44 protein-coding genes (1 of these 44 running past the window's edge) are annotated in these 48550 nt (G+C 53.8%); 10 read left to right on the top strand and 34 right to left on the bottom strand.

Annotated elements, in window-relative coordinates; all coding sequences use genetic code 11:
- Positions 1-221: 221 nt before the first annotated feature.
- From rsgA to HQN87_RS13400, 4 genes are all read right to left on the bottom strand, one after another.
- Entirely contained in the window at positions 222-1310 is a 1089-nt protein-coding gene (gene rsgA / locus HQN87_RS13415; RefSeq protein ID WP_173133654.1) for a ribosome small subunit-dependent GTPase A, read from the bottom strand.
- A 486-nt stretch (positions 1311-1796) separates the two neighbouring features.
- Positions 1797-2468 carry an HAD family hydrolase gene (locus tag HQN87_RS13410; RefSeq protein WP_173133643.1) on the bottom strand — a complete coding sequence of 224 codons (672 nt, stop codon included), beginning with the start codon at positions 2466-2468 and terminating at the stop codon, positions 1797-1799.
- Positions 2469-2624: 156 nt separating this feature from the next.
- Positions 2625-3083, bottom strand: a complete 459-nt coding sequence (locus tag HQN87_RS13405; protein ID WP_173133640.1) for a DUF3939 domain-containing protein — start codon at positions 3081-3083, stop codon at positions 2625-2627.
- Positions 3084-3203: 120 nt separating this feature from the next.
- Complete coding sequence (locus tag HQN87_RS13400) at positions 3204-3800, bottom strand: DUF2087 domain-containing protein (protein WP_173133637.1); 597 nt, start codon at positions 3798-3800, stop codon at positions 3204-3206.
- A 213-nt stretch (positions 3801-4013) separates the two neighbouring features.
- On the opposite strand from HQN87_RS13400, the gene HQN87_RS13395 reads away from it, so the two are divergent.
- Both HQN87_RS13395 and HQN87_RS13390 read left to right on the top strand, forming a co-directional pair.
- A complete protein-coding gene (locus HQN87_RS13395; protein WP_173133634.1) occupies positions 4014-4997 on the top strand; it encodes a YpdA family putative bacillithiol disulfide reductase in 984 nt (327 codons plus the stop codon).
- Positions 4998-5017: 20 nt separating this feature from the next.
- Complete coding sequence (locus HQN87_RS13390) at positions 5018-5461, top strand: DUF441 domain-containing protein (protein WP_173133631.1); 444 nt, start codon at positions 5018-5020, stop codon at positions 5459-5461.
- A gap of 422 nt (positions 5462-5883) precedes the next feature.
- Here the strand turns inward: HQN87_RS13390 and HQN87_RS13385 are convergent, their stop codons facing one another.
- Positions 5884-7632 carry an ABC transporter ATP-binding protein gene (locus HQN87_RS13385; RefSeq protein WP_367272715.1) on the bottom strand — a complete coding sequence of 583 codons (1749 nt, stop codon included), beginning with the start codon at positions 7630-7632 and terminating at the stop codon, positions 5884-5886.
- Between the two features lie 217 nt (positions 7633-7849).
- Between HQN87_RS13385 and HQN87_RS13380 the strand changes: the two genes are divergently transcribed.
- Complete coding sequence (locus HQN87_RS13380; protein ID WP_173133628.1) at positions 7850-8365, top strand: ADP-heptose synthase; 516 nt, start codon at positions 7850-7852, stop codon at positions 8363-8365.
- A 130-nt stretch (positions 8366-8495) separates the two neighbouring features.
- On the opposite strand, the gene HQN87_RS13375 is transcribed toward HQN87_RS13380, so the two are convergent.
- The gene (locus tag HQN87_RS13375) at positions 8496-8798 is read right to left on the bottom strand and encodes a HesB/YadR/YfhF family protein (RefSeq protein WP_173133625.1); all 303 of its coding nucleotides are present in this window, start codon (positions 8796-8798) and stop codon (positions 8496-8498) included.
- 509 nt (positions 8799-9307) lie between these two features.
- Here HQN87_RS13375 and HQN87_RS13370 point away from each other — a divergent pair.
- The 3 genes from HQN87_RS13370 to HQN87_RS13360 all read left to right on the top strand — a co-directional run bounded on the left by HQN87_RS13370 (position 9308) and on the right by HQN87_RS13360 (position 14607).
- On the top strand, positions 9308-11056 hold the full coding sequence (locus tag HQN87_RS13370; protein WP_173133622.1) for an ABC transporter ATP-binding protein: 1749 nt from the start codon (positions 9308-9310) through the stop codon (positions 11054-11056).
- A 22-nt stretch (positions 11057-11078) separates the two neighbouring features.
- Positions 11079-13172, top strand: coding sequence for an ABC transporter ATP-binding protein (locus HQN87_RS13365; RefSeq protein WP_301953176.1), 2094 nt, complete (start codon positions 11079-11081; stop codon positions 13170-13172).
- A 130-nt stretch (positions 13173-13302) separates the two neighbouring features.
- The gene (locus tag HQN87_RS13360) at positions 13303-14607 is read left to right on the top strand and encodes a DNA glycosylase AlkZ-like family protein (RefSeq protein ID WP_254075476.1); all 1305 of its coding nucleotides are present in this window, start codon (positions 13303-13305) and stop codon (positions 14605-14607) included.
- Between the two features lie 103 nt (positions 14608-14710).
- Here HQN87_RS13360 and HQN87_RS13355 read toward each other — a convergent pair whose 3' ends face one another.
- The 5 genes from HQN87_RS13355 to HQN87_RS13335 form a co-directional block, all read right to left on the bottom strand.
- On the bottom strand, positions 14711-15175 hold the full coding sequence (locus HQN87_RS13355) for a hypothetical protein (RefSeq protein WP_173133616.1): 465 nt from the start codon (positions 15173-15175) through the stop codon (positions 14711-14713).
- A 48-nt stretch (positions 15176-15223) separates the two neighbouring features.
- Positions 15224-15934, bottom strand: a complete 711-nt coding sequence (locus HQN87_RS13350) for a hypothetical protein (protein ID WP_173133613.1) — start codon at positions 15932-15934, stop codon at positions 15224-15226.
- Positions 15931-16791: an ATP-binding cassette domain-containing protein gene (locus HQN87_RS13345; RefSeq protein WP_173133610.1), complete on the bottom strand. Its 861-nt coding sequence runs from the start codon at positions 16789-16791 to the stop codon at positions 15931-15933. Before HQN87_RS13345 ends, HQN87_RS13350 begins: the two co-directional genes overlap by 4 nt.
- Before the next feature lie 306 nt (positions 16792-17097).
- Entirely contained in the window at positions 17098-17445 is a 348-nt protein-coding gene (locus tag HQN87_RS13340) for a four-helix bundle copper-binding protein (RefSeq protein ID WP_173133607.1), read from the bottom strand.
- 97 nt (positions 17446-17542) lie between these two features.
- Positions 17543-18541, bottom strand: coding sequence for a CobW family GTP-binding protein (locus HQN87_RS13335; protein ID WP_173133604.1), 999 nt, complete (start codon positions 18539-18541; stop codon positions 17543-17545).
- Positions 18542-18723: 182 nt separating this feature from the next.
- On the opposite strand from HQN87_RS13335, the gene HQN87_RS13330 reads away from it, so the two are divergent.
- Positions 18724-19239 carry a MogA/MoaB family molybdenum cofactor biosynthesis protein gene (locus tag HQN87_RS13330; protein WP_173133723.1) on the top strand — a complete coding sequence of 172 codons (516 nt, stop codon included), beginning with the start codon at positions 18724-18726 and terminating at the stop codon, positions 19237-19239.
- Between the two features lie 45 nt (positions 19240-19284).
- Entirely contained in the window at positions 19285-19566 is a 282-nt protein-coding gene (locus HQN87_RS13325) for a hypothetical protein (RefSeq protein ID WP_246552749.1), read from the top strand.
- A gap of 108 nt (positions 19567-19674) precedes the next feature.
- Here the strand turns inward: HQN87_RS13325 and HQN87_RS13320 are convergent, their stop codons facing one another.
- From HQN87_RS13320 to rhaB, 16 genes are all read right to left on the bottom strand, one after another.
- Positions 19675-20292, bottom strand: coding sequence for a DUF1349 domain-containing protein (locus HQN87_RS13320; RefSeq protein WP_173133599.1), 618 nt, complete (start codon positions 20290-20292; stop codon positions 19675-19677).
- Positions 20292-21500 (bottom strand): MFS transporter, encoded by a 1209-nt coding sequence (locus HQN87_RS13315; protein ID WP_173133596.1) that lies wholly within the window; start codon positions 21498-21500, stop codon positions 20292-20294. The genes HQN87_RS13320 and HQN87_RS13315 overlap by 1 nt, the downstream gene beginning before the upstream one ends.
- A gap of 11 nt (positions 21501-21511) precedes the next feature.
- Positions 21512-22537, bottom strand: coding sequence for an ROK family transcriptional regulator (locus tag HQN87_RS13310; protein ID WP_173133593.1), 1026 nt, complete (start codon positions 22535-22537; stop codon positions 21512-21514).
- 170 nt (positions 22538-22707) lie between these two features.
- Positions 22708-25014 carry a thiamine pyrophosphate-dependent enzyme gene (locus HQN87_RS13305; protein WP_173133590.1) on the bottom strand — a complete coding sequence of 769 codons (2307 nt, stop codon included), beginning with the start codon at positions 25012-25014 and terminating at the stop codon, positions 22708-22710.
- Positions 25015-25040: 26 nt separating this feature from the next.
- Positions 25041-26051, bottom strand: coding sequence for a 2-oxoacid:acceptor oxidoreductase family protein (locus tag HQN87_RS13300; protein WP_173133587.1), 1011 nt, complete (start codon positions 26049-26051; stop codon positions 25041-25043).
- Between the two features lie 271 nt (positions 26052-26322).
- Complete coding sequence (locus tag HQN87_RS13295; RefSeq protein ID WP_173133583.1) at positions 26323-27552, bottom strand: family 8 glycosyl hydrolase; 1230 nt, start codon at positions 27550-27552, stop codon at positions 26323-26325.
- 670 nt (positions 27553-28222) lie between these two features.
- Positions 28223-29674: a nicotinate phosphoribosyltransferase gene (locus HQN87_RS13290; protein WP_173133580.1), complete on the bottom strand. Its 1452-nt coding sequence runs from the start codon at positions 29672-29674 to the stop codon at positions 28223-28225.
- A 67-nt stretch (positions 29675-29741) separates the two neighbouring features.
- On the bottom strand, positions 29742-30284 hold the full coding sequence (locus HQN87_RS13285) for a cysteine hydrolase family protein (protein ID WP_173133577.1): 543 nt from the start codon (positions 30282-30284) through the stop codon (positions 29742-29744).
- A 48-nt stretch (positions 30285-30332) separates the two neighbouring features.
- Positions 30333-31103 (bottom strand): NUDIX domain-containing protein, encoded by a 771-nt coding sequence (locus HQN87_RS13280; protein ID WP_173133574.1) that lies wholly within the window; start codon positions 31101-31103, stop codon positions 30333-30335.
- Between the two features lie 137 nt (positions 31104-31240).
- Positions 31241-31693, bottom strand: a complete 453-nt coding sequence (locus HQN87_RS13275) for a YlbF/YmcA family competence regulator (RefSeq protein WP_173133571.1) — start codon at positions 31691-31693, stop codon at positions 31241-31243.
- A 24-nt stretch (positions 31694-31717) separates the two neighbouring features.
- Positions 31718-33304, bottom strand: a complete 1587-nt coding sequence (gene miaB / locus HQN87_RS13270; protein ID WP_173133569.1) for a tRNA (N6-isopentenyl adenosine(37)-C2)-methylthiotransferase MiaB — start codon at positions 33302-33304, stop codon at positions 31718-31720.
- Between the two features lie 550 nt (positions 33305-33854).
- The gene (locus HQN87_RS13265) at positions 33855-34826 is read right to left on the bottom strand and encodes a BclA C-terminal domain-containing protein (protein ID WP_173133566.1); all 972 of its coding nucleotides are present in this window, start codon (positions 34824-34826) and stop codon (positions 33855-33857) included.
- A gap of 191 nt (positions 34827-35017) precedes the next feature.
- Positions 35018-36112: an NADH:flavin oxidoreductase gene (locus tag HQN87_RS13260; protein ID WP_173133563.1), complete on the bottom strand. Its 1095-nt coding sequence runs from the start codon at positions 36110-36112 to the stop codon at positions 35018-35020.
- A gap of 96 nt (positions 36113-36208) precedes the next feature.
- Entirely contained in the window at positions 36209-37054 is an 846-nt protein-coding gene (gene rhaD / locus HQN87_RS13255) for a rhamnulose-1-phosphate aldolase (RefSeq protein ID WP_173133560.1), read from the bottom strand.
- Positions 37055-37118: 64 nt separating this feature from the next.
- Positions 37119-38375 (bottom strand): L-rhamnose isomerase, encoded by a 1257-nt coding sequence (rhaA, locus tag HQN87_RS13250; protein WP_173133557.1) that lies wholly within the window; start codon positions 38373-38375, stop codon positions 37119-37121.
- Positions 38376-38441: 66 nt separating this feature from the next.
- Positions 38442-39899 carry a rhamnulokinase gene (gene rhaB, locus HQN87_RS13245; protein ID WP_173133554.1) on the bottom strand — a complete coding sequence of 486 codons (1458 nt, stop codon included), beginning with the start codon at positions 39897-39899 and terminating at the stop codon, positions 38442-38444.
- Positions 39900-40137: 238 nt separating this feature from the next.
- Here rhaB and HQN87_RS13240 point away from each other — a divergent pair, with 238 nt between their 5' ends.
- A complete protein-coding gene (locus HQN87_RS13240) occupies positions 40138-40893 on the top strand; it encodes a DeoR/GlpR family DNA-binding transcription regulator (protein ID WP_173133720.1) in 756 nt (251 codons plus the stop codon).
- 67 nt (positions 40894-40960) lie between these two features.
- Positions 40961-42016, top strand: a complete 1056-nt coding sequence (locus HQN87_RS13235) for an ankyrin repeat domain-containing protein (protein ID WP_173133551.1) — start codon at positions 40961-40963, stop codon at positions 42014-42016.
- Between the two features lie 31 nt (positions 42017-42047).
- Here HQN87_RS13235 and HQN87_RS13230 read toward each other — a convergent pair whose 3' ends face one another.
- From HQN87_RS13230 to HQN87_RS13200, 7 genes are all read right to left on the bottom strand, one after another.
- Positions 42048-43340, bottom strand: coding sequence for an L-cysteine desulfidase family protein (locus tag HQN87_RS13230; protein ID WP_173133548.1), 1293 nt, complete (start codon positions 43338-43340; stop codon positions 42048-42050).
- Positions 43341-43442: 102 nt separating this feature from the next.
- The gene (locus HQN87_RS13225) at positions 43443-43637 is read right to left on the bottom strand and encodes a hypothetical protein (protein WP_173133545.1); all 195 of its coding nucleotides are present in this window, start codon (positions 43635-43637) and stop codon (positions 43443-43445) included.
- A gap of 185 nt (positions 43638-43822) precedes the next feature.
- Complete coding sequence (gene gnd, locus HQN87_RS13220) at positions 43823-44716, bottom strand: phosphogluconate dehydrogenase (NAD(+)-dependent, decarboxylating) (protein ID WP_173133541.1); 894 nt, start codon at positions 44714-44716, stop codon at positions 43823-43825.
- Positions 44717-44762: 46 nt separating this feature from the next.
- Complete coding sequence (gene zwf / locus HQN87_RS13215) at positions 44763-46301, bottom strand: glucose-6-phosphate dehydrogenase (RefSeq protein ID WP_173133538.1); 1539 nt, start codon at positions 46299-46301, stop codon at positions 44763-44765.
- A 186-nt stretch (positions 46302-46487) separates the two neighbouring features.
- Complete coding sequence (locus HQN87_RS13210; RefSeq protein WP_246552751.1) at positions 46488-46718, bottom strand: hypothetical protein; 231 nt, start codon at positions 46716-46718, stop codon at positions 46488-46490.
- Between the two features lie 6 nt (positions 46719-46724).
- Positions 46725-47948: a Ger(x)C family spore germination protein gene (locus tag HQN87_RS13205; RefSeq protein WP_173133535.1), complete on the bottom strand. Its 1224-nt coding sequence runs from the start codon at positions 47946-47948 to the stop codon at positions 46725-46727.
- Position 47949: 1 nt separating this feature from the next.
- A protein-coding gene (locus tag HQN87_RS13200; RefSeq protein WP_173133532.1) for a spore germination protein crosses the window boundary here: on the bottom strand, positions 47950-48550 show its 3' portion. 908 nt of this gene lie beyond the right edge of the window; 601 of the gene's 1509 nt are visible here — the last part of the coding sequence; its start codon lies beyond the right edge, outside the window; the stop codon is at positions 47950-47952.

The following is a 48550-nucleotide window of genomic DNA, read 5'->3' as shown; positions in this document are numbered from 1 at the left end:
AGATTAACGTTCGCCGAGTTTGATCGGTTATTTACGCTGCAAAGGCTACCTGTGGAGTGGAAGATTTATTTAGCCCATGCTATTGATTTAATTACCAGAATATAGGTAATCAACAGGCTTAACGTTATTCCAACTACTATTCAGGATGTTATCCACACAACCAACCATCCAACCATCCTCACATCCATCCATACTTCCAGCCTTCCGGGATTTTATCCCGTTCAATATTCGTCTAATACCCGCTGCCAGCTGTTTCCTTTGGAGCGGGGCGGCTTACTTTTGGAGGCGGCAGCCACCGTCTTGCGTTTCTGCTTCACTTCCTTGCTGTTCTGGAACTGTAACTCCTTCTGCGTCTTGCGGTAATTCAGCAGCCGCTTCTCCTCCAGCGTACCGCTGGCAACAGCCGCAAGCACCGCGCAGCCTTCCTCCCGGGTATGGCTGCAATCACTGAAGCGGCAGTCTGCCGCCAGCGTGCTGATCTCCCCGAACGCCAGGTCCAGTCCGCCTTCATCCTCCCACAGCTGCAACTCACGCATTCCCGGCGTATCGACGATAATGCCGCCGTCCGGGAGCACAAACAGCTCGCGGTGTGTGGTCGTATGACGTCCACGGCTGTCTCCTTCCCGCACATCCTGGGTAAGCTGCAGGTTCCGGCCGCTAAGCCAGTTGACCATCGTGGATTTGCCGCAGCCGGATGAACCGGTCAGGGCTACCGTCTGCCCGCTGCCGAGATAAGGCTGCAGTGCTTCCCGCCCGTCGCGCAACAACGCGCTGACCACATGTACAGGGACGCCGGGAGCCGCTCTCTCCATCTCGGCCATTTTCTCTTCGGCATCGGTACACAGGTCCGCCTTCGTCAGCAGAATGACCGGGTTCGCCCCGCTGTTCCAGGCCATAATCAGGTAACGCTCCATGCGCCGTACATTGAAATCATCATTCAGCGCACTGACCAGGAATAAGGTATCGACATTGGAAGCTACGATTTGCTCCTCTTGGGTCTGACCTGCCACCTTGCGCGAGATCACGCTGCGTCGGGGAAGAATTCCATGGATTACGGCATGCGTCCCTTCGTCCTGCATGGCCAGGACCACCCAGTCCCCTACCGCCGGATAGTCACCGGAACCGGTGAGCGAATGCCGGAACTTCCCTGACAGCTCTCCCCAGATCTCCCCTCTGCCGCTGATTACCCGGTACCTGCTGCCGAAATCACCGGCGATTCTGCCCGGCTCCAGCTCCCTGTCGTCCTGCTTCAGCTTCTCTGTCCATTTGCTGTTCCATTCTTCATTCCAGCCATATTGTTCAATATTCATATCTTCCTCCTGAGTAGGTTATTGTGATGCACATCCATGTATCTCCGGGCGGTATCGCTCTTCATGGCACACCAAAAACCGCCGGAACCAAGGATTCCGGCGGCAGCAGACTCTGAGGCGGACCGGCCTTTGCTGTACAGCAAAGAACCATCCGCTGGGCAGAGTCATTCCAGGTAGCTGAGTTAGCTTCCTCCGCCAAGAGAGAGCTAACTCAGGGACCTGTGCGTGATGCACATCTGCACACGCAAAAAAGCCGCCGGAACCGAATACGGTTCCCGGCGGCTCTAAAAAGCAACATAGAGCTTACCTGCTAAGCTGGGATATCTTACTCCACAGCCGCTGTTCCCGGAAGACACGTATCCACAACAGTCGCAACCAATCCTGCAATGCTTGTATAAACTGCCATTTGACATCGTCTCCTTCCGAACTAATATGCTGTTATAATATACGGCCCGGCTGCCGTTTGTCAACAGCGTGCCTTGAATTTTATAGAATCCCCCGAAGCTCATCCAGCTCCTGAATAATGGCAATAGGCTTCACGTTCAGTGATTCATCCCAAGGATGGTTACGCTTCAGCCAGATGGTATCCATCCCGCTCTCCGCCGCTCCCCGGATATCATTCACCGGATGATCCCCGATGAATAAGGTCTGTTCAGCGGTTGACCCCAGACGGTCCAGGGCTAACTGGTAGATCCTCGGGTCCGGCTTACTGATTCCGACTTCGCCCGAAATGACAATCGTGCGGAAATAGCCGCGCAGGCCGAGCAGATCGATTTTGCCATATTGAATGTCGGTGCTGCCGTTCGTTACAAGTCCCAGCGGATATCCCCGGTCACGGCAATACTCCAGGGTCTGCACGGCATGCTTCATCATCGCCCCATGGGCGAGATAGGTCTCGTCGTAATAGTCACGAATCTCTGCAGCGGTCAAGGCCTTATCCCAAGGGAGAACCTCACTAAGCTCCGCGAAGAATCCATCCTTGTCACGGTACCCGTCGGCATCCCTAACGATCATATCCTCTACCACCCGCGCAGCCTGCTCCTTACTCAGATGTCCCAGGAAATCCGACACAAACTTCGTACTGAAGCTGCGGAAGGTCTGGTCACGGTCCATCAGCGTGTTGTCCAGGTCGAACAGCAATGCCTGTACTTCTCTCATTCGTATGCTCCCCTTATGTATCCAATTCTGCGGTGATAACATCAGATGCTTATTGTACTACGCTCCGGGGAGCAATGAAAAGACCATTCCGCCGGGAAGAGTAACCTCTCCTTCCGTAGAATGGCCTTGCTTATCCGGTCAGGTACGCTTCGTTCTTCAGGATTCAAAATGCTCGGCGCGATGCGTCAGCATCATTTCCTCGTCCGTAATATAGAGCGGGAACGGCGGTGTTTCCTTCAGGTACCGCTCGGTGGACAGCAGCCGGTAATGTACCTCAGGCAGCCAGGCATCTTCGAGCAGCGGCAGCTTGCCGGTGTCACTGATATAATTGTCTACGGCCGACTGAACCATATCAAGGTAGTAGGGCACCAGCTTGTCAGATTCTTCAAAAATTTCATAAGTCTCACTGGACATATAGAATTTCTGCTGCGGAACCCCGCCTAAATATCGTTTGAGCCGGTTCAGGTCAATACTTTTATCCTCCAGGATTAACGCCGTACGGTTAATGGGAGCGGGCATATCTTCTTCAAATTGCCTGACAGCCTGCTTGATCTGGGGCAACGTTACGGTGAGATGAACGGGCGGCAACTTTTTCTTGGCACGTTTGAATATCATACTGAATGTCTCCTTTCGAAGCATATGTCAGATAACGCTTACAATTCCATTTTATTCGTTATTCAAACAATTAATCAGCAGTTTCACACTTGTCATAAAAAATCCCCATTTATTAGATCATTATTTGACATTTTCCCAGCGGGTCCATAGTTCCGGCGGATTCAGTTCATAGCGCTCGTTCTCCCGGTACATGAACTGATGCATAATGAACTCCCGGCGGATCGTAGCATAATCATCATGGAACGGCTTAATGAACTCGTTGATCTCCTTCTCCGAATACACTACACCGGGCTCCAGCTTCTCCACCATATATTGCAGCGCGATTAATTTCTTCTTGTATTGTGCGGGAATCTGCCGCAATCGTCCGTCTTTGGCAAAAAAATTACGGAGGACAGATTCCTTCAGGCTGTGTTCAGGCGACTCTTCTTCCATCTCCTCCACCCCCTTGGCAAAAATAAATTTCAGCGAGGCTTCAGAGCCTGCTTGAATAAATTCGGGATTCAGCTTGAAATATACCGTGTTCTTGTCTCTGCGCTCCAGGATCAGCGCGGCTTCGCGCAGCTTGGCAGCATGATGGGTCACAGTGGGCTGTGAGAGATTCAGCTTCTCGGCCAGCGCATGTCCATGAACTTCGCCCCGGGACAGCAGCAGAAGGATCCGCATACGGGTCGGATCGGACAAGGCTTTGTGGTAGGCGACGATTTTGTCTAATTGCAAGCGGTAACACGCTCCTCAGAATATTCATTAACGCAGTCTATGGGAGAATACCAGATCCTGCTGAATTCAATAGTTTAGATATATATCTAATTATATACCCGTAGGGATAATTGATCAATCACCAATTTGCGGAATCCGCCGGCCATGGCAAAAAACTAAAATATAAGGTACCATTTACTGAATAGAATACTCACTTGGGAGGACATAGCTATTATGAAAGACGTTATTATTATCGGCGCCGGTCCCTGCGGACTGTCGGCAGCCATCGAATGCCAGCGCCAAGGGCTGTCCAGCCTGATTATCGAGAAGAACTTCATCGTCCACTCCATTTATTTGTATCCGACCAACATGCAGTTCTTCAGCACCACCCCGCTGCTCGAGATCGGAGATGTGCCCTTCACCTCTCCGAATGACAAGCCCTACCGCCATGAAGCGCTTGTCTATTACCGCCGCGCCGCCGCGCAGCATCAGCTCAATATCGCCGCTTATGAAGAAGCGCTGTCCGTTCTGAAGCAGGAGGATGGCAGCTTCATCGTACATACGGTCAACAAACGCGGGGAGGAGCAGCAGCACAGGGCTGCGAACGTCGTGATCTCTACCGGTTACTTCGACCAGCCGAATATGATCGGGATTCCCGGCGAAGAGCTGTCCAAGGTCACCCACTATTTTGGCGAAGCCCACCCTTATTCCGGTATGAAGGTTGCTGTCATCGGCGGCAGTAATTCAGCAGTGGATGCCGCTCTGGAGCTGCTGCGGGTAGGAGCCAAGGTGGATATGGTCTACCGGGGAGGCAGTATCTCGGAGAATATCAAGCCCTGGGTGCGTCCGATCTTCGAGAGTATGGTGCAAAAAGGGAATATTACGCTGCATCTGGAGTCACGGGTAACGGAGATCACTCCGGCCTCTGTTGTCGTTACGTCAAGCAGCGGGGATACAAGCGTTCTCGACAACGACTTCGTCCTGGCCATGACCGGCTTCCGTCCCAGCAGAGCGCTGTTGTCCTCTGCCGGTGTTCGGATGGATGACTCCCTGGACAAACCGGCCTTCAACCCCGCAACGATGGAGAGCAATATTCCCGGCATCTATGTCGCCGGAGTCATCGCTTCCGGGCGGAACGCCAACGAGGTATTCATCGAGAGCGGACGGGGACACGGCAAGCTGATCGCCGACCATATTGTGAGTACAAGGCTTACTTAGAGAAGGAGTGTATCCAAGCTATGGATATAACCTCGTTATTACTGCTGGGTCTGGCAGCACTCGGGATTATCAGCAGCAATTCTCCGATTACCATCGCCATGGTTGTGCTGCTGCTGATTAGGGTCCTGGGGCTTCAGCAGGCTTTTCCCTGGCTGGAGAAATACGGCCTTACCGTCGGCATCATCGTCCTAACTGTCGGAGTGATGACGCCGCTCGCCAGCGGGAAAATCTCCCTCCAGACGATCGGACAATCGTTCCTGCACTGGAAATCGCTGGCCGCCATCGGTGTCGGCGTACTCGTCGCTTATCTGGGCGGACGCGGAGCGGCGCTCATGGGCAGCCAGCCGACCATTGTGGCCGGACTGCTCATTGGAACCGTGCTCGGCGTGGCCCTGTTCAAAGGCGTTCCGGTCGGACCGCTGATTGCCGCCGGAATCCTGTCGCTGCTGATCGGCCGGATGTAAGGGAGGGCCGGTCCCTCAGCAAGTAGAAACAGCTTCGTCGTCCTCTTAAAGGACGGCATTCATTCCAGAGAAAAATAGAGTAGCCCCAGAAGCCGTGAAATGGCTTCTTGGGGCTACCCTTTGTTTTGTTTTTCCCATACATAGGGCCCAATGACCTTAGCGCCTGCATGTTGTATTCGGTTTTCCGCATACATTCGCCCAAGTATCTTCGTACCAGCACATTATGTTCGTTTTTCCACATACATTTGCCCAAGTATCTTCGCACCACCACATTGTGTTCGGTTTTCCGCATACATTCGCCCGATTACCTTCATACCAGCAGAATGTATTCGGTTTTCCGCATACATTTCGCCCAAGTACCTTCGTACCAGCCTCAGGGGAGTTTATCCACCGCCCCCGTTGATTTTTACCCGGACCGCCCCTTACCCATCCAGCCGCTGGACGTTGAACAGCCGGGCATAACTTCCTTCCAGCCCCATCAGCTCCTCATGGGTTCCGCGTTCGCTGATCTCACCATTCTCCAGGACAACAATCTGATCGGCATGGGTAATTGTAGACAGCCGGTGAGCCACAATCAGGGTCGTCCGCTCGGAAGAGAGCGCCTGCAGTGCCTGCTGGATCAGATGCTCGGATTCCAGATCGAGCGCCGAAGTCGCTTCATCCAGAATCAGCACCTTGGGGTCCTTGAGGAATACACGGGCAATCGCTACTCTCTGCTTCTGTCCCCCGGACAGCTTCACTCCACGTTCCCCCACCTCGGTATCATAGCCTTCCGGCAGCTGCATGATGAAGTCATGGGCATTGGCGGAGATAGCAGCCTTGACGATATCCTCCTCTTTCGCTTCCGGGTTACCGAACAGGATATTGTCGCGTACGGAGCCGCTGAACAGGAAATTATCCTGGAGTACCATCCCCACCGTCCGCCGCAGGCTCTCCTGGGTCAGCCCGCGGATATCCTGACCGTCCATGCGCAGACTGCCTTCATTGATGTCATAGAAGCGCGGGATCAGGCTGATCAGCGAAGATTTGCCGCCTCCACTCATCCCGACCAGAGCCACCGTCTGCCCGGGAGCAATACTGAGATTAATATCCCGCAGCACCCACTCGTTCTCATCATTATATTTGAACCATACCTTGCGGAATTCGATCTCTCCGGCAGCCTTCAGCAGCGGCTTGGCTCCTGGTGCATCGACAATATCATACGGTTCATTCAGCAGCTCCATGACACGTTCAAGCGATGCGGAGGCTTGGGTCAGAACAGTCGATGAATTGATCAGACGGCGCAGCGGCGCATACATCCGGTCCAAATACCCGAAGAAGGCCACGAAGGTACCGAGGGTCAGATTCCCCTGGATGACCTGATATCCCCCATATCCGATGACCAGCAGCGGCGCAATATCGGTCAGGGTGTTGATAATGGCGAAGGTGAAGGCGTTCCAGCGCGTCTGCGCCAGCGCTTTTTCCAGGAACCTCCCGTTGATGTCCTCGAACTGCTGCTGGTCCACCCGTTCCATCGTGAAGCTGCGGATGACCGCAATCCCCTGAATCCGTTCATGCAGGTAGCCCTGAATCACCGCAAGTGCCTGGGACCGGTCTTTAGTCAGCACCTTGAGGCGTTTGTACAGCGTATTCACGGCAATGCCATAGAGCGGCAGAATCGCAATAGCCACCAGCGTCAGCACCGGATTCAGATAGAGCATGAAGCCAAGCGCGAACAGCAGGGTGAACATATCCAGCCAGACGTTCATCATTCCGACTTCAACCAGATTCTTCGACTGCTCCACATCGTTAATGAATCTGGATATGGCCTCGCCTACCTTCGTATTCTGGTAATAGCGCAGCGACAGCCGTTGCAGATGCCCGTAGAGCTTGTTGCGCATATCGAAGAGGACCTTGCTCGTAATGAGCTGGGCAAAATACTGGCGGTAATACTCAACCGGCCCGCGGATAATCACGAACAGAATCAGAGCGCCGCCGATCACCGTCATCAGCTTCGATACCCGCTCCGCCATGGACAGCGCAGGATTGCCCAGCAGCTCATCCACCACATATTTCAGAATCATCGGCAGCGTCAGCGGGATGCTGAACTTAATCATTCCGATAATCAGCGTAAGCACAATCCATTTCATATAAGGCCGTACGAACGTATAATAGGATTTCCATTGTTTCACAGGATGTCAGGTCCTTTCCAATTCATTCTTCATCAGGGCACAGTTGACATTTGCGCTCTGCAGTGTTTTTATAAAATATAAGGATCTACTGGCTGAACCTAAAGACTTCTCCTTCTATTTCCCGCTGAAACGGAACCCTTCCCTCTAAGGATGGCTCCTCCGTTTCCATTTGTATGATCTAGTCACGATTGCAGTACCGAAATTCAGGAGGATAATGATGCCCAGACAATTTGTGACGGAAGCCGTCATGATGGCGATTTACGGCCAGCTTCTCGTCCCGCGGAGCCCTGTAGAATATATAGTGCCTTATACGACAATTATGGAGCTCTACGAGCTGCGGGACAGTGATGAGCCGGTAATGAGCCAGGCGAACGATGACCAGCATGTAAGACTCAGAATCCGCGAGCTGATCAATTATTTCGAGGAGCCGCTGAATGCCAAGAAGATCAATCGCTGCCTGAATATTCCCTGGGCCAAAAGCTCCGGCATTCTCCTGGGCGGACACGCGCAGATTACCATCATCAACAGCATCGACAATGCCTCCTACGGGGAAGCGTTCGATCCGATTGAGACAGAGCTGCTGCTGGCCTCCCAGCGTGAGAAGGTGCCGATTCTGACCGACCAGTTCGAGCTGATCCAGCGCATTATCGAAGGCGGTGTGCCGGTTCAGGTGTATGACATTGATGATTTCGAATTCGCCATGGAGGAAGAGACCTTCCGCAGCTCCCACTAATGCCCCATATGGTTAATCAGGCAGCATCTTACCCCGGTGCCCTGTCTCCATGTAAAAGCCCTTGCCTCACGGCAAGGGCTTCAAGCGGCGAATCCCGGCAGTGCCGGGATCTGCCCTCCAGCTATGTCCCTTATGCCACCGGCACGGGCTCGTACTTATATTCAATATCATCCTCAGCTTCTACATAGACAATGGACAGGCTGTACCCCTCCATATACCACAAATCCTGCTCTTCCATGTAGAAAATTAAGCCGCCCTGTTCAAACTGAACGGCGGGTCGTCCCGGCTGTTCGGTTGCGATTCCCAGCGAGAAGCCGGGATGCAGTCCGCCGCCCGAGCTATACCGGGGGAACAAACGGATATGCGCTCCATCCTGGAGGCTCAGTTCCCGCTTGAACCAGGCGGCTGCTTCAGGGCTAATTAACATGTTCATCTCTCTCCACTCCTCCCGTATACTCCCATCATACTCAAAAAACTTCAATTCACCAAATCGCCTGCTTTTTTCGCAGATTGTTCAAAAATACATTTGACAATTCTTAAAGTGTGATGATAAACTCTGAACATAACGAAACGTCTTCAAGTTATTACCAAAACTAAGAAAGGGTGATCTCGGTGTTTAACATGGATATGGTATACCTCGCCACTATTGTTGGAAACAACACTCAACTGAATACCGAAGCAGCCCTGGCAGTGGAGAATTCCTGATCATCATGCGTGTTATGCGTGCCGTATGAGAACAGGCTAAACGTATCTCTTACATGTCTCTGTGCTGCCTATAAGCACCGTGGACATGATAGTCGTAATTACAGGCGTATCATCCGTTTTCGGATGGTACGCTTTTTTGCATGCTTGGAGAGAGCGATCCGCTGCCTTATAACCCAGAATGTTCCGTTAATCAAGCCGGCCAACCACTATTCTCAACACGAAAGGAAGGGATTTCCCTTGTTCTCTGTACTTCGCAACCTCGGCTGGTTCTTCCGCCGGGAAAAAAGGCGCTATGCTATCGGCCTTATTCTCCTTATTGTGGTAGGTGTGCTGGAACTGCTGCCTCCACGCCTCCTGGGCAACGCTATTGACGATATTGTCAGCGGTGCTATCACAGCAGGCTCACTAATGAAATATATCGGTATGATCGTACTTATGCTGCTGATTATTTATTGGATCACCTACATATGGATGCACAAGCTGTTTGGGGGATCGAATCTGGTGGAGCGTCTGCTGCGCTCGCGCTTCATGAATCATCTCATGACCATGACCCCCGCCTTCTTCGAGCGTAACCGTACCGGCGATCTGATGGCCCGCGCCACCAATGATATCCGCGCGGTATCCGCCACTGTGGGCTTCGGGATGCTTACCCTGGTCGATTCGACCGTGTATCTCACGGTTGTACTGTTCGCCATGGGCTTCCTGGTCAGCTGGAAGCTGACGCTGGCCGCCGTCATCCCGCTTCCGCTGATTGCAATCGCCATGGTCTTCTACGGCAAAGCTATTCATGACCGGTACAGTCTGGCACAGGACGCCTTCGGCGACATGAACGACCAGGTGCTGGAATCGGTATCCGGTATCCGCGTGATCCGTGCCTATGTGCAGGAACGGCATGACGAGAAGCGCTTCTCTGACATTACTGAGGATGTGTACCGCAAGAATATGGCTGTAGCCCGGGTCGATGCTTTCTTCGAGCCGACCATCCGCTTCTGCGTGGGCCTCAGCTACATTATCGCATTGACTTACGGAATCTTCCTTGTATTCCGCAATCAAATCACTCTTGGGGATCTGGTCTCCTTCAATATGTATCTCGGGATGATCGTCTGGCCGATGTTCGCCATCGGTGAGCTGATTAATATTATGCAGCGCGGCGGTGCGTCGCTTGAGCGGATCGACGAGACGCTGCATGCGAAACCGGATGTTAAGGATGCCGCTCATCCGGTTGCCGTGGCGAATCCAACATCCATTGAACTGAAAGATGTAACCTTCCGTTACCCGACCTCTACCATCGACAATCTGAGCGGAGTCAGCTTATCCCTGTCCCAAGGCCAGACCCTTGGCGTGGTCGGACGGACCGGCAGCGGCAAATCGACGCTGCTGAAGCAACTACTTCATGAATATCCGGCTGGTACCGGCGAGATTCTGATCTCCGGTGTACCGATCAGCCAGATTGCCCTGGATCAGCTGCACAGCTGGATGGGCTATGTACCGCAGGAGCAGATTCTGTTCTCCAAATCGGTGCGTGAGAACATCCAGTTCGGCCATGCCGGCGCGAGCGATGAGCGTATCATGCAGGCAATTACCGCCGCAGCCTTCCAGGATGACCTCGTCACCTTGTCCGACGGGCTGGATACAATGGTTGGAGAACGCGGCGTATCCCTCTCCGGAGGTCAGAAGCAGCGGGTATCCATATCCAGAGCCTTCATCGCCAATCCCGATATTCTGATTCTCGATGATGCCTTGTCTGCCGTGGATGCGCGGACCGAAGCGAAGATCATCGAGAACATCCGCGAAGAGCGCAGCGGCAAAACCACGCTCATCTCCACCCACCGCCTCTCGGCGATCGAACATGCTGATCTGATCGTTGTGCTCGAAGGCGGGCATATTACAGAGCAGGGTACGCACCAGGAGCTGCTGGAACTGAACGGCTGGTACCGCGAGCAGTTCGACCGCCAGCAGGTGGAGAATAACCTGACGAATGAATAACCATACACAGGAGGTGTCACCGTTGACACAGAGTACAGGCAAACGTCTGCTGCAATATGCACTGACCGCCAAAAAGACCTTCATCGCAGCCCTTCTGCTCCTCACCATCGGGGTAGCGGCCGAGCTGGCAGGGCCTTTTATCGCCAAGAGCATGATCGACAATCACCTGCTGGCGATTGAGAAGCCTTATTTCCAGACCGCCTCCCCGGAGGAAGCTGCTGAATATAACAACACTTACTACAAACGCGGTGACCGCTTCGAACCTACGGAAGCCAAGGGCCAGGAAGTCCGCCTGCTTCAGGCAGGCAGAAGCTTCTATTTCATCAATGAAGCTGTCCCGCAGGCCGAAGGTGAGCGGAGCTTCGCGGACGGGAAGCTCCAGATCAAATACGGGGAGCAGACCACGGTCTATCCGGCCGTCAGACTGTCGGCCGATGATCTGTTCTCCTTTTATAAGCCCGAGCTGCCCGGAATCTATGAACTAGTGGCGCTATACGCCATGTTCCTGGTCATCTCCATCATTGCGGAATTCGGCAAAACCTACTGGCTGCAATCGTCCGCCAATCAGGTCATCCGTAAGCTGCGGACCGATGTATACGCCCATATCCAGCGCCTGCCGGTCTATTTCTTCGATAATCTGCCCGCCGGCAAGGTAGTCTCCCGGGTAACCAACGATACGGAAGCGGTCAAGGACCTGTTCATTGCCGTGTTATCCAACTTCGCTACAGGGATTATCAATATCGCCGGTGTCTATGTGGCCCTGTTCCTGCTGGATGTGAAGCTGGGGCTGGTCAGCCTGTTCATCGTGCCGATTATTATTCTCTGGATTGTGCTCTACCGCAAGATAGCAACCAAATACAATACCATCATCCGTTCACGCCTAAGTGAGATCAACGCTATTATCAACGAATCCATCCAGGGCATGTCCATTATCCGGATTTTTCGCCGCCAGAAGCAGAGCAGCGCTGAATTCGAACAATTGAATGATGATTATCTGAAATATCAGAACAAAATGCTGAACCTGAATGCCTTCACCTCGCACAATCTGGTGAATTCCCTGCGCAGTCTATCCTTCGTGCTGGTGCTCTGGTATTTCGGCTTCGGCAGTCTGGATGGCTCCACCTTCGTATCGCTTGGCGTACTCTATGCCTTCGTCGATGTCCTGGGACGGATGTTCCAGCCCATCACAGGTATGGTCAACCAGCTTGCGAATCTGGACAGCTCGATGGTCTCCGCAGGCCGTGTGTTCACGCTTATGGATGAGCCGGGAGAGCCGGTCACCGATGGTTCGATGCCGCGTTACAAGGGAAATGTCGTATTCAAGGATGTCTCCTTTGCCTATAAAAAAGACTTCGTCCTGCGCGATATCTCCTTCGAGGCGCGTCCGGGCGAAACCGTCGCCCTTGTCGGTCATACCGGCTCAGGCAAAAGCTCCATCATTAATCTGCTGTTCCGGTTCTATGACCCGCAGCGCGGAAGCATCACGATTGACGGTCAGGAGGTCACAGATCTGCCGAAGCAGTGGCTGCGCAGTCATATGGGCATCGTACTGCAGGACCCTTACCTCTTCACCGGAACCATTGCCTCCAATGTCAGTCTGGGGGATGAACGGATCTCCCGTGAGCGCGTCGAACGTGCTCTGCGCGAGGTAGGAGCCGATAAATTACTGGCCCATCTGCCGCAAGGCTTCGATGAACCGGTCATTGAGAAGGGAAGCACCCTGTCCGCCGGGCAGCGGCAGCTGATCTCGTTCGCCAGAGCGTTGTCCTTCGATCCGGCCATCCTGATTCTGGATGAGGCCACATCCAATATTGATACCGAGACAGAGAGCGTGATCCAGCAGGCGCTGGAGGTGCTGAAAAAAGGCCGGACCACCTTCATCATTGCCCACCGCCTGTCGACGATCCGCAGTGCGGATCAGATCCTGGTGCTCCACCGGGGCCAGATTGTCGAACGCGGTAGCCATGATGAGCTGATGGCGCTGGGCGGCAGATACTTCCGCATGTACCAGCTTCAACTCGGTGCCGGTGCCGGGAACGGCTCAACAGAGCCCGTCTCTGCCCCTGTATCCGCTAATGCTGCTGCCGGACTCCGGCCTTCGCTGGAGCAGATTTAACCTCCTGGCGGGCAGCCTCTGCCGCCGGTCACTTGTATGTACAACACCCCCTGATGCGATGTTGCGTCAGGGGGTGTTGTTCGCTTGATATCAGAACATTCGTTCTGTATAATAGGAACAATACATAATTATGGATGAGGTGACGGATATGATTACCTACAGTCTCAGCAAGCGGCAAGCCCGGCTGTTCCTCCTTCGCCATCAGCGCCTGGTAGCGGGTGGATTGCCGGAGGGCAAGAGTAGTATCTATGATTTCGTCCGTCATGTGGGCTGTATCCAGTATGATCCGCTCAGCATAGCCGGTCATAATCATGAGCTTGTCCTGCAGGCCAGAATTCCCGGCTTCACACCGGTGATGGCCTCTGAACTGCTCTATAAGGACAGACTGCTGATTGACGGCTGGGATAAGAACATGTCGATCTACTGTACAGAAGACTGGCCGTATTTCCATCGGCTCCGGGAAGCGGCAGCGCTCCGGCATCAGAACAATGAAGCTATGGCCGCTATGATTACCCATGTCCGCGAAGAGCTGGATGCACGCGGGCCGCTCTCCTCGCTGGATCTTGCGAGCAAAGAGAAGATCGACTGGTCCTGGGCTCCGGCAAGACTCTCCCGGGCTGCCATGGAGAGCATGTATTTCCGGGGAGAGTTATCCATCCATCACCGGGTGCATACCCGCCGGTATTACGACTACACGACCAAGCTGCTGCCCCCGGAACTGCTTCATACTGACGATCCCAACGTAACGACGGACCAGTATCATGACTGGTATGTACTTCGCCGGATTGGCAGCATCGGCCTGCAATGGAACCGGTCCGGGGACGGCTGGCTCGGCATTACCGGCCTGAAGAGCAAGGAGCGGACGGCTGCCGTGCAGCGCCTCCTGCTGAAGGATAAGCTCCGGGAGGTGCGGATTGAGGATATCAAGCTCCCGCTGTATATCCGCACAGCAGATGCTCCACAGCTTGAATCGTTATTATTGGAGGAAGACACTGCGGGTACAGACGAATCCCCGTCCGGGCCACAGGCCCGTGATCCGCAAGCGGCTGCCTTCGCTGCGGCACTTGCCCCGCTCGATAATCTGCTGTGGGACAGAGAGCTGATCCGCCAGCTGTTCGGCTTTCATTACCGCTGGGAAGTCTATAAGCCGGTGCTGGAGCGGGAATATGGATATTATGTTCTTCCTCTCCTGTACGGCGACCGCTTCATCGGGCGGCTGGAACCGGTGATGAATAAGAAGACAGGAATCCTTACCATCGCCCGCTGGTGGTGGGAAGCCGGAGAAGCGCTTGAGCGCGGAATGCTTCCTGCGCTGAGACAAGCCTTCTCCTCCCTGCAACGTTCAACCGGAGCATCCGGTATCCGGTTCGCGCCGGATGTCGTCCACTCGTGCGGGCTTCAGGAGCTGGAGTCTGCGCTGTCCGCTTCCCCGTGAATACACAGGCGTTAAGAGACTCCCTTCACCGCAAGGCATCTGCGGGAAGGGAGTCTCTTAAGTAACGGAAGCTATTAGCTCTGATCTTTCACTAGATTTGCTCTTATTGCATTTGCTCTTCTTCAAGTCCCAGCTTGCTGTACATCTCCGTACAATAACCCTGCAGCTTGATCTCCAGTCTGCTCGCCTTGTTCTTGAAGCGTTTCAATTCACGGATCATATGGGCTCTTCCTGCCGGTGTGAAGGTCTCTTGTATCCGCTCCTTGAAATAATCATGGACAATATGATTGCGTTCTTTCCATACGGCCTGTAACTGGCTAGTCTCTTCCTCAGAGAATGGGAAGTGATGCTGGATTTCTTTGATGAGTTGGCCGAGTGAATTGCTAAGCTTACGTTGGTATAGTTCCGCGATTTCGGCATCTGTTGGCATCTTGCCCTGCGACAGCTTCGTCAGCAGCAGCAGATTCGTCAATTGCTGTTCCAGCGCCTGGCAATAATAGACGGCCAGCCCGAAATAAGCAAATAGCTCTTTGGATTGTTCACTCTCCGGTAGTTGTGTATCCTTCATCGTTCCTCCCGTTCTTGATCTGTTTATTTGTGCTGTATAGATTGAATCTCATGTGGTCCGGTTATAATCCATGCGGCCCGAACGATAAATATAGAATCCGGCCAGCAATAATATGTATACCAACGCGTGGGCATAGGTGCGAAGCACGGACAACACCGGCAGCGCATCTGCATTCATCATCGCGTCCATGACCGGGAATACCGGCGGCAGGAGCACACCTACAATGGGTCCGGGCACCAGCTCAGCCACTTTGCTGGCGCTAATGGACAGAACGATGAGGATGAGCATCATTCCCGCGGCGTAGCTGGCTTTGGGTACCCACGAGGACTGCAGATAGAGGGAGAGCGTGATTCCTAACCATCCAAGCAGAGCATGTCCGGCAAAAGCAAGCACGATCCGGCCAAGCCCGGCCGGTTCATTGAAGCTTCCGTTCATAACCGGATACATAACAATGACGAGATCCAGCAGCAGGGTTAGCAGGGCCAGTGTAAGAATAGCGCCGATGCTGTAACGGCGGGCACTCCGGAGCTGGACAATAACCACCTGCTTCTGCACGGCATGCTCATGGTTCAGGAAGCTTAACCCGAGCCAGGCACAGGCCACGAATAGAAATACTGCTGTGGCCGAGTAGCTGTTCATGACAGGATTCGGCTTATAGGAATACAGGATTAATACTGCAATCACAATACCGGCAACCGGACCGAAGAACCGCTGCGAGACACTGTAACTGCGCAAAAAATAGCCGATTAGACCTCTCACCCGCGTCCACTCCCGATCTGATCCTTGGGGTCCATCCACTCGGTCAGGTCACCCAATCCTCCAAGAGGCTTCACCGAAACTATGGAACCGCCTGCGGCAAGAATCTGCTGGAGGCAGGTATCTGACATCTTCTGATCTACAGTCAATCCTGTACAGGAAATTCCTGATAAATCCGGCGCTGGCTGCATCGTGCGTACTCCCGGCACAGCCTTCACTGCCTGCTGCGCCACTGGGTGCAACTCTGTGTAGACAATGTATACTGCAGGCGCACTCCGCAGATTCTCGGCTCCATGAATCGTCCGCAGCATCTGCCCTTCCTGCAGAACATATAAGTCATCCGCCATGGCCTCAATGATCTGCGGCTCGTGTACAGAGAAGACGAGTGCGGTCCCCTCTCTCTTCAGCTCCTGGAGCAAATCTAGAAGCGTATGCTGTGCCGGCAGGTCCAGTCCGGACATCGGCTCATCCAGCAGCAGCAGCTGCGGCCGGATCAGCAGACTCTGGATCAGATTAACCTTCTGCAGCATTCCCTTGGAGAAGCCAGCCAGCTTCCGGCTGCGGAACGAATCCAGGCCGAAGGTTGCCAGCAGTTCGCTTACCCGGGACCTTCCAGCCGCCTCGCAGAGTCCAGCTATACGGCCCATACCGCGCAGGTAGTCTTCTGCCGTTAGTTTCAAAGCAGGAAATGCTTCAGGGGCATAACCCGTGGTCAGCCCTGGACGGCCAGTTGTAAGTACACCAGAGGACAACCTCACCAGCCCGGCGAGTATGGAGAGCAGCGTACTCTTGCCCGAGCCATTCCGGCCGATCAGAGCCGTAGCCGTACCGGGGCGGACCCTCATAGATATGTCATTCACAACCGGACGGCCTCTATATAACTTGGTCCCCCGGGTAAGTGTAATTAGCGGTGATCCATTCGTGACTTCCAGGCCTCCTTCAACTGGCGCAAGGCCATGGCCACATGGAATAGCAGCCAGAATATTCTTCTAAAACTACATTCGCCGGAAGACCCCTGTTCTCCTTTTAAATTTCACAGAATCATACCATTCACACGCCATTCACACGCCTATGCAAAAAACCAGAGCCATGCAGAAATGAATCCGCAGCCGCCCTGGTTCTTGTTAAGTATCAGATTCCGTATATGGAAGTCCTAAAGGGAGATGTCAGGCGTATACTTCAACAGCTTCACTGACCAGTCTGCAGGCCATGGCTGCATTTCGGCAGGCATTGATACATTCCTGGCAATGGTTATGCTGATGTCTGCTGCTTGTATCCGCACAGCGGTCACAGATATCTGCGCAAAGCTTGAGGATTTCTGCCACGAACGGGCTTCTGCGTGTCATTGCCTGGATGGCGTAGGAACAGATGTCTGCGCATTCACGGTCCAGCTGGATGCTCTCCCGCAGATCAGCCAGATCATATTCTTTCAGGCTTGAGACATAGCTATAGTTACAGGCATCCATACATTTCATACAAGCATCAATGCATTCCTGATATTGAATTCGGGTCATAGCCTTACAACCTCCTGCAATTATTATAGGGTATGCCAATGTATTAACCTGCAAGAATAAGAACGAACCATGATTTGCGAAGAGCCGCAGCGTTCAGCTACAGGCTTCTTTTGACCGCAGCCGGTCTTGTTAACAGGCGTTTCTCCAGCCGTAGAAGCCCCGTGCGGAGCTCACCGGACGAGAAATGCTCTCCGATAAATACAGCAACATCAGGCACCTCGCCCTGAGGCGTGATTTTCATGAAATCCGCTTCCCTGTAAGCATACTGGAACAAAAAACGGCTAGAGGTATCATTGAAGGTGACGATCCCCTTGGCCCGGTACACATCCCGCGGCAGCTCCTTCACAAACCGTTCAAATTCCTCACTGTTCACGGGATTCTTGAAATAATGCGTATAAGCCATCACATGATCATGTGAAGAGTGCAGCGGCCGCTCAGAACCATCGTCCACCGCCTCATCCGCAGGCCGGTCTTCCATAATAACGCCGCCTACACTGCCCAGCAGAAGCTCAGGCTCCAGCTCACAGCGTACCGCAGGCAGAATCTCCGCATAAGAATTCCACTTGCGCAGCACCTCCGAGATCTCGGCAATCTCCTCCGCCTCAATCCGGTCCGTCTTGTTCAGGATCAGGACAGATGCGCAGCGGATCTGCTCCTGCATCAGGCGGTAGGTAGCCCCTTGCTGGGAGCGGTACAGCTCCAGAAGATGGGCAGCATCAACGACGGTAATCAGGCCCTTCAGCTCCACTTGCTGATACAGCGAAGTCTCCGTAACCGCATCAACAATCTCGAGCGGATTGGCGGCGCCAGTGGCCTCGATGATGACCACATCCGGCGATTCTTTTTTGACCAGTGTAGTCAGCTCGGTGCTTAGATCCCCGCGGCTCGTACAGCAGATACAACCGCCCAGCATCTCTGCCATCGGTACAGACTGCTCTACGAGCAGGCCATCCAGATTCACCTCGCCCAGCTCATTCATGATCACCGCCGGCCGGAGGCCCTGAAGGGTCCAATGATCCAGCAGACGCTGCAGTAGTGTGGTCTTGCCGCTGCCGAGAAAACCCGACAATATATATACTGGTAATGACTGTTCCAATTTCTCTCTCTCCCTGCCTCAATCGGTTATGGTAGCGAGTGTACTACAATGATCGCCTCTGTGCAAGGCGGCCCTGCCTGAGAAGCATGCTGCGGAGTGGGCCCGGAACTTGTCATTGCCGGTTCCATCCCCTATCATGGGGGTTATAAGCTGTTCACCCTATACAGAAGGAGCTGGTTCGTATATCATCCGCCCAAGAACACCGGAGCGAAGCCCCGGACTCAGTAGCTTGTTACATCATTACGGTCTCGGACACACGGACTTTGGAGACGGATACCGGAGGACCGCTGATCCGGAGTCTGCTGGAAGGTGCAGGGTATACCGTGACCGGCCATACCATCGTCAAGGATGATTATGAGGATATCCGTGAGCTGGTCTACAAAAACTCCGTCCATTCCGGCATAGAGGCCGTACTTCTGACCGGAGGGACAGGCATATCGCCCCGCGACACTACCTATGAGGCGGTAGCCTCCCTGCTGGACAAGTCGCTGCCGGGCTTCGGGGAGATCTTCCGGCTGCTCAGCTTCACCGAGGATATCGGCTCTGCCGCCATGCTCAGCCGGGCGATTGCCGGGACGATCGGCAGCACCGCCGTCTTCTCCATGCCCGGCTCGACAGGGGCGATCAAGCTGGCTATGGAACGGCTGATTCTGCCCGAGCTGCGCCATGTCATGCGGGAGATCTACAAGAGGTCCTGAAGGACCGTTATAGCCGGATACCTATTTATTCAAGAATATAGACGAATGAACAAGCAGGCTCCTGTATCCTGCGTATACTGGCATAAGTCCAATACGAAGGAGCTGAGTGTCATGAGAAACTGTCCGAAATGTCCTGTTGAAACGGTTACAGATCCTACACAGGTTGTCTATGAAGATTACTATCATCCCCAGGTGGTCCAGGTAGTCCACCATGTCGAGGTCGTCAGACGCCACCACTGTGTTCCGGTCCCTCACCATATCTACACTTGTTCCGTCCGGGATGAAATGTGCGGTCCTACCGCAATGGTGCGCAGCAGAAGAAGATAATCTGCCTCTGTCCCTTAGGATAGATAACTGAAAAAGGCAAAACCACCGCTGCGCGTTTCATACAGGCGCGGACGGTGGTTTTGCCTTTTTTGAGCATATAATATTCTTCTACCGCACAGGCGGGTCTGTATGGACATCTATATCAGGTGCGGAAGCCGCCCAGCGGGTGAAGGTGACCTGAAAGCCTGCCCGCGTCGGAGCGCACAGGAACGGCCCGGCCTGGCTGCCGGTCTTGCCGGTCTCGCCGGTCTCATAGGGAAACCGGGCGACCCGGATCGTCCGCCATGGATGATTCCCGGTTCTCGCTCTGAGGATCACCGCGTCCTTCATCCGCGAAGCCCGGAGGGTGATCTCCTCACCCGCCCATTCGGGGACAGGAGACAGCGACCAGTCAGAGTAACCGTCAGTGACCACTGCACCCACATGCGGGACACCGTCATTCAGCTCGATCCCGGCTTTGATCCACTGGTCCTCGCTGTGCCACAGCATAATACCTGCCTGGTCATAGAGTTCCGTGAACCCGTCCAGCGTGAAGCTGACCTCCATCGCCTCCTCTCTCTCCCAGGGAGCAAGCAGCGCATGACCGTTGTCATGCTGGAAGCCGTACATCGTCTTTTGCCAATAATCACTGCCCTCCACGGCTTCCGCCACCAGCTGATCCGCCAGGGCCACACTGGATACCGGCTCATGACTCCATACTCCATTCTGCCACTCGATGAATCTCATTACAGGCTCACCTCTTCTTGTCGTTTGTTCATCATACGGTTGATCTGCTCTGAACTCAGCATCATAAGTATAATATACCCAATCATTACCGGCGGAAGAATCATGAAGGTGCTGCGTGCCGCCGCCCAGCCAAGCAGCGGAGGCAGAAACGCACCGCCGGTATACGCCAGAGCCATCTGATAACCCATAATTCTCTGGGAATTCTCCTGCCCGAACCGGGCCGGGGTCTCATGAAGCATACAGGGGAAGATCGGTGCCGAGCCCAGTCCTATCAGAATAAAAGCAACCAGCGAAAAGACAGCCGGAAGCGGCAAAGCCAGCAGCAGCGCACCCGCCATGGAAATCACCAGCCCGCCGCGGATCAGGGTACGGTTGCTGAATCGGAAGGTGATGAAGCCGGTGATCAGCCGCCCGGCCGTGATTCCGCCGTAATAGAGCGAGACCCATCCGGCCGCCGTTGCCGGCGCTATCCCCTTGACATTAACCAGATAACTGCTGCCCCACAGCCCCACCGTTGCTTCCACTCCGCAATAGAACAGGAAGGTAATCATCGCCAGCTTAACACCCTTGATCCGCAGCACATTACCCGCAGCAGGAGCGGCACCCGGCCCTGAGTCAACCTCTGCCAGCGTTTCCGCAGCCTGGGTGCTGCTGCTCTTACCTGCCTTTTTCCACAGCGGCAGACTGAAGAACAGCAGCACCACAAGCGCAAACTGAATCATACTGACGGCAAAATATCCCGTTCTCCAGGATTCCCCGTTCGCAATATAACGCGACATCAGGATTGGCCCGAGCATCGCCCCGATGCCCCAGAAGCAGTGCAGCCAGCTCATATGATGCGCCTTGTAATGGGTAGCCACATAGTTGTTCAGCCCTGTATCAATAGAACCGGCCCCAAGCCCCAGCGGCAGGGCAAGCACAGCCACCCAGAGAACCGAAGAGGAATAAGAGAAGCCGAGCAGGGCCAGGGCGGTTACTGCCACACTGATAAAAGTAACCATTCCCGTGCCAAGCCGCTTCAGCACCATGCCGCTCGCCAAGCTTGATATAATGGTCCCCGCGACCACAATCATCGACAGGAGTCCGGCTGTCTCCACCGGCGCCCCGAAATCAAGTCTGATAATCGGCCAGGCTGCGCCCAGCATTGAATCCGGCAGCCCCAAGCTGATGAAGGCCAAATAAATGATAATTAAAAATACCGTTGCCATGTTTCCCCCGCCTAACCTTCAATTGTCGTTAAAAATAGTCTTTGCTCCAATGTCCCCAGCGTCTGAACAATCATGCCCTGAATATAGTCAGCGGCGAAATCATTGGACCTTCTTACCTGTGGAATGGCAGGGGCAGGCAGCAAGCTCTTGCAGTTGCCCTCCACCGCCTCAAGAAGTTCTTCGTGCAGGAAGCTGCCGTACAGCACCACAATATCCGGATTCAGAACACTGCTGACAGCCACGGCCAGCTTGGCAATTGCATCGGCAAGCGTGCCGAAGGATGCCATAAGTCCGCTGTCTCCCCAAGGAAGACCGAGCGGAATGTTGGCCACCTCTCCGGCGAAGCCGCGTTTTCCCTTGTACAGCTTGCCGCCGATGAATATCCCGGCCCCCGGCGGATAGCGGTCCGGGAAATACAGATAAATAACCGAAGCTGCCTCCTCCTTCATCCGGCGGCAATAACCGATAACGGCTGCGTTGACGTCATTCTCTATGATTACAGGTTTGCCGTAACGCTGCCTGAAATGCTCGGCCACCGCTACTCCGCGCAGCGCTTCGTAATCGGATACCGCCAGGATGCCGTCCACTTCCGAGCCGGGCAGCCCCAGTCCGATGGCCTGTATGGAGGAGTACAGCTCCAGCGAGCGGTCGATAACCGCTTCAAAGACCGCCAGGTCCACCCCTGAGACCTCTATGCTGTCCTCCAGCAGCTTGCGGCCGGTAAGCGTGACGACCGTTCTGTGAATAGCAATCACACCCTGCTCTTCATGGGTGAACAAGATCAGCGCCAGCGCGTATTCGTCATTGTATATGTACTGCTGGGCCGGTCTCCCGCCGCTTGAAGCTATGAGTTCTCCCGGCAGCACCTCATTCCGCGCCTCCAGAATCTGCAGTACGGTTCCAACCGTAACGACACTAAGACCGCAGCTATCAGCAATCTGCCGTTTGGTCGCTTGCCCGTGTTCCTTCAGCACCTGCCGTACCAGATTGCTATTTACCTCGCGCATCACCACTGCATTGCCGCCAATTTTCTTCATCTGCTTTCCACCTCGTTATTATAATACTTTATAAAAGTGTTTTAATAAATAGTTATTTTTGAGGTACCATTATTGACCGGCAGACCTCCACAACAGCAAATAGCCCGGCAGAGAATCTCTGCCGGGCGGATAGATACGATTGCTTATTATAGTGATGCTCCGGTTAAGCCTTATAGATCCGGATGCTCGTGTTTCGCTTTGAGACGGCTCCAGCGGCGCTGTACTTCACCCTCGAAGCTGCGCAGGGCTGGTTCGTTCTCCGGCTTCAGCAGGTGACGGGTTTTGCCCATCGTCTTCAGCCAGGCGGATACTTCAACGCGCTTATCCTTGTCTTCCGGATTGTACGTAATGTTGGTTATGCCCTGCTCTACTTCATAGAGCGGGAAGAAGCAGGATTCAACGGCCAGGGACACGATATCCGTTCCGTCCTTATCCTCGCTCATCCAGTTGAGCGGACAGGCAATCAGGATCTTGCCGTACACCAGGCCCTCATTCTGTGCATACCACTGGGCCTTGGCGGCCTTCTTCAGCATATCCTGCGGATAAGCTTCACAGCCTGTGAAGACATAAGGGATATTGGTAGCCGCCATAATCTGCGCGGTATCCTTATGCTGGGTCAGCTTGCCCTGCTGGGTTTTGCCGATGCTTGAGGTTGAAGTACGGTGTCCCAGCGGAGTGGAGTAAGACTGCTGTGCCCCCGTATTCATGTAGCCCTCGTTATCGTACTCCACGATGATCATCTTGTGCCCGCGCAGCGCTGCTCCGATGGCTGGTCCCATACCAATGTCCATACCGCCGTCGCCGGTCACCATCACGAAGGTGAAGTCCTCCTTCAGGCCCAGACCGTCAAGCTCGCCGCGGCGTTTGCGTTCCCAGAACATCTCAACCACACCGGACAGGGTGGCTGCACCGTTCTGGAACAGGTTGTGGATGAACGTCGATTTATGGGAGGAATACGGATAGCCGGTAGTGGTAACCATGGCGCAGCCAGTGTGGTAGAGCGCGACGATATCCCCTTCAATGCCTTTGAAGAACAGCTCCAGGCCGGAGAAAATCCCGCAGCCCGGACATGCGCCGTGTCCAGGGGACAGACGTCTTGGCTTCTTCATCAGGGAGCGCACCGGCGGAACCCGTACACTCAGCTTCCCGGTCTCTTCATTCTTGCTCACGGTGATCAGGCCGGTCTTCAGCAGATCGAAATTCATCGGCTTCAGCAGACGCTTAGGCGCGTTCTCCGGCGCTCCCGGATTATGACCATAGTAGTCAAACGGAATCTCTACATGGTCCGCTACGACTGCATCCATTGCCAGCTGGAAGAAGTGGTGTCCGTCTTCTGCATAGAAGTCTTTACCGCCCAGTCCATAGATCCGGCTAATGACCTTAGTGGTTGTGTTGCCGTAAGTGAACAGTGCGGCCTTAATCTCGTTAACCATGTTGCCGCCGTGTCCGCCGACGGAATCCGCACGGTCACCTACAGTGATCGCTTTGACATGCTTCAGCGCTTCGGCAATCTGCTTCTGCGGGAACGGGCGGATCATGTTCGGGGAGATTGCGCCCGCCTTGATTCCCTGCTCGCGGAGCTGGTCGACCACATCCTTGATAATCTCCGAAGCGGAGTTCATCAGGAAGACGGCTACATCGGCATCCTCCATCCGGTACTGCTCGATCATCTCATAGCGGCGTCCGGTGAGCACCGCGAATTCCTCGGCAATCTCTTCAAAGACTTCCCCGGCATTGTACATGGCAACAGACTGCTGGTAGCGGTTGTTGATATAATCCGGTTCGTTCATGTAAGGTCCCACAGTTACCGGATTGTTACGGTCCAGGGTATCTGTGAAGCCTGCAGGCGGTTGTTCGCCAACGAACTTATGAACATCCTCGCGATGGGCAAAAGCCTGCACACGGCGCTTCTGGTGCGAAGTAAAATAGCCGTCGGAAGCAACCATCACCGGCAGGCGGACTTTGGCATGCTCCGCCAGCTTCAGCGCCATCAGGTTCATATCATAGACTGACTGCGGGTCACGGCACATCAGGATCGGCCAGCCGGTATTCAGGGCGAAATACAGGTCCGAATGGTCACCGTGAATGTTGAGCGGTCCCGAAATCGAACGGCAGACCAGGTTCATGACCATAGGCATCCGCGTACCTGCTTGTACAGGCAGCTGCTCCAGCATGAACATATAACCCTGGGCGCTGGTTGCATTGAACACCCGGCCGCCCGCTGTGGACGCGCCGTAGCATATCCCTGCGGAGCTGTGCTCGCCGTCGGAAGGCACCAGCATAATATCGTGCTGGCCGCTGGCTTTCATCGTATCGAGGAACTGGGCAACCTCTGTCGATGGGGAGATCGGGAAATATCCCATGACATGATAGTTAATCTGATGGGCAGCATAGGCAGCCATTTCATTGCCGGACTCATACAGGAATTTCTGCTCTACCTTGGCGGAGCCTACTTCTTTTTCATAATCAATAGCCACAATTCATTCCACCTCTCTTCCGGATATTAGACTGGAGTTACCAGATCAAACTGATGCTTCACGCTATGACTGTCTGCGAAGCCTTCCTGCTCTCTCAGGCTGGATAATGCCGAGGTCGGGCAGGCACCGATACATTTCAGACAGCCTTTGCAGTACTGGTAGTCAATACCAAGCAGGAACATCTGCGGACGGCCCTTGCGGTCCGGACGCTCTTCCCACACGAAGCATTGGTCAGGACATACCGTGTCACACTGCGCACAGTTGATACAGGTCTCTATCTCGAAGACCGGAAGCATACCGGAACGGGAGATGCTGAGATTCTTCAGGAAGCTGCCGCCCGGGTTGGTGATCGTTCCGCCGATCGGCTGAGTCTCATACCCCAGCGCCGAGATATCGGAACGGACATATAGCGGCATACTGTCACCGGCAGCCAGCTCGAACTGCATGAATTTCACTTCATTGTAGCCACGTTCAAAGGTCGTAATGGCTGACTGAACGGCCTGCGGATATTTTTTGCCGAGGGACTTCTCAATAACGCCCTTCATAATATCCGTATCCAGGAACGGGCAGAGCCGGAACAGCGCGCCGAGCATCGCCATGTTGACCCGGTTCTTTTCTTGGAGCGCAATGCTGGTAGCATCAATTACTGCGATCGTACCGGCCTTCACCTTCAGCAGCTCTCTGAGTTCTTCCGGCGTCTTGGCCGAGTTCACAAGAACGGTGCTGTGTTCATGAATTCCGCTGGTTACATTCACGGTCTTGGCAAGTGCTTCATGAAATACGCCTACTACATGCGGACGCTCTACCGGGGAGGTATCACGGATATGAGTGTTCATATCGCAAAAACGGATATGTGCCTTAACCGCAGACCCCTTCTTCTCCGAACCATACGATGAGAAGCTGACGCCATTCAGTCCTGCGCCGACTACTCCCGCTTCCGCCAGCATTTTACCTGCGAGATTCGCTCCCAGGCCTCCAATGGATTCAAGACGAATCTCAAAGAATCCGAGCTCATTTACTATTGGCAATTGTACCACCGACATAACCCCTTTCTTTGGGTCAAAAAGAATAACATCCTTTTGACTTTTTCAACGATTGTAACTTGATTGTGCAAGCTGCGAAGTGACATATCTTGCATTCTCCATACTTGATGTGAAATGAATGTCATCCTTAATTTAGCAATAAAATTAAAAATTAAGATGTTAAAAAGATCACAGAAATAATGATATATATCACAGGTACATGCTGCCAAAAGAAAGAAACTCCTGTCCGTAAAGGAAGGAGTCTCGTCTTCAGCTTATATAACGCTTAGTAGGCCCACCAGTTGCCTGACATCACAATCATCGAGAACAGCTTGAGACTGTCTTCATAATAATCCTCTGCTGCGCTACTGGCGGTATGGTTCCAAAGGGAGTTCAGCCAGTTCTGGTTCGCAGATGAGGTCATAGCACTGACACCAAAGGGAGCATAGAATGCGCCGCTGTTATAGCTGCCAAAAGTGGTTCCGTTCAGCTTATAGCCGTCTTTGATATTACCGGGCGTATTGCTTGTCTTGGTCTTGATCCAGCTGTTCAGCTGAGTAAGCTGGGACAAGGCGCGATTATCCCCAGTAAGCAAGTAGTCGGTGGTAATCCGCCACGGGATACGGCAGGAATTATAGTTATAATCCCCGTCGTTATCAGACTCCAGGAAGTTCGGCGCAGCGGGTTTGTACGTATTATTGGAATAGACAACGAAGTCAGGGAGCAGACCGGTAGTGGAGCTATAGCCGGTATAGAGGCTGTTGATTAAGGTATAAGTCTTGTTCGTTACATTCTGCCAGCGGGCATCCCCTGTAGCGGCCTGGAAAGCCTTGAAATGGTTCACCATGAAATCGGAAGGCCGGGTGGCAGTATTATAGGAGCCGCTGCTCGCCCAGTCCCCAAGCCGGATCGTCCACTGAGTCTGATTGATATCATTATTCATAATGGCGTTGATGATATTGGTGGCGGCCTGCTGATAATTAACGGTTCCGCTGCTTCCCCATTGTCTGTGGGCGAGCAGCAGGGAGTAGGCAATATCCATGTCACCGTCTGTGGCCGAATTCTCGCCTTCGACATTCTGGAAGCTGCTGTTCTGTTTCCAGGACATCAGGTACGGATTAATGGAGCTGGGGTGCGCCTTGTAATAATTATAGAGTCCATTATAATAGGTTTGCGCATTCGGTTCATAACCGGCCATTAAGACGGTGAACAGCATCCCGTAACCCTGCGCTTCAGATACCGTCTCCCCGGCTGAATTATATTTAACATAATATTTGCCGGTTCCGGCCGGTTTGAGGTAGGTCCCCTTCCAGGCATCCCATTTGGTCTTCACAGCATTATCCAGTACGGTTTGTGTTACATGATTCGGCTTGATGGTTCCGCTTGTATAGGTCGTATGCTGCGGGAACGGCTTGTTCACGGCGGCGAATGCAGACCCGGCGGGCAGGATGAAGACAGCCAAACATAGAAGCATCAGACTTGTCCAGTGCAGCTTGCGCTTACCTTGCTTGTTCATAACCCATTCACTCCTCGTTGGTTGGTGGATCAGGCAGAGAATTGCAAGATTCGAACTCTTTCTTCCATATTTGTAAATATGAACACATTTAATATATTATTCCAGCGGCTTGCTGTCAATGAGCAGATGGTCCCGTCGTATGCTGCTGAATCCTCTCCTATGTTCGTGCCGGTTGAAGCGGGCCGGACTAATCTACTATGTTTAACATAATATCTGCTATACATGAGGAGGAACCGTAATTGGGTGAATGCGCAGAAGATTTCCCGGGCGCCGCATCAGCAAGTGGAATAATGTAGCTTATTTCGCCGATTTTCGAAGGATGTTCCGCAACAAGTGGATAAACAGCATCTGCTATTGTACTTATCGGCTAGTTTGAATAAAATGTGTCTTTTTAAGTGCTGTTAATCCACCTGCTGCCGCATAACGATTCATCCGCACATCATCAAGTGGAATAAATCCACCTACACTCTCCCGCACCACAGGAGGGCTTATCCACCAGTAGTAACGGCTACGCCATCCTTAGAAGGACAGCGTAGCCGTTTCAGCGCGGAAAGTAATAGAAGGAACTTTTGAACTTTTATAGCTTTGAAGCCTATAAATCCAATAAAAGCCCTCTCAGGCCGCGGAATTCCCACGGTCTGAGAGGGCTGCTAGATACATCAATGTTGCTCTATTCCATATCCGTAATCATATGCTCCGCAATCAGCTGCTGCTTGCGTGTCCATAAAGGTTCACTCAGGTTCACGCGGAAGACTTCCGGGTTGAGCTTACGCAGGTATTCCGGCCAGAACAGGTCGAGCTGCTCCTGATGATAACGGCGGATCTCCGCCAGATCCGGCAGGGTATAGACCTGGAAGCCGTTCACCACAATCGGCTCCAGCATCCGCAGAGCCTCGTAGCGCTCCACATGCTTCTTCATATATGGATGCAGCGGATTGAACAGCTTCAGCCGGACACCATTGCGCGGTGCCTCCTCCCCGGCGAAGCTGATATAATCGGCCAACGCTTTTCCTTTCTGCCCGATAATACGGTAGACTTCCTTTTTACCGGGAGTGGATACCTTCTCGGGATTGGAAGAGATTTTGATGGTGGGAATCATCTCACCGTTTGGAGCTTCAATCTCGACCAGCTTATAGACACCGCCCAGAGAAGGCTGATCCGCCGCGGTGATGAGCTGGGTTCCGACCCCCCATGTGTCAATCGCTGCCCCCTGTGCCTTGAGGTCCATAATGGTGTTCTCATCCAGGTCATTGGAAGCCACGATCTTCACATATTGCAGCCCGGCTTCATCCAGCATCTGACGGGCCTGGCGGGACAGATACGCCAAGTCCCCGCTGTCCAGCCGGATGCCGTTCATCCTCTTGCCCTGCGCCTCCAGCTTCTTCGCCGTGTTAATCGCATTCGGCACCCCGCTGCGCAGGGTATCGAAGGTATCCACCAGCAGGGTAACATTGTCGGGCATGACTCTGGCATAGGCGTCGAAGGCTTCCTGCTCGCTTGGGAAGCTCTGCACCCAGGAATGGGCATGGGTGCCCTTCGTGGGGATGCCGAACTTTTTGCCGGCCAGCATATTGGAGGTCGCATGGAAGCCGCCCACATAAGCAGCACGGGCTCCCCATACGGCGGCATCTGCTTCCTGCGCACGCCGCGTTCCGAACTCAAGCAGCGTGTCATTCGGGGCTACCTGCTTGATCCGGGAGGCCTTGGTAGCGATCAGCGTCTGATAGTTCATGAAGTTCAGAATCGCGGTCTCTACCAGCTGTGCTTCCATAATCGTGCCTTCCACACGGATCAGCGGTTCATCCGGGAAGACAAGTGCACCTTCCTTCATGGAATGAAGGCTGCCCTGGAAATGGAACTGCAGCAGCTCCTCCAGGAAGGCCGGTGCATAGTCCTCTTCCTGCTCCGACAAGTAACGGATATCCTCTTCCGTGAACCGCAGCTCGGCAATGTACTGGGCAATCCGCTCCAGACCGGCAAATACAGCGAACCCGTTGCCGAACGGCAGCCTGCGGAAGTAGGCTTCGAACACCGCTTTGCGCTTGTGTGTACCATTCACCCAGTGGGCGTACATCATATTAATCTGATATTTATCTGTATGTAGCGCAAGTTCTCTCCTCAAGTCTTCATCTCCTAGTAGTTACACTGTTGTATTAAACTCAGCCCTTGCTATATTGTTCCACGAATCTCTATTCCGCCTTGACGACCTTCGCCCCGAGACTTCCGGTGAAGTGTCCCAGCGCCCACACATGGCCGCCCGGATTGAAGCTGGCTACTGCATCCTCATGCACCGTAATGGCAAAGCCGTTGTTGTAGGCATCCACTGCGGTATGAAGCACACAGATATCAGTACATACCCCGATCAGGTGAAGCTCGGTAATGCCCCGTTCACGCAGCTTGAGCGCAAGATCTGTGCCGCAGAAGGCGCTGTACCGCGTTTTGTCCATCCAGGTGATCGCTTCGCGGTTCTCCTCGTATACAGCCTTCAGGGTGCCGTACAGCTCACGCCCCCGGCTTCCCCGCAGATTATGGGGCGGAAACAGCTTGCTCTCCGGATGGTGCGGATCATTGGCTTCGTGCAAGTCTACCGCCATCACGACATAATCCCCGCTCTGCACGAATTGCTCCGTAAGCTCGCTTACTCTGGGCGCAATATCAATGCCGGGCTGGCCTACAGGCAGATTCCCGTCAATAAAATCATTGGTGAAATCAATAACAATCAGTGCTCTCATGGGCAGGGTAACCTCCTAAAAGTGAAGTAGGCTTAAGCTTAGGGAAGCTTAAGTATAGATGGATAATAACGGCTCATGATCTGTAAACATATAGAGCTGTGCCGGACGCTGGGAATATTGATTGGAGCTGAGCGGATTGCCTTCTTCATCGCTCACTTCTTTTAATATACCCTGACGGCTGCGTGTTGACGTAATTTTGCGGATAAAATTCGGTTCCTTGAATTCAGGCACGACTGTCTGGATGACCTGATACAGCTCACTCAGCGTGAAATGACGGGGCAGAAACTGCCGGGCAATCGTGGTCTGCAGCATCTGCTGCTGAATCCGCAGGTAAGCGTCGGTAATGATATCATGGTGGTCGAACGCCAGCTCCAGCTCCTCCAGCGCTTCCTGCAGGGTGAACAGGCCTACCTCACCTGCATCATCCGAGGCCTGCCGCTGCTCCAGCATCCACTCCTCTACCAGGGCGAAAAAAGCATGGCTGATGATCCAGCCGCGCGGATCACGGCCCGGCTGGCTATAGACGCCGAGATATTCCAAATGTCCGCCGTCTACGCCCGTTTCTTCCTTGAGCTCGCGTGTAGCCGCATCGTAAATCGACTCATCCTCCTGGCAGAAGCCGCCCGGCAGGGCCCACATGCCCGCACACGGCCATTTTTTGCGCCGGACCAGCATCACCTTCAGCTCCCGCAGAGGAAGGGTCTTCGTAACGGTCTTCCGTTCGCGTTTGGTCAGCGTAAACATGACAATATCCGCCGGAACACCATCCGGAGTGCGATATTTTTTGGCGTTATAGGTTGGTTCCGCGTTCTCACTCACTATATATCATCCTTTGCCGCAGCTATTGTTGTTGTTCGTATCTTTTAATGTACCAAACCTGTCTGCCCAAAATCAACCGCGAGCCGGCCGCAGATATGTAAAAAGGGACGGATTCACATCCGCCCCGGAGATATTCCTTAATCACCGCAAGTGGATGGCGGCGCTTCGGTGCCTGCTTCCACATTGATTTTATCGGAGACGGTATCCCTAATGACGGAAATGACCATCTGCAGCAGATAATTGATATCGCTCTGGCTCTGCTGGAACTCGTTCACTACCGGGATACTGTCGATCTCATCCTGCAGCACTTCGATTTCACGTTCTATCTTCTCTACCATCGCCTGATTCTTGAAGCTCTCGAAGGCCACAATCTCCTTCTGCTTCTTCTTAATGGTTGCAATGAGCCCCTGCACACGCTCGTGATTCAGAATCTTCTGCTCGGCCTGCTGGAAATGGCGGACCTCCTCACTCGTGGAGATGAGAGCAGCCAGATCCTTGGCTTTGCCCATAATATCTTCACGTACGATCAGATCGCGGGTATGGTGGGTCTGCATGCCATATTCATTCAAACGTGCTTCTTCCTGGCTCATTCTTCTCGCCCCATTTCTCTATAATTAGAGGACCGCTGCGGCTTCCGCCTGATAGTCCCCTTTGATGTACCATGTCTTCGCATCTGTGATTCTCACCTGCACCAGCGTACCGATAAGAGATGACGGGCCTTCAAAATGCACCAGCTTACTGTCACGGGTACGTCCGGCCAGCATCCGGGCATTATTCTTGCTCTCGCCTTCCACCAGAACCTCGACCAGCTTGCCCAGCATCCGCTCATTCCCCAGCCGGCTCTGCGCTTTGATCAGATCGTTAAGGCGCTGCAGACGCACGCTCTTGACTTCTGATGGAACATTATCCTCCATGGCAGCAGCAGGTGTACCTTCGCGCGGAGAATAAATGAAGGTATACGCCATATCATACCCTACTTCGCGCACCAGGGACAGTGTCTCCTCGAACTGCTCCTCCGTTTCTCCGGGGAAGCCGACAATAATATCCGTCGTCAGCACCGCGTCCGGCACGCCTGCCTTGATCTTGCGGACCAGCTCCAGGTACCCTTCACGGGTATACTTGCGGCTCATCCGCTTCAGCACCGCGGTACTTCCCGACTGCACCGGCAGATGGATATGCTCCACCAGATTGCCGCCTTTACCCAGCACATGAATCAATTTATCATCAAAATCACGCGGATGCGAGGTCATGAACCGGATACGCGGAAGGTCGATCCGCCGCATGTCGTCCATCAGGTCGCCGAAGGTATAGTCGATGTCTGTGAAATCCTTCCCGTAGGCGTTAACATTCTGCCCCAGCAGCGTCACTTCCTTGAAGCCCTGACGGGCCAGCTCCCGCACCTCGGCAATGACATCCTCCGGACGTCTGCTGCGCTCTTTGCCCCGCGTGAACGGCACAATGCAGTAGGTACAGAACTTGTCACAGCCGTACATGATGTTCACCCAGGCGCGCAGCCCTTCCCGCTTCTTCGGCAGGTTCTCGATGATGTCGCCTTCCTTGGACCAGACCTCGATCACCAGCTCCCGGCTGAACACCGCTTCCTTAATCAGCTCCGGCAGCCGGTGAATATTGTGCGTACCAAAGATCAGATCCACGAAGCTGTGCCGCGCCATAATCCGGTTGACCACGCCCTCCTCCTGGGACATGCAGCCGCAGATCCCGAGCAGCAGGCCCGGCTTCTCCAGCTTCAGGGTCTTGAGATGGCCCAGCTCCCCGAACACCTTATCTTCCGCATTCTCGCGGATCGCACAGGTATTCAGCAGAATGATATCCGCCTCTCTGCGGTCTTCCGCCGCCCGGTAGCCCAATTGCTCCAGCATCCCCTTCATCGTCTCGGTATCGTGTTCATTCATCTGGCAGCCGTAGGTGGTGATATGATAGGTTTTGCCGCGTCCGAAATCCTCCATCTCCGGCGGAATCTCGAAATGATAGTGGACCTCAATCTCTTCCTTGCCCCGGCGCTTGCCTTCTTTATAATCGGGCTGGCTGTTGATCTGCACGTTTCTGCCTTTGATCCGGTAGGTGGTCTTGCCCTCGGATTCGCTGATGATTCTGGCATCGCTATAATCGAAATATTTAGAGTAGTCCTTGCTCCCCTGAGCGGAGTTCATGTCCGTGGAACCGTTATTCCCCTTCGCCATGCTGCATCACGTCCTCTGTGGATTTGCTTCAATTCATAGGCTTCACTAATGTAAAATTATATCATAGCGCTCCCAAGTTAATCCATTCTCAGATACAGGATCTCCGCAAAAGAAAAGCCTTCCCGCAATCAGCAGAAAGACAGGGCACGCAGGAACGGCTAGGGCGTTCATAAGAGGGTCGATCCGTTTCAGGGGCATCCGGCCTACGGCCTACGCGGCGCTACCAATCCAATTGTGTTCGGTTTTCCGATTACATTTGGCTTACGTGGCGTACCCAATCCAATTGTGTTCGGTTTTCCGATTACATTTGGCTTACGTGGCGCACCCAGTCCAATTGTGTTCGGTTTTCCGATTACATTCGGCTTAAGCGGCGCACCCAGTCCAATTGTGTTCGGTTTTCCGATTACATTCGGCCTACGCGGTGCGTCCAGTCCAATTGTGTTTGGTTTTTCGATTACATTCGGCCTACGCGGTGCGTCCAGTCCAATTGTGTTTGGTTTTTTTTAGGGTTCCGGACTTATTCAGTTCAGTCAGCTTACCGCAAGGAGTCCTAATCGCCGAGCCTGTAGATCAGAATCGAGGCATTAGAGTTGATCTGCGTTCCTCCGGCCAAGGTCTGTAAAGTAACTGCAGCGGCACTGGAATGGTTCCTTAAAGTGATTACATCGCCAGGGATTGCAGAGATAATCACCATCCCGGGGTTAGGCTGTGTTCCCGCTCCTGAACCGTAGACACTGCCTCCCACAGGAGCGCCATTTAGATACAAGGTGAACTGATTCGGCTCCAATGCAGTGACAATGAAGATGACCGCATAATCCCCTGCATTCTCAACATTAATCTCGGCTGTACTGGGAGTGTGGCTGAATCCTACAAGACTCTCATTGCTGTCAAAAGTAACATCTGCTTCAGTAGCCACAGTCTGGGCCCCCGTATTGAAAATATAAGCATAAGACGATGCCAGTGCGCCCGTGGCACCTGTAACACCAGTCAAGCCAGTCACACCCGTAGCCCCCGTAGCTCCTGTCATACCGATAGCTCCTGTGATTCCAGTTACTCCCGTGGCTCCGGTGACTCCCGTAGCTCCTGTAACCCCTGTAACTCCCGTAACTCCCGTAATTCCCGTAGCACCCGTTGCCCCGGTGGCTCCGGTGACTCCGGTTCCCGCTTCTCCCAGCAATTCCTGCGAGACCAGACGGTGTGCGGTCACCAATTGTCCGCTTGAATTTTGGCCCCATACGGAGACCTGCGCTTCGGAGACTGCTGTTCCTGTCGTGTTGAACACGAATTCAAAGGCATCCAGGTCCGCATAGTAGATTCTGTTGACTACCTGGGAGGGAGCCACACTGATCTCCTCCTGCACATATAAGGTGCGGGAGCCGTTCAGGCTATAGCCCAAGATAAGAACATCGAAGAATCCGGTTAGATTACGGCCGTCTATTTTGAGTGTTACTCTTTGAGTCGGGCGGGTACCCGTATTGCCTGCAATATTGTTCTCAATCGGTCCTGTCGATAAAATTGCCATTGCCAGCTCTCCTCTCAACCTAAATTCAGCCTCGTTAATAGCAATATTCGAGAGATACTAGAAGAGTGTTGGCACATTGGCATTATTCAGATTCACGCGCAAAAAACACCCCATGCGAGCAGCCATAGCGGATAAACTTGAAGTCTATCAGAATGGCATCGCATAGGGTGTTACCGGTCAGGCTCTATCTATTAATACAAAGTCTTGGTCGCCTCGGAGGTGAACGGAATAATCTCGTCCGTCTTGCCTGCCTGCACTTTGGCAGGCCAAGCCGGATCGCTGATCAAGGCTCTGCCTACCGCCACCAGATCGAATTCTTCCTTATCCAGCCGCAGCAGCAGCCGCTCAAGGTTGTCATCCTCATTCTTCTCCGTAACCGCACTGGTGAATGCGCTGTCCAGGCCGACAGAACCTACGGTAATCGTCGGTTTGCCTGTAATCTTCTTGGTCCAGCCCGCCAGGTTAAGCTCAGAGCCTGCGAATTCCGGCTCCCAGAAGCGCCGGGTGGAGCAGTGGAAGATATCCACCCCCGCATTGCTGAGCGGTGTCAGGAAGCGGGCGAGGTCTTCGGGGGTCTCTGCCAACTTGGCGTCATAGGCTCCGGCCTTCCACTGTGAGAAGCGGAGGACAATCGGGAAATCCGGTCCTACCGCGCGGCGGCAGGCATCAATTACTTCCACTGCGAACGTGGTCCGCGCTTCAAGATCCCCGCCGTATTCATCGGTCCGGCGGTTGGTCTTCTCCCAGAAGAACTGGTCGATCAGGTAACCGTGGGCACCATGGAGCTCAATGCCGTCGAAGCCGATGGCTTTGGCATCCTTGGCCGCCTGGGCAAAGGCACTGACAATCCCCTGAATCTCGCTCTTGGTCATCGGCTCGGTAACCTGCTCCCCGGCCAGGTTAAGGCCGGACGGGCCGATAGGCAGCGCCGAAGCGTTGGGCAGGTCACCAATGCTGCGGGCCATACCCACATGCCATAGCTGAGGAATAATCTTGCCTCCGGCTGCGTGCACCTCCCGCACGACCTGCGCCCATCCCTCCAGGGAGGCTTCGCCGTGAATATTCGGGATATCCTGATGGCTGACCGCTGCCGGATGATTGATGGCTGTGCCTTCGGTAACGATCAAGCCTACTCCGCCTTCCGCCCGGCGGCGGTAATACGCCGCCACCTCAGGTCCGGCTACCCCTCCAGGTGACTGCGCACGTGTCATGGGTGCCATGACTACCCGGTTGCTCAGCGACAGGCCTCCGCCTTCAAACGGTTCAAACAATGGATCAACGTTCATAATTTGCCTCCGTTTCATAATATGATTACTTTAAGTAAGCATATTATGACGCTTCTCAGCAGCAAAAGCAAATCCGCAGATTATATTCTATCCAATCTACAAATCCAGAACACCGGCTTTGGGAGTGACATGGAAGGCTGCAGCCAGATCAGCCAACTGCTGATCGGTAATCTTCTGTCTGATCTCTCTTCCGCCGATCAGATTATAGACAATCGCGGCCTTCTCAATCGTTTCAACCAGGCCGAACGTGGCGTCCATCGTCGCGCCGGTCACAAAGATTCCGTGCTGCGGCCAGATGACGACGCGGTAGTCTTTCATTTTGTCAGCCGTAGCCCGGCCGATGGCACTGCTGCCCGGCACCATCCAGGGAATGACGCTGACACCGTCCGGGAAGACAACCAGACATTCTGTGCACATTTCCCACAGGGTCTTGGTGAATTTCAGCTCATCCAGATCATGGGTAAAGGTCATGGCAATCACATTCGTCGCATGGGTGTGCAGCACGATACGGTGCGCAGGATCAACCTTCAGCCGTTCAATATGGCTCATGAAATGGGAAGCCAGCTCACTTGTCGGAACCGCGCCGTTACGCAGACCCCACAGTACCTCCACGCTCCCGCCGCTGTCACTGACACGAAGCACTCCAAGATTAGCCTCCGGGTCCTTGATCACATTGCGGAAGTATTTGCCGGAGCCGGTTACAATGAAGTACCTGCCTGCCAGCTCGCTTACAGGGAAGGTAAGGCTGATCGTACGCAGCGGCTCACCGATATGGATATACCTCGCAACCTCTTCTTCATCCAGCAGATAACTGACATTGCCCCCGTTCAGCTCATCCCAGCCCAAGGACCACATGTGATGGGTGATTTCGGACATTTCCTGGATAAAAGGCGCCATAACGCCGGAATGATACCCTTTGGTTTCTATTACGGAAGTACTCATATATTTTCTCTCCTTCTATATGCACCTTCAGCGTGAGGGTACTTGTTATGTCAGCGGCCTGACCTTATCTACCGGCCAATACGTCCTGCTCATAGCTTTTCACTTCAGCCAGCCATTGCTCGCGGACCGGGGTACCCTGTGAAGCGCAGTAGTAATCCCAGACTGCACCGAACGGATAAGACTTGAATTCTTCCACCAGGGCCAGCCTTGAAGTGTAGTCTCCGGCCCGTTCGATAGCCCGAAGCTCCTCTACCGGCTCCAGCATGGCGCGGAGCAAGGCCTTGATCGTATTGCGCGTGCCGATCACCCAGGCCGCGAGATGATTGATGCTGCCATCGAAGAAGTCGAGGCCGATGTTCGTGCGCGGCAGCAAATCACCGCGCACCAGTTCACGGGCAATTTCCAGCAGCTCGTCATCCATCGTCACCACGTGGTCACTGTCCCAGCGGACCGGTCTGCTGACATGCAGCAGCAGTTGCTCGCTGAACATCAGGATCGAGCTGAGCTTGTTAGAGATCACTTCCGTCGGATGGAAATGTCCGGCATCCAGACAGATCGCTTTGCCGCGGGTAAGACCGTACCCCATATAGAATTCATGGGACCCGACAACATAACTCTCGGAGCCGATACCGAACAGCTTGCTCTCCACGGCATCAATATTGTACTGCGGATCAATCTCCTCGCTGAAGATTTCATCCAGCGATTCCTTCAGACGTACACGCGGTGCCAGTCGGTCCACCGGAGTATCTTTATAGCCGTCCGGCACCCAGAAGTTCGTTACACAGGGCTGCCCCAGCTCACGGCCGAAATGCTCGGCGATTCTGCGGGAAGCCTTGCAATGCTTAATCCAGAAGCTGCGGATCTCCTCGTCGGCATGGCTGAGGGTGAAGCCGTCTGCCGCCTTCGGATGGGAGAAGCAGGTCGGATTGAAATCAAGTCCCAGGCCCTGCTCCTTGGCCCAGGTTACCCAATTGGCGAAATGGCGCGGCTCCAGCTCATCCAGGTCCACCTGCTCGTCGGTGTCGGCATAGATCGCATGAAGATTGACCTTGTGCTTGCCGGGAATCAGGGAGAGGGCCTTCTCCAGATCCTGGCGCAGCTCATCCGGTGTACCGGCCCGCCCGGGGTAGCTGCCGGTTACGGCAATGCCGCCGCTGAGCTCTTTATCCTTGAACAGGAACCCCTGCACATCGTCGCCCTGCCAGCAATGGAGTGAGATTTTGATCCGGGCCAGCCTCTCCAGTACTTCGTCTGTATCAATTCCGTGGGCTGCATATAATTTCTTCGCTTCGTTGTAACTAATGGTGATGCTCTGATCCATGCTGTTGCCTCCTAAACGTATTGTGAGCGTCCGCTCCGCTTGGTGGTCTGGTGGACCACAAGCTTCTTAAGTTCCTGAATGGAGCTGCTCCCAGCGGGCCAGTAGCTGATCCAGCTCAGGAAGCGGCTGCGGCAGGTAGGACTTGATAGGAAAGGAATGGCTGATCATCCTCCGGGCTTCATGAATATCCGCTATACGGCCCGCCTCTATCATCTGTACAGCCAAGTTCCCGAGAGCCGTTGATTCCGTCGGGCCCGCCAGGACTTCCCTGCCGGTGACATCGGCAGTAATCTGGCACAGCAGCTCATTATTGGCGCCTCCGCCGACAATCTGCAGTACTTCGATGCTCTTACCCGTGAGGTCTTCCAGCTCTGCCAGATAGCTGCGGTAGGATAGCGCCAGACTGTCCAAGACACAGCGGGCGAGTTCGCCCGGTGTCCCCGGAACAGGCTGACCGCTCTCCTGGCAGGCCCGGCGGATCTCTTCAATCATATGATCCGGGTTCAGAAACCGCGGATCATTGCACGGAATCAGACTGCGGAAGCCTTCACTCTCTCCTGCAAGGGTAGCCAGTTCGGCGAAGCTGTATCTTCCCCCGTCCAATCTCCGTACTTCCTGAATCAGCCAGAGACCCATGATATTCTTCAGGAAGCGGTAGGTGCCGTAAGCCCCCCACTCATTGGTATAATTGGCGGCCATGGCTCTACTGTCATTCATTGGGTGATCCAGCTCTACCCCCAGCAGTGACCAGGTGCCGCTGCTGAGGTATGCCGAGGATCGCCCCTTCTGTGCAGGTACACCCAGCACAGCCGAAGCCGTATCATGGGTGGCGGCACAGATCAGACGGCAATCCGGCAGATCATACTGCTCGGCCAAATTCGCCGAGAGGAGGCCGAGATCTTCTCCCGGCTCGGTCAGCGGGGCGAACTGTTCTCTGCGGAGCTGCAGAAAGGATAGAAGTTCAGGGTCGAAATCACGTGAGGCCAGATTCAGAAGCTGCATCGTGGATGCATTGGTGACCTCATTAATCTTGCGTCCGCTAAGCCGGTAGTAGAGATAATCCGGCACCATCAGAATCTGGTCAGCCGCTGCCAGCTCTTCGCGGTTATGCGCATAGAGCTGATACAGCGTATTGAAGGGGAGCTGCTGAATCCCGGTCTTGGCATACACCTTCTCCGGTGAGAGCTGCTTCGCGACCTCTTCCATTACCCCGTCTGTCCTGCGGTCACGGTAGGCATACACTTCCCTGATCCGCTTCCCTTCCGCATCCAGCAGCACATAATCTACCGCCCAGGTATCAATGCCGAGTGTGCATTCCTTAACGCCTGCGAGCTTTGCCCGGTGAAGACCGTCAATAATTTCATGAAACAAATAATCAATATCCCAGAAGCAATTGCCGTCCTGCTCTGTGAAGCCGTTGCTGAAGCGGTGAAGCTCCTCCAGCTTGAGACTCCCATCCACAATGGTTCCGAGTACAAGCCGTCCGCTGGAGGCGCCGATATCGACGGCGATATGGTTGGTCATGGGGAACCTCCTTTTTTCTTCAGATTCAGCTATTGCTAACCTCTTCATCGTATTCCCGTTAATCTTTGTTGTCAACAAATTAATCATCAAATATGTTGTTTTAATTTGTTTATTGTTTGTTTTACGAAGAATAAGCTACCTTATATGTGGTTTTCAGGGACGATTTCTGTTAATTTTGTTGTACAACACAGAAATTACGGTCTATATTTAGATTATCAACTCCAGAAAGGTGATACCTATGCTCGCTGCCGAAAGACGCAAAAAAATAATAGACCTTGTCCATCAGGACAAACGGGTGCTTGTATCCGATCTGAGCCGGATGTTTGAAGTCACGGAGGAAACCATACGCAGAGATCTGGAGAAGCTGGAGAAGGATGGCATTGTAAGCCGGACCTACGGCGGAGCCATGCTGAACAGGCATACCAACGAGGATCTGCCGTTTCTGACCCGGGGTGCGCTCAATACGGATATCAAACGCAATATAGCGATCAAAGCGCTGAATCTCATTAATGACGGGGATACGCTGATGGTTGACCCCAGCTCGACTTCTTTTGAATTCCTGAAGCTGCTGGGCAATAAAAGCAATCTGACGATCATCACGAATTCGATTAACATTCTGCACGAGTTCGCCAGTTCAAGTCTGAGCATTATCTCTACGGGGGGATCGCTGCGCCACCGCTCCTTGTCCCTTGTGGGTCCTGTCGCCCATGAGACCATTCAGCGCTACAATGTGGACACTGCCGTGATCAGCTGCAAAGCTATTGACAGGGACCGCGGGGTTACCGATTCCAATGAACCGGAATGTGAGCTGAAGAAATACATGCTGCGCCAGGCCCAGAAGGTAGTGCTGCTGGCTGACCATACCAAGTTCGACCAGACCGCCTTTGCCAACCTGGCCGAGCTAAGCCGGATTGATGTGCTGATTACCGACCGCAGACCTTCGGATGCCTGGCTGAAGCTTTTGTCGGAGAAGAATGTGGAAGTGCTGTATTGAAACTGATAAACTAGCAGGAAGTTATCTTCTATATAATCTACTATTCATAAGGGAGCGGAAGCAGACTATGGGCAAAAAGAAAAAAACATTACCCGCCAATTTTGGTGAGCTGGTTAAATCGAATGATATCGCTGCGCTGAAGGCTGTCTTTGACGACTGTGAATGGAATGCGACCCTGGGGTACTACAAAGAACCCGCGCTCAGCATCCGGCAGATTCCGGATGAGCTGGTCCGCTGGCTCGTGGAGCAGGGTGCCGACATTAACGCCAGGGATAAATATCAGCGCACCCCGCTGTATTCGCAGGCCGGAACCTGGTCCGGCAATATCCCACTGTTCCTGGAGCTTGGTGCGGAGCTGGAAGCCGTAGATTATCAGAATCAGACCCCGCTGCACGCTGCAGTCAACTATTACCGTACACAGTCGGTACGGGATCTGGTGGCCCACGGCGCCAATGTCCATGCGGTGAATAAGTCGGGGAACACCCCGCTGTCCAAGGCCCTCTTGCAATGCCGGAATAGCGATATCGCCGACATGCTGGAAATCTCGCACATCCTGCTGGATGCCGGGGCGGTGATCACACCGGAGATGAAGGAATCTGTGAAGAATATCGGCAAGAGCTTTGAATTCGCCAGATCCAATTTCAATAAAGAGCGCTTAAGCGAAACCGCAGATGCCCTGGACTCACTGTACAAGCTATTCGATGTGGAGCCTGTAGCAGCGCGGGTGATGCATGACGGCGTTTCCAAGATCGAGGTAAACAGCATAAGATGGCAGGATCAGCACCAGGAGCTATGGGAATTACTAATCCCGGCGTCAGGACATGCGCTCACCGTACAGGGAGAGGTCATTCGCATCACCGGCCGGATCTCACATGAAATCATGAATAACGGCGGAGGCAACTGGGATGCCGATTTCCGTAAAATGCTGAAGGCGCTGCTCCTGCACTTCGCCTCGGGCACACCTCTGGACCCTACGCACCTGAAGGAAGCGGCTGATTTAGCCGGATACCTGCGCCATGGCAACGGCAATGATGAGCCGGCCAGATTATGCGAATTGGCCGTGAATTGGGTACTTGCCAATCCACAGCCCGTTTCGTTGCCGCAGCCGGATTACAAACGCTAAATGCTGAGACATACAGCACTTGTACTGCTCCCTATGAAGAAGCGGCTCCCTTGGAGAGCATAATATTCAGAATCGCCTGGTCTGTGGCAGCAAGCCCCTCCTGAACCAGGGTCTCCATATTCTTGATCGTATCCTCCACCTTCTCAAAGATGACGCCGTCATTCAGACTCGGAGAGATATTGTTCATGGCAAGAGTAGCAGACTGAATGGCCGCATTCGTTGCCGTTGAGATTTTGAGCGCGCAGGTCGGCTTGGCACCATCACAGATCATGCCGGAAGTAGAGGCAATCGTATTCTGGATGGAGTGCTTGATCTGCGCCAGCGTCCCGCCCATCAGATAGACAATGCCGCTGCCCGCCCCCACTCCACCGGCAATGCCTGAGCCGCAGAGTGGGGACAGACGGCCAATGTAATGCTTCACATGGATGGTAATCAGATTGCTGAGCGCCATCGCTCTGGCCAGGGTCTCCTCATCCTTGCCGAGGAGCTCGGCCAGGGCAATGACCGGCATGGTACAGGCAATCCCCTGATTGCCGCTGCCCGCCGTCGTCATTACCGGCATGGCACTGCCGTCCATCCGTGCATCGGATGCGGCTGCCGTTGCGGCAATGATCCGGTTCGCCACATCCGCGCCGAACAGATTGAGGGCGGATTGCTGGCTCATTTTCCGGCCCACCTGGAGACCATACTCCCCGCGCAGCCCTTCCTCCGAGATCGCCTTATTCATTCTCGCCCCTTCCAGCAGGAAACTGAGTTCAGCGAACGGTGTGGTCTGAATGAACTCATAGATCTCTTCCAGTGAAACCGAGTAGACCTCCGGGTCCAGGGTATGCGACTCCTCGCAATCCGCCTTGTCCCTCTTCGGCTCAAGCCGTTTGCCATCCTTGGCCAACAACACCACGTTCGTATGTTCTTTAGCCACGATGGCTGTTGCGGTATGATTCTTGCTGCGCACTCTCGCTTCTATATATAGCTTCTCTGGCGTATCCTTCAGCTCAACCTCCAGCAGCTTCCGCTCCAGGATATCCGTTGCCTTAGCCAGCTCCCCCGGAGTCAGCCCGGACAGAATCTCCAGCTTACGGTGCGACCGGAGCACCACCGCTCCCAAGGCAGCCGCAATCGGCAGCCCGGTCTGGCCTGTACCCGGAATCCCGACGCCCATAGCATTCTTAATGATATTTCCGCTGAGGAACAGCTCGATCCCTGTAATCTCTTCCTCAACCAGCTCAGCCGCCAAAGACACGGCATAGGCCACCGCAATCGGCTCCGTGCAGCCCTCGGCCGGAACAATCTCCTTCTTCAATACTTCCAGTAGGTTAACCATATGCGAATCACCATTCCCTCTATCTATCTGTGTCTATATCTATATCTATTTCTATATATACTACATCAGATAGACAGTCCGGGGAATCCCCGTTATTACCCATTAGCCGGTTAGCTTCACCAGCCGCTTCAGTCCTTCCGTACAAGCCCAGCCTCCGGCACCTGCCAGGATGGAATTATGAAAAAGATTCAAAGCCAGCTTATACGTCATACTGCCGATAATGATTTCAACCACAATAAACCGTAAAATATCTCGCTTCGTGATCAGATAGACTCTGAATTCCTGATTCTGGGACACCGGTCCTCTCCCCCGTCCATTTCCTGTTTCTGTACTTATATGCTCCGTGCGGGTTGTCTGATTCTGCCCTGCGAGACCGAAGCTTATCAGCACAAGTGGAAACAAAATAAACAGGCTGTCCCAAGAGTCATGGAGTGACTACTTGAAACAGCCTGCTGTTCACCTGAAGAATAGGTTGCCGTGTCTTACTTCGTCTCCACCGCATGACCGCCGAATTCGTTGCGCAGCGCAGCGACCACTTTACCGGTGAAGGTATCGGTCTCCAGGGACCGGTAACGCATGAGCAGGGCCATAGCGATGACCGGAGTCGCCGCCTGCAGGTCAAATGCAGTCTCGAGCGTCCATCTTCCCTCCCCGGAGGAATGCATGATGCCCTTAATCTCCTCCAGCTTGGCGTCCTTGGAGAAGGCGCGTTCGATCAGCTCCATCAGCCAGGAGCGGACCACCGAGCCGTTATTCCAGACGCGGGCCACCTGCTCGAAGTCGAAGTCATACCCGCTTTTCTCCAGCACCTCGAAGCCCTCGCCAATGGCGGCCATCATCCCGTATTCAATGCCGTTGTGTACCATCTTGAGGAAATGTCCGCTGCCGGATTTGCCGGCATACAGGTACCCGTTCTCCACTGCAGTGTCACGGAACAGCGGCTCAACCACCGCCCATGCCTCCTCATCTCCGCCAACCATATAACAAGCACCGTTCCGCGCGCCTTCCATTCCGCCGGACGTTCCCGCATCCAGGAAATGAATCCCGTGGGCGCCAAGCTCGTCATGACGGCGGATCGACTCTTTATAATGAGAGTTCCCCGCTTCGATAATGATATCACCCTGGGACAACAGCGGTGTTAGTTCAGTGATCACCGAATCCACAAACGTATGGGGGACCATGATCCAGAGTACACGCGGGGAATCCAGCTTGCCCGTCAGCTCCTTCAGGCTTGCTGCACCGGACGCCCCCTGTTCTGCCAGCTCCTGCACGGCAGCGGCATTCACATCATACGCTACTACTTCGTGAGCATGCTCCAATAGATTCTGGCCGAGATTGAAGCCCATTTTGCCGAGACCGATTAATCCGACTTTCATAATGAATCCCTCCGATCCTTTTTGCTTTTCGTTATATTCTTATTACTTACGCGCCAGGCCGGATAACTTCCGGCTCTGTCCCGGCCGTCCGGTGGCCGCGGGCAGGCTCTCCGCTCTGCGGCTCATCCAGCCACCAGTGATACTCACCGAGCAGCTCCTCGGCAGCTTCCGGACCATTCGATCCGGAGGGATAGAGATGCAGCGGCAGGCTGCCATCTGCGGTTGCGTCGATGATAGGCTGAACCCACTGCCAGGACAACTCTACCTCCTCCCAATGGGCGAAGAAGGTCGCATCGCCAAGCATAGCATCGTAGATCAGATTCTCATACGCTTCCGGCAGATCGGGATTACCGGACTCGTGTCTGATGCTGACCGGCTCAAGCTGCCCGTGCTGACGCGGGTTCTTGGTGTTCAGCGTCAGGGATATGCCCTCATTCGGGCCGATATCAATCACCAGCAGGTTGGGGTCAAGCTCCAGCTTGTTCCGGTTCTTGTTATGCAAATCATTAAACGGCTCTTTGAATTCTATAACAATCCGGGTGGATTTCTCCTTCATGCGTTTGCCGGTACGAATATAGAAGGGTACATCCTTCCACAGCGGATCTTCAATCCACAGCCGCGCAGTGATGTAGGTCTCATTCTGGGAAGAGGCTTCGATCCCGGGCTCGGCTGTATAGGCAGGCACCTGTTGTCCGCGGATCTCCCCTGCTGCATACTGGCCGCGCACAACATGCTGCGTTACTTCTTCGGCAAGCAGCGGACGTACAGAGCGGATCACATGGCGTTTCTTGCTGCGCACATCCTCCGGTGTACTGCCCTTCGGCAGCTGCATCGCCATCATCATAAGCAGCTGCAGCATATGGTTCTGGAACATATCCCGCAGCGCACCCGCCTTGTCATAATACCCTGCCCGTTCTTCCACCCCTACCGTTTCACTCGCGGTAATCTGGACATTGGCGATATAACGGTTCTGCCACAACGCCCGCAGCACAGGATTGGAGTACTTCAGCACCTCCAGATTCTGTACCATCGGCTTGCCGAGGAAGTGATCAATACGGAAGATTTCCTCCTCTGCAAAAGCCGCATTCAAGCTGTCATTCAGCACCCGGGCAGAATGCAAGTCCCGTCCGAACGGCTTCTCGATGATCAGGCGTTTCCAGCCCTCGGTATCACCGAGGCCGCTGGCATTGATGTTTACGGCAATCTCCCCGAAGAATTCAGGACCGACAGATAAATAGAACATCCGGTTCTGCGGAAGTCCCAGCTCTTCCTCCCGGCGCTGTACATGTCCCAGCAGCTTCTCATAATCCTCCGGACGTCCAACATCCAGCACGCTATATTCAAAAGCCCGCAGGAAATGCTGCAGCTCCGCTGTATCCTCAACCGGACGGCGCGAGAAGGTGCGCAGGGAATCCAGCACCTGCATCTGGAAAGCCCCATTCGAGACTTCCCTTCTGCCCAGGCCAATGACGGAGAGAGGACCGGAAAGCTTGCCATCAGTGAACAGGTTATATAAAGCGGGATAAATTTTCCGTTTGGCTAAATCCCCGGTTGCGCCAAAAAGTATAAAGGTTGATGATTCCACTTTCATTCCTCCCGTTGTTATTATTTTATTATATAGTTACTTATTATTACTCAGGAACTTTATAACACATCATACGACTATAAAATCAATTCGTCAATCTCAATTCGACATTTACGATAATTACCCAAACATGCCAAACAGCAGGCCTTCCATTAGAAGACCTGCTATGATGCTCCGAACCCATGATCAGAACCATGAAGATACCAGATCATTGATCGGCTTGAAGATGAATATAATCAGCAGCAGCGGGCTGGGAACCTGAATTTTGAGCAGCGTGCATATCGTGGCAGCCATTCCAACGATCCACAGCAGCCCCCAGACCACACGGTCACGCCGCTTCTGCCTGCCCTTCAGGGAGGACAGATCTATGGCTGCACAGCCTGCGGCAATCAGAGCAAACATCAGCACCAGCAGCATACAGCCTCACTCCTTAATCTCGTCAAGAAATGAATTATCAATCGTACCGATCCGGTTGATCGTCACACTAGCCTCGTAATGGATAGGGAGTGTTCTGAGATAGTCTTCTCCCTTCTGTTCCTTCAGTCTCTGCCATGCCTTGGGGCTCTTGCGGTATATGGACTGGCCGAAGCCGAAGATATCCACATTGAACTGCTTGCTGATTCCCTCTACAGCATCTTTCATCCGCTTTACAGTCCGGGCCTCCGTCTTCTCTTCCAGTGATCTGATCTTGGCCTCCGTATCCAGCTTATCCGCGCCTTCAACTTCCTCTACATTGGATAACGTTTCCACACTCAAAAAAATATGCGGCTCGCCGTCTATGAATTTCACCTTCCGGCTGGTAGCAGAGGTAAGCGCCTCTATAATAATCAGGCTTCCGGTTTCGTCTTTGAAATGCCCTGTATTCTTGGTGACATTATCAGTCACATAATTGAAGCCAACCGTTAAGTTATCATCTATCCAGCCCACCAGCTTATCCTTTCTGAATACGGCCACACTCTCATAGTGAAGTTTCGTTCTGGGGTCCGTCTGTTCCACATTGCTTTTCTCACTGCCTGCTTCGGGATCCCCCTCCACCTCCACTCCGGTTAATACAGGACTCTCCCCTTGGAGGAGCAGGTCCTCGATGAATTGATCCAATGTAACCGCGACGGTCTTGGATGAAATCCTGTAGGACTTGTCAAGGGAACTGAATAATTTAGTGGCCGGCAGCCGGTCCAGCGGAGTCAGCACCTTCAGCACATTCTCGGCAGTTGTCTTCCGTGCAACCATCACATAGAAGTCCATGCGCGGCTCCCGGCTTCTTTTGATCACATCCAGCGTCTCGCCCACCCCTTCCCGTGCCAGCTCTTCCCCGATCACCAGCACCCGGATATGGCCCAGATAGGGAGAACGGGAGCTGATCAGATTGAACTTACGGAGGGATTCATAGACCGTTGGCACTGTAAAATTATACACAACCACGGGAACACCGCTTCCCCCCGTTCCTCCCGCATTCTGTGAAGAGATCGAGGAGGGGATGACCACCTGCATCGTTACGTTGTAGCCGTTCTCCGCTTTATCGAGGCCCAGCGCCAGCACAAAGGCCAGTTCATTCAGCTCCTTCCTCTCCCAGCACCCGCTAAGCAGCAGCGAAACCAGCAGGAGGGGAAGGCAAACAGCAACGGCTCTCTTAATTCGGCTTGTCATATCAGGAACCTCCGCGTTTGGATCTGTTCTGGCGGTGCAGATTCTGTGTTCTATTCTCTTGCGGTCTTGTTCTGAGGAACGGCCAGGGGAACCTGAAGATAGAATCCTTAAGGTCTGTCGGCCGGAAGGGCCCCAGCGGACTCATATAAGGAACGCCGAAGGAGCGCAGGCTGACGAGATGCAGCACCACTAAGAATACTCCGCACAATATTCCGTACAGACCCATGAACCCGGCCAGCGCAATCAGGAAAAACCGGATAATGCGTGCGGCGATGGACATTCCGGCTTCGGGAATCACAAAGCTTGAGATCGCTGTAATGGATACAATGATGACCATCGCCGAGGAGATGAACCCTGCCGCAACCGCCGCCTGCCCAATAACCAGCGTTCCGACGATGGATACAGCCTGACCCACATTCTTAGGAATCCGTACGCCTGCTTCCCGCAGAATCTCATAGGTCAATTCCATCATCAGTGCTTCGACAAAAGTCGGAAACGGCACCGTCTCCCGCTGCGCCGCCAGGCTGATTACCAGATTGGTCGGAATCATCTCCTGATGATAGGTTGTGATAGCCACATAGAACGCAGGGGCAAACAAGGTG

It is taken from the genome of Paenibacillus tritici, from assembly GCF_013204885.1.
GTDB classification, from domain to species: domain Bacteria; phylum Bacillota; class Bacilli; order Paenibacillales; family Paenibacillaceae; genus Paenibacillus_AQ; species Paenibacillus_AQ tritici.
This window is presented reverse-complemented; position numbering and strand designations above follow the sequence as displayed.

Bases quoted from the DNA above. Each gene is read 5' to 3' on its own strand.
- HQN87_RS13355 (WP_173133616.1), bottom strand. From the start codon at position 15,175: ATGAAGGATACACAACTACCGGAGAGTGAACAATCCAAAGAGCTATTT.
- HQN87_RS13235 (WP_173133551.1), top strand. From the start codon at position 40,961: ATGGGCAAAAAGAAAAAAACATTACCCGCCAATTTTGGTGAGCTGGTT.
- HQN87_RS13295 (WP_173133583.1), bottom strand. From the start codon at position 27,552: ATGAACAAGCAAGGTAAGCGCAAGCTGCACTGGACAAGTCTGATGCTT.
- HQN87_RS13230 (WP_173133548.1), bottom strand. From the start codon at position 43,340: ATGGTTAACCTACTGGAAGTATTGAAGAAGGAGATTGTTCCGGCCGAG.
- HQN87_RS13410 (WP_173133643.1), bottom strand. From the start codon at position 2,468: ATGAGAGAAGTACAGGCATTGCTGTTCGACCTGGACAACACGCTGATG.
- HQN87_RS13210 (WP_246552751.1), bottom strand. From the start codon at position 46,718: ATGCTGCTGGTGCTGATGTTTGCTCTGATTGCCGCAGGCTGTGCAGCC.
- HQN87_RS13310 (WP_173133593.1), bottom strand. From the start codon at position 22,537: ATGAAGAAAATTGGCGGCAATGCAGTGGTGATGCGCGAGGTAAATAGC.
- HQN87_RS13325 (WP_246552749.1), top strand. From the start codon at position 19,285: ATGAACAAGCAGGCTCCTGTATCCTGCGTATACTGGCATAAGTCCAAT.
- HQN87_RS13390 (WP_173133631.1), top strand. From the start codon at position 5,018: ATGGATATAACCTCGTTATTACTGCTGGGTCTGGCAGCACTCGGGATT.
- HQN87_RS13240 (WP_173133720.1), top strand. From the start codon at position 40,138: ATGCTCGCTGCCGAAAGACGCAAAAAAATAATAGACCTTGTCCATCAG.
- rsgA (WP_173133654.1), bottom strand. From the start codon at position 1,310: ATGAATATTGAACAATATGGCTGGAATGAAGAATGGAACAGCAAATGG.
- HQN87_RS13360 (WP_254075476.1), top strand. From the start codon at position 13,303: ATGGATGAGGTGACGGATATGATTACCTACAGTCTCAGCAAGCGGCAA.
- HQN87_RS13285 (WP_173133577.1), bottom strand. From the start codon at position 30,284: ATGAGAGCACTGATTGTTATTGATTTCACCAATGATTTTATTGACGGG.
- HQN87_RS13320 (WP_173133599.1), bottom strand. From the start codon at position 20,292: ATGAGATTCATCGAGTGGCAGAATGGAGTATGGAGTCATGAGCCGGTA.
- HQN87_RS13395 (WP_173133634.1), top strand. From the start codon at position 4,014: ATGAAAGACGTTATTATTATCGGCGCCGGTCCCTGCGGACTGTCGGCA.
- rhaD (WP_173133560.1), bottom strand. From the start codon at position 37,054: ATGAGTACTTCCGTAATAGAAACCAAAGGGTATCATTCCGGCGTTATG.
- HQN87_RS13340 (WP_173133607.1), bottom strand. From the start codon at position 17,445: ATGACCCGAATTCAATATCAGGAATGCATTGATGCTTGTATGAAATGT.
- HQN87_RS13265 (WP_173133566.1), bottom strand. From the start codon at position 34,826: ATGGCAATTTTATCGACAGGACCGATTGAGAACAATATTGCAGGCAAT.
- HQN87_RS13260 (WP_173133563.1), bottom strand. From the start codon at position 36,112: ATGAACGTTGATCCATTGTTTGAACCGTTTGAAGGCGGAGGCCTGTCG.
- HQN87_RS13405 (WP_173133640.1), bottom strand. From the start codon at position 3,083: ATGATATTCAAACGTGCCAAGAAAAAGTTGCCGCCCGTTCATCTCACC.
- HQN87_RS13380 (WP_173133628.1), top strand. From the start codon at position 7,850: ATGCCCAGACAATTTGTGACGGAAGCCGTCATGATGGCGATTTACGGC.
- miaB (WP_173133569.1), bottom strand. From the start codon at position 33,304: ATGGCGAAGGGGAATAACGGTTCCACGGACATGAACTCCGCTCAGGGG.
- gnd (WP_173133541.1), bottom strand. From the start codon at position 44,716: ATGAAAGTCGGATTAATCGGTCTCGGCAAAATGGGCTTCAATCTCGGC.
- HQN87_RS13315 (WP_173133596.1), bottom strand. From the start codon at position 21,500: ATGGCAACGGTATTTTTAATTATCATTTATTTGGCCTTCATCAGCTTG.
- HQN87_RS13205 (WP_173133535.1), bottom strand. From the start codon at position 47,948: ATGACAAGCCGAATTAAGAGAGCCGTTGCTGTTTGCCTTCCCCTCCTG.
- rhaB (WP_173133554.1), bottom strand. From the start codon at position 39,899: ATGACCAACCATATCGCCGTCGATATCGGCGCCTCCAGCGGACGGCTT.
- HQN87_RS13275 (WP_173133571.1), bottom strand. From the start codon at position 31,693: ATGAGCCAGGAAGAAGCACGTTTGAATGAATATGGCATGCAGACCCAC.
- HQN87_RS13375 (WP_173133625.1), bottom strand. From the start codon at position 8,798: ATGAACATGTTAATTAGCCCTGAAGCAGCCGCCTGGTTCAAGCGGGAA.
- rhaA (WP_173133557.1), bottom strand. From the start codon at position 38,375: ATGGATCAGAGCATCACCATTAGTTACAACGAAGCGAAGAAATTATAT.